General features: G+C 60.1%; 47 protein-coding genes, 9 tRNA genes and 3 pseudogenes (1 of these 59 running past the window's edge). 13 read left to right on the forward strand and 46 right to left on the reverse strand.

Annotated features, from left to right (window positions below; all coding sequences use genetic code 11):
- Window positions 1–351 (forward strand): annotated as a pseudogene (locus tag BM321_RS13960) (transposase); the annotation flags it as partial.
- Window positions 352–454: 103 nt separating this feature from the next.
- Here BM321_RS13960 and BM321_RS13965 read toward each other — a convergent pair.
- Window positions 455–904, reverse strand: coding sequence for a PACE efflux transporter (locus tag BM321_RS13965; RefSeq protein WP_092442877.1), 450 nt, complete (start codon window positions 902–904; stop codon window positions 455–457).
- Window positions 905–1,009: 105 nt separating this feature from the next.
- Between BM321_RS13965 and BM321_RS13970 the strand changes: the two genes are divergently transcribed.
- The gene (locus BM321_RS13970; protein WP_092442878.1) at window positions 1,010–1,894 is read left to right on the forward strand and encodes a LysR substrate-binding domain-containing protein; all 885 of its coding nucleotides are present in this window, start codon (window positions 1,010–1,012) and stop codon (window positions 1,892–1,894) included.
- 147 nt (window positions 1,895–2,041) lie between these two features.
- On the opposite strand, the gene BM321_RS13975 is transcribed toward BM321_RS13970, so the two are convergent.
- Entirely contained in the window at window positions 2,042–2,254 is a 213-nt protein-coding gene (locus BM321_RS13975; RefSeq protein WP_060741458.1) for a hypothetical protein, read from the reverse strand.
- 295 nt (window positions 2,255–2,549) lie between these two features.
- Between BM321_RS13975 and BM321_RS13980 the strand changes: the two genes are divergently transcribed.
- Window positions 2,550–2,888, forward strand: a complete 339-nt coding sequence (locus tag BM321_RS13980; RefSeq protein WP_092442879.1) for a YceK/YidQ family lipoprotein — start codon at window positions 2,550–2,552, stop codon at window positions 2,886–2,888.
- A 380-nt stretch (window positions 2,889–3,268) separates the two neighbouring features.
- On the opposite strand, the gene BM321_RS13990 is transcribed toward BM321_RS13980, so the two are convergent.
- The 5 genes and pseudogenes from BM321_RS13990 to BM321_RS31300 all read right to left on the reverse strand — a co-directional run.
- Window positions 3,269–4,081, reverse strand: coding sequence for a hypothetical protein (locus tag BM321_RS13990; RefSeq protein ID WP_175534925.1), 813 nt, complete (start codon window positions 4,079–4,081; stop codon window positions 3,269–3,271).
- Window positions 4,082–5,299: 1,218 nt separating this feature from the next.
- Window positions 5,300–7,867, reverse strand: a complete 2,568-nt coding sequence (valS, locus tag BM321_RS14000; protein ID WP_092442882.1) for a valine--tRNA ligase — start codon at window positions 7,865–7,867, stop codon at window positions 5,300–5,302.
- Window positions 7,833–8,306, reverse strand: a pseudogene (locus BM321_RS14005) (transposase); the annotation flags it as partial. The gene valS and the pseudogene BM321_RS14005, both read right to left, overlap by 35 nt.
- Window positions 8,307–9,178: 872 nt before the next feature.
- Complete coding sequence (locus BM321_RS14010) at window positions 9,179–10,243, reverse strand: methyl-accepting chemotaxis protein (protein WP_371856625.1); 1,065 nt, start codon at window positions 10,241–10,243, stop codon at window positions 9,179–9,181.
- A 225-nt stretch (window positions 10,244–10,468) separates the two neighbouring features.
- Window positions 10,469–10,744 (reverse strand): annotated as a pseudogene (locus tag BM321_RS31300) (PAS domain-containing protein); the annotation flags it as partial.
- Between the two features lie 1,079 nt (window positions 10,745–11,823).
- On the opposite strand from BM321_RS31300, the gene BM321_RS14025 reads away from it, so the two are divergent.
- Complete coding sequence (locus tag BM321_RS14025) at window positions 11,824–12,111, forward strand: type II toxin-antitoxin system Phd/YefM family antitoxin (RefSeq protein ID WP_092442885.1); 288 nt, start codon at window positions 11,824–11,826, stop codon at window positions 12,109–12,111.
- Window positions 12,101–12,418, forward strand: coding sequence for a type II toxin-antitoxin system RelE family toxin (locus BM321_RS14030; protein WP_092442886.1), 318 nt, complete (start codon window positions 12,101–12,103; stop codon window positions 12,416–12,418). Before BM321_RS14025 ends, BM321_RS14030 begins: the two co-directional genes overlap by 11 nt.
- A 577-nt stretch (window positions 12,419–12,995) precedes the next feature.
- Here the strand turns inward: BM321_RS14030 and BM321_RS14035 are convergent.
- The 4 genes from BM321_RS14035 to BM321_RS14050 all read right to left on the reverse strand — a co-directional run bounded on the left by BM321_RS14035 (window position 12,996) and on the right by BM321_RS14050 (window position 14,991).
- Window positions 12,996–13,274 (reverse strand): hypothetical protein, encoded by a 279-nt coding sequence (locus BM321_RS14035; protein ID WP_092442954.1) that lies wholly within the window; start codon window positions 13,272–13,274, stop codon window positions 12,996–12,998.
- A 266-nt stretch (window positions 13,275–13,540) separates the two neighbouring features.
- On the reverse strand, window positions 13,541–13,813 hold the full coding sequence (locus BM321_RS14040) for a hypothetical protein (RefSeq protein WP_092442887.1): 273 nt from the start codon (window positions 13,811–13,813) through the stop codon (window positions 13,541–13,543).
- A gap of 645 nt (window positions 13,814–14,458) precedes the next feature.
- Entirely contained in the window at window positions 14,459–14,764 is a 306-nt protein-coding gene (locus BM321_RS14045; RefSeq protein ID WP_371856624.1) for a DUF2388 domain-containing protein, read from the reverse strand.
- Between the two features lie 150 nt (window positions 14,765–14,914).
- Window positions 14,915–14,991: transfer RNA gene (locus BM321_RS14050), tRNA-Val, on the reverse strand.
- A gap of 183 nt (window positions 14,992–15,174) precedes the next feature.
- Here BM321_RS14050 and BM321_RS14055 point away from each other — a divergent pair.
- Window positions 15,175–16,458 (forward strand): NAD(P)/FAD-dependent oxidoreductase, encoded by a 1,284-nt coding sequence (locus BM321_RS14055; RefSeq protein WP_060741450.1) that lies wholly within the window; start codon window positions 15,175–15,177, stop codon window positions 16,456–16,458.
- A 208-nt stretch (window positions 16,459–16,666) separates the two neighbouring features.
- Here the strand turns inward: BM321_RS14055 and BM321_RS14060 are convergent.
- From BM321_RS14060 to leuC, 19 genes are all read right to left on the reverse strand, one after another.
- Window positions 16,667–16,743 (reverse strand) — tRNA-Asp (locus tag BM321_RS14060).
- A gap of 89 nt (window positions 16,744–16,832) precedes the next feature.
- Window positions 16,833–16,909: transfer RNA gene (locus BM321_RS14065), tRNA-Asp, on the reverse strand.
- Window positions 16,910–16,967: 58 nt separating this feature from the next.
- A tRNA-Val gene (locus BM321_RS14070) sits at window positions 16,968–17,043 on the reverse strand.
- A 103-nt stretch (window positions 17,044–17,146) separates the two neighbouring features.
- Window positions 17,147–17,920, reverse strand: a complete 774-nt coding sequence (locus BM321_RS14075; protein ID WP_063320321.1) for an SDR family oxidoreductase — start codon at window positions 17,918–17,920, stop codon at window positions 17,147–17,149.
- Window positions 17,917–19,128 (reverse strand): O-succinylhomoserine sulfhydrylase, encoded by a 1,212-nt coding sequence (locus BM321_RS14080; RefSeq protein WP_092442888.1) that lies wholly within the window; start codon window positions 19,126–19,128, stop codon window positions 17,917–17,919. Before BM321_RS14080 ends, BM321_RS14075 begins: the two co-directional genes overlap by 4 nt.
- Before the next feature lie 55 nt (window positions 19,129–19,183).
- A complete protein-coding gene (gene purF / locus BM321_RS14085) occupies window positions 19,184–20,689 on the reverse strand; it encodes an amidophosphoribosyltransferase (protein ID WP_053123453.1) in 1,506 nt (501 codons plus the stop codon).
- Window positions 20,690–20,730: 41 nt separating this feature from the next.
- Entirely contained in the window at window positions 20,731–21,291 is a 561-nt protein-coding gene (locus BM321_RS14090; protein ID WP_030142022.1) for a CvpA family protein, read from the reverse strand.
- An 89-nt stretch (window positions 21,292–21,380) separates the two neighbouring features.
- On the reverse strand, window positions 21,381–22,052 hold the full coding sequence (locus BM321_RS14095; protein WP_092331365.1) for an SPOR domain-containing protein: 672 nt from the start codon (window positions 22,050–22,052) through the stop codon (window positions 21,381–21,383).
- The gene (folC, locus tag BM321_RS14100) at window positions 22,036–23,343 is read right to left on the reverse strand and encodes a bifunctional tetrahydrofolate synthase/dihydrofolate synthase (protein ID WP_092442889.1); all 1,308 of its coding nucleotides are present in this window, start codon (window positions 23,341–23,343) and stop codon (window positions 22,036–22,038) included. Before folC ends, BM321_RS14095 begins: the two co-directional genes overlap by 17 nt.
- Window positions 23,340–24,260 carry an acetyl-CoA carboxylase, carboxyltransferase subunit beta gene (gene accD, locus BM321_RS14105; protein WP_072407026.1) on the reverse strand — a complete coding sequence of 307 codons (921 nt, stop codon included), beginning with the start codon at window positions 24,258–24,260 and terminating at the stop codon, window positions 23,340–23,342. The genes folC and accD overlap by 4 nt, the downstream gene beginning before the upstream one ends.
- 263 nt (window positions 24,261–24,523) lie before the next feature.
- A complete protein-coding gene (locus tag BM321_RS14110) occupies window positions 24,524–25,147 on the reverse strand; it encodes a phosphoribosylanthranilate isomerase (protein ID WP_092442890.1) in 624 nt (207 codons plus the stop codon).
- Window positions 25,148–25,210: 63 nt separating this feature from the next.
- Window positions 25,211–26,035, reverse strand: coding sequence for a tRNA pseudouridine(38-40) synthase TruA (gene truA, locus BM321_RS14115; protein WP_030142027.1), 825 nt, complete (start codon window positions 26,033–26,035; stop codon window positions 25,211–25,213).
- Between the two features lie 294 nt (window positions 26,036–26,329).
- A complete protein-coding gene (locus BM321_RS14120) occupies window positions 26,330–28,933 on the reverse strand; it encodes a FimV/HubP family polar landmark protein (RefSeq protein ID WP_092442891.1) in 2,604 nt (867 codons plus the stop codon).
- Window positions 28,934–29,142: 209 nt separating this feature from the next.
- Window positions 29,143–30,153, reverse strand: coding sequence for an aspartate-semialdehyde dehydrogenase (locus tag BM321_RS14125; protein ID WP_092442892.1), 1,011 nt, complete (start codon window positions 30,151–30,153; stop codon window positions 29,143–29,145).
- A gap of 253 nt (window positions 30,154–30,406) precedes the next feature.
- The gene (gene asd / locus BM321_RS14130) at window positions 30,407–31,519 is read right to left on the reverse strand and encodes an aspartate-semialdehyde dehydrogenase (protein WP_024779161.1); all 1,113 of its coding nucleotides are present in this window, start codon (window positions 31,517–31,519) and stop codon (window positions 30,407–30,409) included.
- Window positions 31,520–31,573: 54 nt separating this feature from the next.
- Window positions 31,574–32,656, reverse strand: a complete 1,083-nt coding sequence (leuB, locus tag BM321_RS14135; RefSeq protein WP_060741441.1) for a 3-isopropylmalate dehydrogenase — start codon at window positions 32,654–32,656, stop codon at window positions 31,574–31,576.
- Between the two features lie 66 nt (window positions 32,657–32,722).
- The gene (locus BM321_RS14140) at window positions 32,723–33,487 is read right to left on the reverse strand and encodes a class I SAM-dependent methyltransferase (protein WP_092331375.1); all 765 of its coding nucleotides are present in this window, start codon (window positions 33,485–33,487) and stop codon (window positions 32,723–32,725) included.
- 138 nt (window positions 33,488–33,625) lie between these two features.
- Entirely contained in the window at window positions 33,626–34,270 is a 645-nt protein-coding gene (gene leuD / locus BM321_RS14145) for a 3-isopropylmalate dehydratase small subunit (RefSeq protein ID WP_092331378.1), read from the reverse strand.
- A gap of 11 nt (window positions 34,271–34,281) precedes the next feature.
- A complete protein-coding gene (leuC, locus tag BM321_RS14150) occupies window positions 34,282–35,700 on the reverse strand; it encodes a 3-isopropylmalate dehydratase large subunit (RefSeq protein ID WP_003203866.1) in 1,419 nt (472 codons plus the stop codon).
- 157 nt (window positions 35,701–35,857) lie between these two features.
- Here leuC and BM321_RS14155 point away from each other — a divergent pair, with 157 nt between their 5' ends.
- Both BM321_RS14155 and BM321_RS14160 read left to right on the forward strand, forming a co-directional pair.
- On the forward strand, window positions 35,858–36,748 hold the full coding sequence (locus tag BM321_RS14155) for a LysR family transcriptional regulator (protein ID WP_060741438.1): 891 nt from the start codon (window positions 35,858–35,860) through the stop codon (window positions 36,746–36,748).
- Window positions 36,749–36,817: 69 nt separating this feature from the next.
- Window positions 36,818–40,096, forward strand: a complete 3,279-nt coding sequence (locus BM321_RS14160) for a PAS domain S-box protein (protein WP_092442893.1) — start codon at window positions 36,818–36,820, stop codon at window positions 40,094–40,096.
- A gap of 209 nt (window positions 40,097–40,305) precedes the next feature.
- Here the strand turns inward: BM321_RS14160 and BM321_RS14165 are convergent, their stop codons facing one another.
- The 11 genes from BM321_RS14165 to uvrB all read right to left on the reverse strand — a co-directional run bounded on the left by BM321_RS14165 (window position 40,306) and on the right by uvrB (window position 48,447).
- Complete coding sequence (locus tag BM321_RS14165) at window positions 40,306–40,758, reverse strand: Hsp20 family protein (RefSeq protein WP_092203819.1); 453 nt, start codon at window positions 40,756–40,758, stop codon at window positions 40,306–40,308.
- Window positions 40,759–40,877: 119 nt separating this feature from the next.
- Window positions 40,878–41,837 carry a tRNA dihydrouridine synthase gene (locus tag BM321_RS14170; RefSeq protein ID WP_072407044.1) on the reverse strand — a complete coding sequence of 320 codons (960 nt, stop codon included), beginning with the start codon at window positions 41,835–41,837 and terminating at the stop codon, window positions 40,878–40,880.
- A 112-nt stretch (window positions 41,838–41,949) separates the two neighbouring features.
- Entirely contained in the window at window positions 41,950–42,399 is a 450-nt protein-coding gene (locus BM321_RS14175) for an acyl-CoA thioesterase (RefSeq protein ID WP_092442894.1), read from the reverse strand.
- 85 nt (window positions 42,400–42,484) lie between these two features.
- On the reverse strand, window positions 42,485–43,318 hold the full coding sequence (locus BM321_RS14180) for an alpha/beta fold hydrolase (RefSeq protein WP_092442895.1): 834 nt from the start codon (window positions 43,316–43,318) through the stop codon (window positions 42,485–42,487).
- A 28-nt stretch (window positions 43,319–43,346) separates the two neighbouring features.
- A complete protein-coding gene (locus BM321_RS14185; RefSeq protein WP_092331392.1) occupies window positions 43,347–43,886 on the reverse strand; it encodes a TetR/AcrR family transcriptional regulator in 540 nt (179 codons plus the stop codon).
- A gap of 181 nt (window positions 43,887–44,067) precedes the next feature.
- A tRNA-Glu gene (locus BM321_RS14190) sits at window positions 44,068–44,143 on the reverse strand.
- 75 nt (window positions 44,144–44,218) lie between these two features.
- Window positions 44,219–44,294: transfer RNA gene (locus BM321_RS14195), tRNA-Ala, on the reverse strand.
- A gap of 53 nt (window positions 44,295–44,347) precedes the next feature.
- Window positions 44,348–44,423, reverse strand: a tRNA-Glu gene (locus tag BM321_RS14200).
- 79 nt (window positions 44,424–44,502) lie between these two features.
- A tRNA-Ala gene (locus BM321_RS14205) sits at window positions 44,503–44,578 on the reverse strand.
- A 146-nt stretch (window positions 44,579–44,724) separates the two neighbouring features.
- Window positions 44,725–46,206, reverse strand: coding sequence for a glutamate--tRNA ligase (gltX, locus tag BM321_RS14210; protein ID WP_092442896.1), 1,482 nt, complete (start codon window positions 46,204–46,206; stop codon window positions 44,725–44,727).
- 225 nt (window positions 46,207–46,431) lie between these two features.
- Complete coding sequence (uvrB, locus tag BM321_RS14215; RefSeq protein WP_060741432.1) at window positions 46,432–48,447, reverse strand: excinuclease ABC subunit UvrB; 2,016 nt, start codon at window positions 48,445–48,447, stop codon at window positions 46,432–46,434.
- Window positions 48,448–48,779: 332 nt separating this feature from the next.
- Here uvrB and BM321_RS14220 point away from each other — a divergent pair, with 332 nt between their 5' ends.
- Entirely contained in the window at window positions 48,780–49,976 is a 1,197-nt protein-coding gene (locus BM321_RS14220; RefSeq protein WP_092442897.1) for an amino acid aminotransferase, read from the forward strand.
- 107 nt (window positions 49,977–50,083) lie between these two features.
- On the opposite strand, the gene BM321_RS14225 is transcribed toward BM321_RS14220, so the two are convergent.
- Complete coding sequence (locus BM321_RS14225; RefSeq protein ID WP_092442898.1) at window positions 50,084–50,311, reverse strand: hypothetical protein; 228 nt, start codon at window positions 50,309–50,311, stop codon at window positions 50,084–50,086.
- Between the two features lie 235 nt (window positions 50,312–50,546).
- On the opposite strand from BM321_RS14225, the gene BM321_RS14230 reads away from it, so the two are divergent.
- The 3 genes from BM321_RS14230 to BM321_RS14240 all read left to right on the forward strand — a co-directional run bounded on the left by BM321_RS14230 (window position 50,547) and on the right by BM321_RS14240 (window position 51,337).
- Window positions 50,547–50,622, forward strand: a tRNA-Asn gene (locus BM321_RS14230).
- A 248-nt stretch (window positions 50,623–50,870) separates the two neighbouring features.
- Complete coding sequence (locus tag BM321_RS14235) at window positions 50,871–51,065, forward strand: hypothetical protein (RefSeq protein WP_003203896.1); 195 nt, start codon at window positions 50,871–50,873, stop codon at window positions 51,063–51,065.
- An 89-nt stretch (window positions 51,066–51,154) separates the two neighbouring features.
- A complete protein-coding gene (locus BM321_RS14240; protein WP_003203898.1) occupies window positions 51,155–51,337 on the forward strand; it encodes a hypothetical protein in 183 nt (60 codons plus the stop codon).
- Here BM321_RS14240 and BM321_RS14245 read toward each other — a convergent pair.
- Window positions 51,334–52,395 carry an AI-2E family transporter gene (locus tag BM321_RS14245; RefSeq protein ID WP_092331401.1) on the reverse strand — a complete coding sequence of 354 codons (1,062 nt, stop codon included), beginning with the start codon at window positions 52,393–52,395 and terminating at the stop codon, window positions 51,334–51,336. The two genes, BM321_RS14240 and BM321_RS14245, sit on opposite strands and share 4 nt — an antisense overlap.
- A 147-nt stretch (window positions 52,396–52,542) precedes the next feature.
- On the opposite strand from BM321_RS14245, the gene yegQ reads away from it, so the two are divergent.
- Window positions 52,543–53,877 carry a prephenate-dependent tRNA uridine(34) hydroxylase TrhP gene (gene yegQ, locus BM321_RS14250; protein ID WP_092442955.1) on the forward strand — a complete coding sequence of 445 codons (1,335 nt, stop codon included), beginning with the start codon at window positions 52,543–52,545 and terminating at the stop codon, window positions 53,875–53,877.
- Between the two features lie 263 nt (window positions 53,878–54,140).
- On the opposite strand, the gene BM321_RS14255 is transcribed toward yegQ, so the two are convergent.
- The 3 genes from BM321_RS14255 to BM321_RS14265 form a co-directional block, all read right to left on the reverse strand.
- Window positions 54,141–55,820: a methyl-accepting chemotaxis protein gene (locus BM321_RS14255; protein WP_092442899.1), complete on the reverse strand. Its 1,680-nt coding sequence runs from the start codon at window positions 55,818–55,820 to the stop codon at window positions 54,141–54,143.
- 229 nt (window positions 55,821–56,049) lie between these two features.
- A complete protein-coding gene (locus BM321_RS14260) occupies window positions 56,050–57,366 on the reverse strand; it encodes a Na+/H+ antiporter family protein (protein WP_175534926.1) in 1,317 nt (438 codons plus the stop codon).
- A 249-nt stretch (window positions 57,367–57,615) separates the two neighbouring features.
- Window positions 57,616–57,671, reverse strand: the 3' portion of a protein-coding gene (locus BM321_RS14265) for a sensor histidine kinase (protein WP_092331407.1). Its footprint extends 1,258 nt past the window's final position; the window shows 56 of its 1,314 coding nt (coding positions 1,259–1,314); the start codon falls outside the window, past its right edge; the stop codon is at window positions 57,616–57,618.

A 57,671-nucleotide genomic window follows, 5' to 3' on the forward strand; every position in this document is an offset into this window, starting at 1 on the left:
AGGCGGTAAAGCACCGTCGGACAGAGCAGCCGTTGGTGCATCACTCAGATAGAGGTATCCAATATTGCTCGGGGATGTACCAAGCGCTGCACGCGAAATACGGTATTCGATGTTCAATGACGGACGGCTATGACTGCTACCAAAACGCCTTGGCAGAGCGGGTCAACGGGATACTAAAGACAGAGCTTATGCTCCAGCGACCGCAGGGTTTGCTGCAAGCGAAGAAGATGGTGAGTGAGTCGATATCGATCTATAACGGCGAGCGACCTCACCTGTCTTTGAAATACAAAACGCCCGATGCGGTGCATCGGGCGTTAGGGTGAAACAGGTGTAAACCTATTTCAGGACTAGACACTGGCACTATTAGCCGCTCGAAAGACCAGAAGGGACAGCCAAGCAAGTGCCTGCCTGGATTCCCGTTAACGTTCCGCCCGTACAAATTCATACCACTGACTCAGCGGGCGCTAGAGACAGAACCCTGATCAGCCTGCGCCGAAAGCGGAACATCGAACACTCGATCGAACACCCATTGAAAAACCAGCGCGTAAAAAAAGAAAAACACGAACAACCCCAGGTTGGTCACCAGCGCCAGCCACAGGCTGATGCCCAACCATGCGCCAATCACCGGAGTGAGGATCAACGTCAAGCCGCCTTCAAATCCCAGGGAGTGAATCAGTCGTCGCTTCCAGTTGCGATGACGGCTGGGTTGGCGTCGCTCCCACCACTCGAACAGGCCGTTGAAAAGCATGTTCCAGGCCAGCGCAACGGCAGAAATCACCAGCGACAGCAGGGTTGAATACCCCATCCCTTGTTCGTAGGTCAGCGCGAGCGCCGGGGCCACGAACAGCACACCGCCGGCTTCGTAGAGGATGGCCTGGAGGATTTTACGGGGAGTGCCTTGCATCGGTGGGCTCCTGAGCCGGGTTGGAAGACCACAGCCTGGCAAGTTGAGCCTCCGCGCACAATTGAGCTAAATTGAGCCACGCTCAACCTGAGTAACCTGCCTGCCATGTTCGCCAAACTGCCCCTCACCGCCTTGCGCGGCTTCGAGTCCGCCGCACGGCTGGGCAGCTTCAAGGCGGCGGCTCAGGAACTGAACGTCAGCCCGGCGGCGATCTCCCACCAAGTCAAAAGCCTTGAAGCCTTCCTTGGCGTGCGCCTGTTCGATCGCTCCAGTCAAAACGTGCGCCTGAGCGCCGACGGCGAGCGCCTTCACCCATACATGCACCGCGCCCTGCTCGATATCCAGCAGGGCCTGCAGATACTGTCGCCGACGTGTGCCGCGCAGTCCCTGGTGGTGAGCACAACGCCGGCGTTCGCCAGCCTGTGGCTGATACCTCGGCTCGGGGACTTTCATCGGTTGCACCCGGAGATCGACGTCAGGCTGCACAGCAGCAACGACGTGGTGGACCTGCGACGAGACGCCTGCATCGACCTGGCGATCCGCGCCCTGTTCAAGCCGGACCCACAGCTGTTCGAACAGCCTTTATTGGATGAGTACTTTGGCGTTTATTGCCGCCCCGGTTGGCAACCACCCGCGGCGGGCTCGCCTGTTGAACTGATCGACGTGCCATGGCTGAGCAGCGCGAACGTCGCAGTCGACTGGCCTGCATGGTGTGCCAAGGCCGGTACCCTCGGCTGGCTGGAGCGCGCGCGTTTGCGGCGCTATGACGAAGAACAGCATGCCCTGCAAGCGGCGATCGCCGGGCACGGGCTGGTGCTCGCCAGCAATGTGCTGGTTGCTGAGGCTGTTGCGCGTGGGGAGCTGGTTGATTATCGCCCTGAGGTTCGCTTGGCGGGTGCGCGGTATACCGTGGTGTGCGTGCCGGGGCGGGAGCGGCAAGTGGAGGTGCGGGCTTTTAGTGAGTGGTTGCTGGGGCGGAGTATTGGTTGAATCAGGTGTTCTTGAACAACCTGAATCAACCAATATGTGCCCTGTCTGGTTCAGGTATCTGCCTCTCGGATGACAGGACGCTCGGCGCTGCATGACACCTGAGCGGTTCTCCGGAAAGTGGATGACGGACCACGATTTCGAGTTCATCTAAGAAAGAGGTGGATCCGCCGCGAAATCCGTAGGGATATTGAGAAAGGAATGCCAAGCATCCACAGCGTCATGATGCCGCTGGGCGGCATCCTCCCAAAAAGGACCAGATACCTCTTTCGCAGAAACCAGCATCATCATTTTTATCGTTGCGGCATCCAGCTCTTTGAGAAGCTCATGGGATGTGGCCCTGAATTCTTCGAACGACGTCATTCCCTTTACCTCGGGCGGTGCTCACCGCCATTGAGGAATAAACACTCCTCGATGAATGGAGTCCCCCGGGCGGCAGTAATTCAAAAGGGTCAGACCACCGGTAAATTCATTGCGAGGCGATGCTCACCGCTTGCAGGGTCTCCACTCATTGGGCAAGAATCGAATGAGGATCATCGAGACCACTTGCACTGGATGCAACCACTGTGTGAAGCCGGAGACATCCCAGTAAGCGCCGTCTTAAAGCGCAATGTCACGGTTTCGGCTAATCTTTGATTTTTGGCAAGGAGCCAATCTAATGAATTTCAGAACCGTTTGGGCGTTTCTCGTAGCCACGTCAGTTTCAGGCTGTGGAACCATCAATACCACCTTCCGCGACGACATCATCGCAAGCAACAAGCTGGCCCGTTGGAACTCGCACTGCGACTTGGTGCCAAGAATCTATAGCGGTGCTATTTTTGATTACTGCACGCTTGATGCTGAACCTCGTCAAAGCACCGGCTTCGACGGACAGCCCTCCGCATCGCTCATTGCGCTGGATATGGGGCTGTCTGGGCTCGCTGACACGCTTGTTTTGCCCTACACGATTTACTTACAAAACAAGCACGGGGATATCAAAAAGGCGATTGTTGAATAGCTGTCCTTTGACAGATATCGCACTTGTAAGCATTTAATCGTCCCGGGCTTAACTGGCTCCGCTTTTCATAAAAGGTCCAACGCAGAAAAAATCTGTCCCCCTTCCCCCTCACGAAATCAGCCCTCATACATGCACTTATGGACAAGTAATGGCCTTTCGAGACTGCTTCTTGGTCCACAGAAGACGACCGTTGATTCTTCCATCGGACCAAGACTCGGTAACCAGAGCGCAATTGCCGCTCAGGTTCTCAACAAACGTCCTTGGATAACCTTCAGGCCTATCTCCACCCAGACGCATCCAATTTGGATCTGGCGAGGTCACGGATTGATAAGGCATGCAGGCTACCAGTGGGACCAGCGAGAGTGCCAAAACTACCTTTTTCATATAAGTCTCAATACATTTAGCAACAGGCTAGATGCCATCTTCCGTGAAGGCGCCCAATGAGGGCCGGGCAAAAAACGCGGAGTGTAGATTGATCGGATGCTTTCCCAGCGTGAGCCAGGATGAGGACTTGCTGCAAGTGTCGCTATACAACCCACCTCAATCGGCGGAAACCAGAAAGCTGGGGATAGACCGCAATTTGAGTTCACGTGTAATCGGACCGCCTCATGATCGTGGTCGGCCCCTGTTTTCCTTGCATCCGCAGCCCGCAAGACCATTGTCGCGAGCGATGATGATGAAGTGGGGAAAGACTTAGATTTTAACTCATGCTCACTTTCCAACCCACTGTAATGCCCCGCTGGTGATGCTCGCTCCCTGCGGACTCGGCCAGTAAAGAAGGCACGGAAACGGCGCAAAGGGTTTAAATTGGACCAGGCCATATCCAAGCGTGCCTGCACCATCTCATTTTTTGCCTGGACGATCTGCCCCGCCAAACTTAGCGCCCTCCTTTTGAACTCCCTGTGAAGCGCCTGCTCCTCAGTCTCGTTTCCCAGTGGCTCAACCTTCATCTCGGAAAATGTGAAAAGCGTTTTGTCGCTAAGCACGTAAAACGTGCCGCGACATTTTTGTATATTGCCCTGAAAGATAAAATCGACCGAACAGAACGCATGGTCGTCCATGTCTATGTAGTACAGCGGCTCACCCAGGAGATTTCGAACTTTTCCGTCCTGATGAATCCGGCCCAAGGGCGCCCCATCGCTACCATTGCCTTTGAAAACCAGGTAGCGACCGTTCGTATAGTTGTACGGCATTAGCGCTCCCAGTTTGCCGATTCGCTGCATCCATGACCCTTCCCCGCCACGCTATCAGAGAAAAAGATAGATGCCTTGCGCTTTTGAGTCTGTCGCAAATCTTATGCGATCAATAGGCGCCTGCATTTATTCCGTTAGCATCAGCGCTGCTGCGAGTTCTAAAGATAATTATCTTCTGGTGCTTCGTGCTTAGCACTTGAAAAGTACATTGCACCGGGTACACCACCCTTCAACTGCGCTCCGGTTCATTGGAAAACGGAAGGGAGGATGACTTGTATCGGCAACCGTCAAAACCAGTGAGAATTTTATGAATCTACGCCGAAGCTCGTCGGCTGGAACGCTCATGCCTGCCCCATCGACTACTTGCCTAACCCCGCCCGACACCTTGCTGTCAACCCGTAGCCACTCACACTGCCAGCCTGTCACCCACGTGAGATCTCGAATCTGATAGTCGCCGGTGGCGCTTTGGCATTGAGCGAGTTTCTTGTTGGAAAGGTCAAAGACAAAAAACAGGGGGCTTGGATAGCCGAGCATCTGAGTATCGTCAAGGCTCAGACCTTCTTTCAGGTTGATGGATGCGACAAGTGCTTTTGCCCGTCTCTTGCGCCATATCAAGTAACCTATGGCGAGGCAAAAAATAGAGCAGGAAACCACGAAGAGCTGACGTCCTTCGACTGTAAGCTGATCGGGCCAAAACCGTACCACGCCCCACAAGAGTCCTATCGTCGCAAGCCCCGATACCCAAGCGGCGGGGATCACTATACTGTTAGCGAGATTAGCTCCGAGCGTCCTCGAACAGCTTTTCATCACTGTATCCTTATAGAAAAGCTCGCAGGTTATCACTCACAGAGCGCTAACTTATAAGACTTGACCCGCAATGCGTAGGTACGTGCCTTGGCAGGGCTTCGTTGGCTTGGTTGCGCTGGGAAGCTCACCGTTGGACGAGCGAAAAAACAGCCGCGTGCCGTCGGGCTTGAGCACTATTCGCAGCGGCGTACGTTTCGTTAGCCGATACCATCCGAGGAAAGCCACACCAGACGATCGCACAATCAGTGAAGCACGCTCGCTGATATCCCTGCCCAGTTGATATGCCCACCACATCATAACAAGGCTTGCGAGGATGATGCCCGGCCATTGCCTCCCAGGTAACGACTATAGACGTGCTCGCGAAGCGATCTCCTTGATCGCCCCGCGAATTGACTTACCCTTAAGTCTACGTCACTTCAGCCATACACCGACCTGCCGCTCAGTTCCCTCTATAAACACCAAAGCCTCAACCTGACCTGCTTCGATCAAGTCTTGGCGAACGCCTTTTATCATTTCAAGCTGCGCAGCAACGTCAACCAGTTCAACACGTGCTACCGAAGCCTTCATGGATTGGCGGGCATCGGATTTTGCTTTGCGAATCGCAGATAGCACGGCACTAACATTCATCAATAAGCTTTCAATAGACGCGTCAGGATAAGCCCCCCCTTGCGGCCAAGACGCATTGTGCACTGAGCCGCAATTCCAAGATTGCCAGACTTCCTCACACACAAATGGCAGAAATGGCGCAAACAGTCGCTGCTGCACGCTCAGTGCATGTGCAAAAGCATTACGGGCCGAATGGCCTTCTGGTCGATAGGCGCGACGCTTGACCAATTCGACGTAGTCATCGCAAAACCACCAGAAGAACCCTTCGATACGCGACAGCGCTGCACTATAGTCGTACGCCTCCAGCGCGAACGTAGCGTCCTGAACTACGCCGTCCAAGCGTTTAAGCATGGCCTGATCCAGCGGTTGGTCGATATCCCCGTTGTCATCCTTCGCAAAGCCTTGAACCAACCTTGATAGATTGAACAGCTTGACGGCCAAACGGCGGCCGATCTTCATCTGCTGTTCTTCAAAGGCTGTATCACTGCCGAGCCGCGCTGAGGCTGCCCAGTAGCGCACACCGTCACTTCCATACTGGTCGAGCAAGGCTTGAGGGGTTACCACGTTACCCTTGGATTTAGACATTTTCTTACGGTCGGGATCAAGGATCCACCCAGAGAGCGCGACATTACGCCATGGCACGCAACCATGTTCAAAATGGCTGCGTACCAATGTCGAAAATAGCCAAGTGCGTATTATGTCGTGACCTTGGGGCCTGAGATCCATGGGGTATATTTTGGCGAACAACCCGTCGTCCTCGCCCCAGCCTCCGACGATCTGAGGCGTCAGGGAACTGGTGGCCCAAGTATCCATGATGTCCTGTTCGCCAACAAAACCACTGGGTTGACCACGCTGCTCGGGTCGATACCCAGGCGGAGTATCCAGACTTGGATCAACGGGCAGGCTTTCCTCGCAGGCAATAATCGGCGCGCTGTAGTCCGCTTCGCCTTGTGCATCCAGCCTATACCAGAACGGAATCGGTACGCCGAATGTGCGCTGACGACTGATGAGCCAATCACCGTTCAAACCGCCTACCCAATGCTCGTAACGCCTGAGCATGTGCTGCGGATGCCAGTCCAGCGTCTGACCAGAGGCAAGCAACAAGTCCCGCAGGCTTGCGTCTCGTCCGCCATTACGCAAATACCATTGCCGAGTGGCGAGAATTTCCAAAGGCCGGTCGCCTTTCTCGAAAAACTTAACCGTGTGCTGAATCGGTCGGGGTTCATCTTGCATGGCGCCGCAGTCGAGCAACATCGACACAAGCTGTGTGCGAACCTGGGACAAATTACGGCCAGCCAAGCCTGCATAGGCCTGTTGGCTGCGGGGTGTCGTCAACCAGGAGGGCGTCTCAAGCAACAGGCGCCCATCTTTTCCTAGTATTGACCGCGTTGGCAACTGCAACTCCCGCCACCAAATCACATCGTTAAGATCGCCAAAGGTGCAGACCATCACCAAGCCGGTGCCCTTGTCAGGATCACCCAAAGGGTGTGCCAGCAGCGGTACGTCCAAGTCAAAAATCGGCGTGCGCACGGATTGTCCGAACCGCGCCTGATAACGAACGTCGTCCGGGTGAGCCACCAGCGCCACACATGCCATCAGTAGCTCAGGCCGAGTGGTAGCAACCCTCAATGCGGCGCCATCAGCCGTCTCAAAGCCGAGTTCGTGATACGCACCAGCGACCTCGCGCTCTTCAAGCTCTGCTTGAGCCACGGCTGTCTGGAACGTTACATCCCACAGGCATGGGGCTTCCTGGCTATAAAGTTCGCCACGCTGATAGTTACGAAGCAAAGCGCGCTGACTCGCCCGTTGGGAGCGCTCATCAATGGTGGCATATGAAAGGCTCCAATCAACGGACAAGCCCAGTTGCACGAAGAGTGCACGGAACGCTCGCTCATCAATGGTCGTCAGTTCGTGGCACAACTCGATGAAGTTGCGCCTACTGATGACAGTAAAGTCACCTCGCTTTAATGGAATGGGCTCAGGTGGCCTGAAATCAGGCTGATAAGCTGCCAGCGAGTCGCAACGTACGCCATAGAAATTCTCGACCCTGCGTTCGGTAGGCAAGCCGTTGTCGTCCCACCCCATGGGGTAGAACACAGCCTTACCTCGCATGCGCTGGAATCGAGCGATGATATCTGTGTGGGTATAGCTGAAGACATGACCGACATGCAACGAGCCTGAGGCCGTCGGCGGGGGTGTATCGATGGAGAACACAGCGTCGCGTTGGGCTGTGTGGTCAAAGGCGTATGTGCCTTCGAGCTGCCAACGTTGAGACCAGCGTGTTTCAAGGTTTTCGAGCGAGGGGGTGACAGTTTGATCGTTTAGAACTTCATCACGTTTAACGGTGACATAGCATCCTCCTGTTAATATCAAAGGGCACAACAGTGAGTGTGCGCCGGGTAAAATTTATATTGAATCGCCTTTGAAAAGTAAACCCCTTAATCGGCAGTAGCTCGGCGATGTCACTTGCACGCTGTGTTGGCAGTCGCGCCAGAACGTCTTTCAAGTAAGCATATGGGTCATGCCCGTTGAGCTTCGCCGGCTGGATCAGGCTCATCAGCACCGACGCGCGTTTGCCGCTGCGCAATGATCCTGCGAAGAGCCAATTCTTGCGTCCAAGAGCCCATGGCCGGATCTGTCGCTCGATGTGGTTGTTATCAATAGGCACCGCACCTGACAATGCTGGCCAGCGTTTCAGGCTGTAATCCAGAGCCTTGGCAATGGCCACGCCATCATGCATAAGCTCGCGCTGGGCGATCATCCAGGCGTGCAGCCTATCTATCACGGGAACGGCTTTTTCTTGCCGTATTCGTCACCGTAACTCTGGTTTCAGGTCGCGGTTCTCACCCAAGAGCTTCTGGCTCATGGCAACACGAACACGCGCCACTCCCTCTGACTGAGCAGGCTCTTCGTATGGAACCGAAGGTATTCCAGAGCAACCGGTAAGGGCTGCAGCAAAAAAGTTACGAAAGCGACAACCCGCATGACCATGTCCTTATGTACTCGATAAATCCAAAAAAAACCCGGCACTATGGCCGGGCTTTTTGTGCACGCCTACATACGCAGGAATGACAGGATGAACAGATGATGGCTTGTTGGCTCACCGGGAGTCAAACAGCTTTTATGTGGTCGCAGCAAACGTTAGGGACGCCCTGGCAACGCTCGATCAAAACGAGGCATTCATAAGGATGGCCCTGGCTGTTCTGATGACGATGGAGTGACATCCTGATCGTCTGACGCAGCTTTCGGAGGGATCCAATAGGCATCTCTCACCTCATCTAAAGCCTGCCATGGTTCAGCGCCGAACCTCTCATTTGGACAGCCCGACTCATGGCTAAACATGAGATTTCTGTCTAGCTCGGACTGCTCCATGCCGCAGCTTTTGCATTTCACGATCTGATTCTGAAGGGCCCATTTTTCGTGCCAGGAGATGAGCTTTTCGAGGGGTGTCATTTTCTAACATTCCGACAAAACCTGTACAAAATATAATTTATGTATAGGTTTTTGACTACCCCCCATCTCTTTATACATTGTGAAAATCGGCGATGAGCAGCTCGCAGTGGCCCACAACGGAGCCTGTTATCTGCAGAAGGAAGAGGCAGGTCTTGATGACCTGATAGGCGCCCTGCCAGGCACTTGAATTCAAGGCCCGCCATGGACGGGCTACTCACGAAAGTACGCCAGCTATCGATTAAAGCGCTCGACAAGCGAATATTGCGTTGACGCTGTCTTGGTCAACTCCTTGTTCAGATTTGCCGATTGGTTTGCTTGTTCAGAAGTTTGGTCGGCCAGGTGAGCGATCGTTGTGATGTTACGACTGATCTCTTCGGCGACGGCTGTTTGCTCCTCAGTGGCGGCTGCAATCTGTGTGGTCATGTCGGTGATGTGAGAGACGGCCTCGCTGATGCCCTGTAAAGCCTTGTCCGCCTCAAGCACCCAAGAAACGCCTTCCTGCGCTTGACGGTGACCGCTTTCCATTTTCTCCACTGCATTGTTGGATGACGTCTGGAGCTTGGTGATCAGGTCATGAATCTGGGTTGTTGATTGCGCAGTGCGCTGGGCTAATTGACGAACCTCATCAGCCACTACAGCGAACCCTCGGCCCATGTCGCCAGCACGCGCTGCTTCGATCGCGGCATTGAGTGCGAGCAGATTGGTCTGATCGGCAATGCCTTTGATCACATCGACAACCGTACTGATTTCGCTGCTGTCCTTGGCCAACTGGGCAACTGTCAAACTTGTTTCGCCTACAACGGTAGAGAGGCGCTCAATAGCCACACGGGTATCCCGAGCGACTTCACGGCCTCGACCGGTAAGGAGGTTCGCTTGTTGCGTGGCGTCAGCCGTCCTTTGAACATGGCTCGCAACTTCCTGGGTGGTCGCAGCCATTTGGTTGACCGCGGCAGAGACCTGCTCGGTTTCTAGGCGCTGACGGTCCAAACCTTTAGAGCTGTCAGTGGCGAGCACGTCAGATTGCTCAGCGAGCGCACTAAGTTGTTCGGCGGTGTCTTGCAGTCGAGTCAGGCAAGTCTTCAGGCGCGAAGTCTGACTGACGAAGGCTGCTTCTAAACGGGCTTGTGGTCCGCTCGCATCGCTATACATCTGGGCGATGAGTGAATCAGAGGTAGAGGGTTCAGCCATCTGCAACAGACGCAGAGTGCCTCGGCTCTGCCAGTGCGAAGAGAGCAATCCCACCGGCACTGCTATGGCTATGGTCAGGGCTATCGCCACAGATACGCTGAAGAACAATCCTAACGAGGAGCCAATCAAACCTATGGCGACATACGGCAAACAACCCATTAGAGCGGGCAGCCAGCGGTCTCGGCGAGGGGTTTCCGGCTTTCCCTGACCGATGCGCTTATAGAGGGATTCCGCGCGGCGGATCTGATCAGCTGTTGGTTTCACTCGAACCGATTCGAAGCCTACCACCTGGCTGCCTTCAAATATTGGTGTGACGTAGGCGTTGACCCAATAGTGATCGCCATTTCTGGAGCGGTTCTTAACAATACCCATCCATGGCCGGCCCTGCTTGAGAGCCGCCCACATGTGGGCGAAAACGGCAGGGGGAACGTCAGGATGACGGACAATATTTTGCGGAGCACCAATCAGATCGGCTCTCTCAAAGCCGCTGATCTCTACAAAGGCATCATTGCAGTACGTAATAACCCCCCGAACGTTTGTCGTCGAGATGAGCTTCTGCTGAGACGCGAGTGAAATCTCACGCTGTGTTACCGGCTGATTATTTCTCATTCCGATGGTTCCTTGATTCCTTGACTCCTTAAGAAGCCATCGGCCAATAAGTGAATAAACTGAATTTACTTATGAGAAAAATCATTGCGCCGCTGACTGACACCCCCCTAGCAATCGAGGTGTGCGCTGAATTAGCGTTCCGAGATGGGGGGTTGCAAATGACGGGAAGCAAAAAGGGGTTACCGTTCCCGGTGAAAACGCAGAAACGGGGACAATCCCTGAGGAACCCCCGAATTTTCTTACGAAAAATCAAGAAGTTGGAATATTGAAGAGACCTGCATGAGTCGGCAGCTTGTGCTGCACCACACAAAACAAGATCTTGCCCTATGCAGGCCATCCGATTCTTACACAGCGCGCTCGCTCAAGCACTTCCCGGTGTTCACTCTCGTCGCCTGAAAACGTTGATGTGTTGTGTCAGCGCATTGCTACGAGGACGTCGGCTCACTCTGACGTGGCTTGGTCGATTTTTACCGAGCAAAACCTATCCAAAACACACCATCAAACGAGTGGATCGGTTGCTGGTAATCGGCATCTGCAAACCGAGCGCCCGCTGTTTTACTCGGTCAGGCTGCGAGTCCTGTTGAGCTCGCTCAAGCACCCATACGGCATAGCTCTCGAGGGAAGACACGCATATTCCCTGGCGACCTCTGGGCGACCTGACACAATTATCTACTGCGATCACTCCAGATACTGGCCCCCACTAGGAATTGAGCTGTTCGAGACACACAAAGAGAGGCGCAGGACCTCGCGAATCAGCTCGCCGACAAGGACCTAGAAGATTAGGAGATCGCTAGGGCTGAGGGATACGACCTGCTCGCCCTCCTCGGCTTGGTCGACATCGTAGAGATCGGCGATGAGCAGATTGCGATGACTTACAAAGAAGCCAGCTATTTGGAGAAGGATAGAGCGAACTTCGAGGAGCTGGTCGCCGCCCTGCCGTCATCCTAAAACGAAACAGGCCGATACCAGGCTCACGCTTTCAGTGCATTGACCGGACTTGAGCGTGAAATCCAGATCCAGAGCGCTTGCCCCCCCAAAATAAAAAGACCAAAATAAAGGACTATATAGGAGTCTTATCTATGCAAAATATTCTGGCTGACGTGGCTGTCAGCGTATCTGAACTCAAGAAGAACCCGTCTTCCGTCTTGAGCAGCGCCAATGGGTTGCCCGTGGCCGTGCTGAACCACAACCGAGTCATGGGTTACATGGTCCCTGCCAACGTCTACGAGGCGATGGTTGAGCGCTTGGATGAACTGGAACTGGTGCATTTGGTCAAGTCACGACTCGACGCCAACGAAATACCTGTTCGAGTATCTCTCGACGATCTCATTGGCGAGGCCGAGGCAGATATCGCCAATGGCCGTTGAGTACGAAGTCGAGTGGGATCCGAAGGCGCTGAAAGAACTGCGAAAGCTCGACGGCACCATCCGCCTCCAGTTCTTGCGAAAGCTCCAGGAACGGCAAGCCGGGCCACGAGTGCCAGGCGATGCGCTTCACGGTATGAAGGATTGCTACAAGATCAAATTGCGCGGCGCCGGCTACCGACTTGTGTACCGCGTTGAGGATGAACGGATTGTCATCCTGGTGCTGGCCGTCGGCAAGCGGGAACGAAGCAGCGTCTACGATTCGGCCAAGAATCGGGGCTCCTCAGGGACAGACCACGATTGGAAATAACTTACTTGGCTCTCACAATCATGGCCGGTCCCGGTTTTCTCTATTTAGAAGGCTTGTGCACTGGCAGGGTTGGATGTTTCGGCTTATTTTCTGGGTTTACGTGGCGCCTTCTATCATCCTTACCATCGTCGCGCGCTGGTTTAGGTCCCGGTTTGATGTTGGTTAGCATGCATTTCCCCTTGTGTCCGCAAATTGATTTCGATGTGAAATAGAAAGACGGTTGCGGAGCATCTACCGCGCAACCTTTCTAAGCTTCGCAAAAAATACGTAGCGTCAATTTGCCGTGAGTCAATGCAACGAGCGAACAGGACACAGCTGCTTGAAGGACCGAACTCGGTGGAGCCTGCATAATCGTGGTGTGTCCCTAGACTTGCCCGGCGAGCAACGCATTTGATTCGCCGTAAGGCCAAGGCCTGGCTGATCCTGCTGGTCACCTGGATTCTGAGCGGTCGCAACGTCCACCGCGCGGCCGTGGTGTCCCGCCGTGACAACAATTGACATGTACGGCATAGACGAACAGCTCGAAGCCATCGCCAAGCGCATCAGCCAGAACTACCCATAATCACTCCCCCTTCAATTAGATAAAGGCCCATAGGAACCTAACGTTAAGGAAAATCAGAACCAGCGCTGTTAAAAGGCCGGGTGAGCGCATCACACCCAGAAAAATGTAAAGAAATGGGTTCAGCATGCCAATCATGAACAAGGCCAACGCTTCAGCGCCTGGTTTGGCCGGGTCAGACAGAGCCCAAATCAAAAAACCCGCCCATATTGCCCAGAAAAAGTACATCGTCACGCCATCGACGCGGAAAAAGGCCCGCTTAAAAGTGTGTCCTACCGTATCGATCTCGTTGAGCATCTGCGCCACCGCGTAATCGATTCACATAAATCATAGCTGGTTGCCTCCGCCCCCTTAACTCTCCCCCATTCAAGGTCTACCGCTATAGCGGCAAGGACAAGTGCGCCTCTGAGTATCATCGACGATGTAATAACGGACAAAATTGATGAAAACGGGGATGGGACAGACCACGATTTGAGCTCACTTGTAATCGGACCGTCTCGTAAACGTAGTCTGCCCCCACTTTCCTCTTATGAAACAGGCAGCTTATAAGTTGCCCGCCCTCATTATTCCGCCGCCTGCGCCCGTAATCGTCTTCCAATTACATCCATAACATCACAACCATCGCGTAACGATGTGGTAAGTAATTTACAAAATTCAGTCAACACCACCGTGTCTGAGCTGATGTCCGAGCGGAACGCGATATTTTCCAAGACTTGGGTCACTGTGCGGATACGGTAATCGGCGGTTTCGAAAAGGACGTCCAGAGGCGCTTCGGTGTCGATGAGCAGGGTTGCGGGGATGCAATCGATACCGGTGATGGGCATGTATCGGATCATGAGTAGTACCTTCATTCAATTGATAAGGACTACCACTCAAACGTCGCCAAACGAAAGGGTGGCAGCTGTGCTCGGGTTGGCGAACCGGGAATGAAAGCGAACCGGCAGACTCGAAAGTCTCCCGCACACAGCTGCCATAAAGCAGTCTGCAACTGCAAAAAAGCCCCGCAGTGTAGCAGGAGCTTCTGCGCTTCATTCAATCGAGTCGCCAAACCCGAATCGCCATCTGGGCGACAGAGAGACAATAAATGGCACATCCAGAGGCGGCAATGCACTGGTTTCCGAGGTTTGTGTAGGAATTTGCGTCAACGGCCCCTCGCGACGCTCGTTTGAGTCGTCATAAGCCGCAGCGAAGGGACGTTGGGGAGAGGAGACGGAAAAGAGGTCAGTTATTTCCCAACCAGCCAAAAAAAGACTTTCAGCGCGGCGAAATAAATCTGTCCCCTTTTTTCACTTCGGGAAGCCGGGGACAGACCACGATTTTGAGTCCACCTGTAATCGGCCCGCCTCGCAATCATGACCTGTCCTTAGGTTTGCTCAAGGTGCCGCTAGCACGTGGAAAGATTCCAGAGAGAATGAAGGTTTCACTAGGAACCGAGATAGCCATAGGCCTAATGACGGTGAAAGAGATGTGGAAATCCCGGCTCAATACGAAGTTACGATTGCTACGGCGAGCTGCTGGTCAGTCATCAGCGCCGGTCTGTAGGTCGTACGGTAATAGCGTACTGCTTGCTCAAACTGAGCGCCGCGAATCTGGCCGTCTGAGCCAATGAATGCAAGCGCATCGGCCTTGGCCGGCTTGAAGTTTTTCGCAGCCAGCATAGAAAGCCCCGTAGTCCCCGAAAGGAGGACAGTTGGAGCCAACGTTATCATCATCATCGAGTTTTGATACGAGCCCCGGTCTTCCGCATCAGCTTGAGCGCTGATCGATACCGTGATGGCGATTACCAAGGTCTTCCATGAGCCCATACTTTGATACTTCCATTGTGATCAAAGGGTTGATATCGGTGGTCGTTTTTCCAAAGTTTTTCCAAACACCAACAAAAAAGGGCCCACCTTTCGGTGAGCCCTTCTAGACCGCCCAGCAGAGCGGATTTTGTTTGGTAGGCGCGATTGGACTCGAACCAACGACCCCCACCATGTCAAGGTGGTGCTCTAACCAACTGAGCTACGTGCCTGCTGTGAGGCGGCATTCTACGGAATTCCAAAGGGGTGTCAACACCTTTTTTTCACCTAACCCTATGAATATGCAAAATATTTAATTTCGCCAATGCCACGCAGATTCGGAGGTGGCTGGCGGCCGATTTTTATCTCGGGTAGGATCGGCGTATTCGTAAAAAATATAAAACAGAGGTTCCAGAATGGCGAACACACCGTACCCAGAGTCCTACTACGCCGCATCGGCCAACCCGGTGCCTCCGCGCCCTGCCCTGCAGGATGACGTCGAGACGGATGTTTGCGTGATCGGCGCTGGCTACACCGGGCTGTCTTCTGCGCTGTTTTTGCTGGAGAACGGTTTCAAGGTCACCGTGCTTGAGGCGGCGAAGGTGGGCTTTGGGGCTTCGGGACGTAACGGCGGGCAGATCGTCAACAGTTATAGCCGCGACATCGATGTGATCGAGCGCAGTGTCGGTCCTCAGCAGGCGCAGTTGCTGGGCAACATGGCGTTTGAGGGTGGGCGGATCATTCGTGAGCGGGTGGCGAAGTATCAGATTCAATGTGATTTGAAGGACGGCGGTGTATTCGCCGCCCTCACCGCTAAACAGATGGGCCACCTCGAGTCGCAGAAGCGTTTATGGGAGCGTTTCGGTCATACCCAGCTGGAGCTGCTGGATCAGCGGCGCATTCGCGAGGTGGTGGCTTGCGAGGAGTATGTTGGCGGTATGCTGGACATGAGCGGTGGGCATATTCATCCGCTCAACCTTGCGTTGGGTGAAGCGGCGGCTGTGGAGTCGCTGGGCGGGGTGATTTATGAGCAGTCGCCGGCGGTGCGCATCGAGCGTGGCGCCAGCCCGGTTGTGCATACGCCACAAGGCAAGGTCAGGGCCAAGTTCATTATCGTGGCGGGCAATGCCTACCTGGGCAATCTGGTGCCGGAGCTAGCGGCCAAGTCCATGCCTTGCGGTACCCAGGTGATCGCCACCGAGCCATTGGGCGATGAGTTGGCTCATAGCCTGCTGCCTCAGGATTATTGCGTCGAAGACTGCAACTACTTGCTCGACTACTACCGGCTGACGGGCGACAAGCGTCTGATCTTCGGGGGTGGCGTGGTGTATGGCGCGAGGGATCCGGCGAACATCGAGGCGATCATTCGGCCGAAGATGCTCAAGGCGTTCCCGCAGCTCAAGGACGTGAAGATCGATTACGCCTGGACCGGAAATTTCCTGCTGACGCTGTCGCGTCTTCCGCAGGTCGGGCGACTGGGGGATAACATTTATTATTCCCAGGGCTGCAGCGGCCATGGCGTGACGTATACGCACCTGGCGGGCAAGGTCCTGGCCGAGGCGCTGCGTGGCCAGGCTGAGCGTTTTGATGCGTTTGCCGACCTGCCTCACTACCCTTTCCCTGGTGGGCAGCTATTGCGCACGCCGTTTGCGGCGATGGGTGCCTGGTATTACGGGTTGCGGGATAAATTGGGGTTCTGAAGCTGCCAACAACAAGGGCTGCTTCGCAGCCCTGCGGGGATAAATCCTCTCGCCACAGCAAGCTCCCTCCCCACGAACTTGTTCCAATATCGCTATTCCAAAAACAAAAAACCCCGGTCTTTCGACCAGGGTCTTTGCTATCGACTAGAAGATAGCTTTGCAGCTTTCTTCTTAGCTTCAAGGCGTTCAGTGGGCCTCGAAGCAGATATGGCGCAGCGGACGGGACTCGAACCCGCGACCCCCGGCGTGACAGGCCGGTATTCTAACCGACTGAACTACCGCTGCGTATCGCTATGGACTTGCGTCCAGTTAACTCGTCTGATCAAAACCCTTAGGTCTGGATCTCGAACCAGGCGAACCTGCTTCGGAAAATATGGCGCAGCGGACGGGACTCGAACCCGCGACCCCCGGCGTGACAGGCCGGTATTCTAACCGACTGAACTACCGCTGCGCGTCGGTGGAGGCTTTTGACAGCTTCCGTCTTGCTTTCGCAAAACTCTCGTAAAACATGGTGGGTGATGACGGGATCGAACCGCCGACATTCTGCTTGTAAGGCAGACGCTCTCCCAGCTGAGCTAATCACCCTTTGCTTCGTTGAGGCCGCGAAATTTACGCAGGTACCGAAGCTAAGTCAATAGCAGGGTTGAAGTTTTTTCAAAACAGTTTCAAACGGCACCTGCAACCGCCCTCACTCATAAATCATTTTCTTGGTCATGCCACCGTCCACCACGAACTCCTGCCCCGTGACAAAACCGGCATTGCGCGACAACAGCCACGCCACCATCGCCGCCACATCCTCTACCGTGCCGACCCGGCCTGCGGGATGCTGGGCATGATCGGCATCGGTCAGCGGCTGTGCGCGACGCTGGGAGGGATCCCGCGCGTCGATCCAGCCAGGGCTGACGGCGTTGACCCGGATCTCCGGTCCCAGGCTGATTGCCAGGGCGTGGGTCAGGGCCAGCAGGCCGCCCTTGCTCGCCGCATAGGCTTCGGTGTCGGGCTCCGATTGCGCGGCGCGGGTCGAGGCCAGGTTGACGATGGCGCCGTTGTGCGCGCGCAGATACGGCGCGCAGTGCTTGGCTAGCAGCATCGGCCCGCCCAGGTTCACCGCCAGGACCCGATTCCAGTAAGCCAGGTCGAGGCTTTCCAGGGTGATGTTGTGTGGGTCGGCGATAGCCGCGTTGCACACCAGCGCGTCGAGCCGCCCGAACTGTCCGAGCACCTCGGCGATACCGGTGGCGACCTGCGCCTCGTCCGCCACGTCCATGGCGATGAACCAGGCATTGTCGCCCAAGGTCTTCGCCACCTTGGAACCGCGCTCGCGATCCAGGTCGGTCAGTACTACCTGCCAGCCTTCACAGATCAGCCAGGCAGCAATGCCCAGACCGATGCCCCGCGCGGCGCCCGTAACCAGTGCAACCCGGCCATGAGTGCCGCTCGGCGGCGTAGCCAGCTCAATCACAAGGCCGCCAACCCGCGGGCCAGGTCGGCTTGCAGGTCCGCGACGTCTTCCAGGCCGACCGCGACGCGGATCAGGCTGTCACGAATACCCGCCGACTCGCGCTCCTGAGGCGACAGGCGCCCGTGGGACGTGGTGCTCGGGTGGGTAATGGTGGTTTTGCTGTCACCCAGGTTGGCCGTGATGGAAATCAATCGGGTCGCATCAATGAAGCGCCAGGCGCCCTCCTTGCCTCCCTTGACCTCAAAGCTCACCACCGCACCGAAACCGCGCTGCTGACGCAAGGCCAGGTCATGTTGCGGATGGCTCTTGAGGCCGGCGTAATGCACTTTCTCGATGCCGTCCTGCTGCTCCAGCCACTCGGCCAGGGCTTGGGCATTGGCGCAATGGGCCTTCATGCGCAGGCCGAGGGTTTCCAGGCCCTTGAGGAAGATCCAGGCGTTGAATGGGCTGAGGGTGGGACCCGCGGTGCGCAAGAAGCCCACCACCTCTTTCATCTGCTCGCCACGACCGGCCACCACGCCACCCATGCAACGGCCCTGGCCGTCGATGAACTTGGTCGCCGAATGCACCACCACGTCCGCGCCCAGCTTCAGCGGTTGCTGCAGTGCCGGGGTGCAGAAGCAGTTATCGACCACCAGCATGGCGCCCTTGGCGTGAGCGATTTCCGCCAACGCGGCGATGTCCACCAGCTCGGCCAGAGGGTTGGAAGGCGATTCGACGAAGAGCAGCTTGGTAGTGGCCTTGATGGCCGCATCCCAACCGGACAGGTCCGCCAGGGGCACGTAATCGACTTCCACGCCGAAACGCTTGAAGTACTTTTCGAACAGGCTGATGGTCGAACCGAAGACGCTGCGCGACACCAGCACGTGGTCGCCGGCGCTGCACAGGCTCATCACCACGGCCATGATCGCGGCCATGCCGGTGGCGGTCGCCACGGCTTGCTCGGCGCCTTCCAGGGCGGCGATACGCTCCTCGAACGCCCGCACGGTCGGATTGGTGTAGCGGGAGTAGACGTTGCCCGGCACCTCGCCAGCAAACCGCGCCGCAGCGTCGGCGGCCGTGCGAAACACGTAACTGGAGGTAAAGAACATCGGATCGCCATGTTCGGCTTCCGGTGTACGGTGCTGACCCGCGCGAACCGCCAGGGTATCGAACGCTACGCCTTCAAGGTCGCTGTCCAGCCGACCGGCATCCCAATCCTGACTCATGCTGCCACTCCTTAATCGGTTAAACGCAAACCGGCCCCTCGGGGCCGGTTCGTACTCAGTTGTTGTACAGATCGATGATCGCACTGACCGCCTGAGTCTTGGCCTTGGACGCATCGTTACGCGCGTTCTCGATCTTGTTCAAGTACGCATCGTCGATATCGCCGGTGACGTACTTGCCATCGAATACCGCGCAATCGAACTGTTCGATCTTGATCTTGCCGCCGCCCACCGCTTCGATCAGGTCCGGCAGGTCCTGGTAGATCAGCCAGTCGGCGCCGATCAGGTCGGCCACGTCCTGGGTGGTGCGGTTATGAGCGATCAACTCATGGGCACTCGGCATGTCGATGCCGTAGACGTTCGGGTAGCGCACGGCTGGGGCCGCGGAGCAGAAATACACGTTCTTGGCGCCGGCTTCACGGGCCATCTGGATGATCTGCTTGCAAGTGGTGCCACGGACGATGGAGTCGTCCACCAGCATCACGTTCTTGCCGCGGAATTCCAGCTCGATGGCGTTGAGCTTCTGGCGTACGGATTTTTTCCGTGCGGCCTGGCCCGGCATGATGAAGGTCCGGCCGATGTAGCGGTTCTTCACGAAGCCTTCGCGGAACTTGACGCCCAGGTGGTTCGCCAGCTCCAGGGCCGCGGTGCGGCTGGTGTCCGGGATCGGGATGACCACGTCGATGTCGTGTTCCGGACGCTCGCGCAGGATCTTGTCGGCGAGTTTCTCGCCCATGCGCAGGCGCGCCTTGTAGACCGAGATACCGTCGATGATCGAGTCCGGACGCGCCAGGTAGACGTGTTCGAAGATGCATGGGGTCAGGGACGGGTTGGTCGCGCACTGACGGGTGTGCAGCTTGCCGTCTTCCGTGATGTAGACCGCTTCGCCCGGGGCCAGGTCGCGAATCAGGGTGAAGCCCAGCACGTCCAGGGACACGCTTTCGGAAGCGATCATGTACTCGACGCCTTCGTCGGTGTGACGCTGGCCGAACACGATCGGGCGGATGCCATGGGGATCGCGGAAACCGACGATGCCGTAGCCAGTGATCATCGCCACCACCGCGTAGCCGCCCACGCAACGGTTGTGCACGTCGGTCACAGCGGCGAACACGTCTTCTTCAGTCGGCTGCAGCTTGCCACGCTGGGCCAGCTCATGGGCAAACACGTTGAGCATCACTTCCGAGTCGGAACTGGTGTTGACGTGGCGCAAGTCAGATTCGTAGATCTCCTTGGCCAGCTGCTCGACGTTGGTCAGGTTGCCGTTGTGCGCCAGGGTGATGCCGTAAGGCGAGTTGACGTAGAACGGCTGGGCTTCAGCCGACGTCGAGCTGCCCGCGGTCGGGTAGCGCACGTGGCCGATACCCATGTGACCGACCAGGCGCTGCATATGACGCTGGTGGAACACGTCACGCACCAGGCCGTTGTCCTTGCGCAGGAATAACCGGCCGTCATGGCTGGTCACGATACCGGCAGCGTCCTGGCCGCGGTGCTGGAGCACGGTTAGCGCGTCATACAGCGCCTGATTGACGTTCGACTTACCGACGATACCGACGATGCCACACATGCGACGCAACCCCTACTTAATGGATCTGAACTGAACAACACTCACTGCGGCGTTTTGGCCGTCGGCAAGAGGTGTTCCTTGAACGGTATTTCAGCGGGTACGCTGATACCGCTGGCAAGCCACTGACTGCTCCAACCCAGGATCAGGTTTTTGGACCAGTCTGCGACCAATAGAAATTGTGGCACGAGCCGGGACTCCTGCCACCACGTATCCTGCTGCACCGGCCCCAGGCTCAAGAGCCCGACGGCCACGACCACCAGCAACGCGCCGCGCGCCGCGCCAAAGGCCATGCCCAGGAACCGGTCCGTCCCGGAAAGCCCGGTGACGCGAATCAGTTCGCCGATCAGATAATTGATCATTGCGCCAACCAGCAAGGTGGCGATAAACAAGATGGCACAGCCCGCGATCACGCGGGCCGAGGGAGTTTCGATGTATCCGGCGAGGTACTGGGACAGCGAACCACCAAACATCCAGGCTACGACTCCCGCGATGATCCAGGTCAGCAGAGAGAGGGCTTCCTTGACGAAGCCGCGGCTCAGACTGATCAATGCGGAGATGGCGACGATCGCAACGATCGCCCAGTCAACCCAGGTAAATGGCACGGTGCAGCCTACATACGGATAAGGCGGCGCATTTTAGCAGAGCCCAGGGCTGTCGGTAAGCTGCGTGATTCAAATCAGCTAAATCGCCGTCAACCACGCTCTGGCTGGAAGCGCACGACGAACCCCTTGAGGTTTTGCTGGCGGCTGAGCAGGTCACGCAGGCGGTCGGCTTCGGCGCGCTCGATCAGCGGACCGACAAACACCCGATTCTTGCCGTCGGCGGAACGGATGTAGGCGTTATAGCCCTGGCTGCGCAAGGTTTTCTGCAAGTTCTCGGCACTTTCGCGACTGGTCAGGCTGGCTAGCTGCACCGACCAACTGACCGACAGGCCATTGGCATCCACACGACTCTGGGTCGTGTCCGGCTTGGCCGGAGCGGCGGTGATCGGCTGGCTCGGCGCCGGCTTGATCGCCGGTGCCGCTGGAACAGGCACGGGGGCGACAGCCGGTTTGCTCGGTGCGGCGGGGGCCGGCGTGGCAGGCGCCGACGCAATCGGCGTGGAAGGCGCGGCAGGTTGCCCAGCCAGTTCCTCGTCGCTTGGCACCGGTTCCTGAGGCAACGCCTGGGGCTCGGGCACGGCCACCGGATCGACCTGCACAGGCGGCACCGAAGGCGCCTGGGGCGCGGCTGGGGCGTCGACCGTGACCTGGCGCTGCTCGTCCTGGCGGGAAAACAGCATCGGCAGGAAAATCACCGCCAGGGCCACCAACACCAGGGCCCCGACCATGCGCTGCTTGTACGCCTTATCCAGCAATGCCATCTGCAGCTTCCTCCGTGGAGTGCCGGGCCAACCATTGAAGGGCCTCGGCAACACAAAAAAATGATCCGAACAGCAGGATTTCATCATCAGCCGTCGCCAGGGCGCACTGCCCTTCCAGGGCGGCGGCCACACTGGCATAGGCTTGCACCGGAGCACCGTGACGCTGCAAGGCCCCCTGCAGCTCAGCCGCTGTACGCGAGCGCGGCGAATCCAGTGGCGTTACCGCCCAGTGCTGGACACTATCATCCAACGCCTCGACAACGCCATCCAGATCCTTGTCGGCCAGCAGCCCGAACACCGCCAGGCGCCGCCCTGCCACGGGCCGCCGCGCCAGGCGCTCGGCCAGGTACTGCGCCGCATGGGGGTTATGGCCGACGTCCAGCAACAGGTTCAAGCGTTTGCCTTGCCAATCGAACTGACGGCGGTCGAGGCGACCGACCACATGGGTCGCCTGCAACGCCTGGACGATTTGCCCGGCTTCCCAGGGCAAGCCCAGCAACAAGTAGGCCTGGAGCGCCAGCGCGGCGTTTTCCATCGGCAGGTCCAGCAGCGGCAGGTCGCGCAACTCCACCGGATTGCCGCGCAGGTCGCTGCCGCGCCATTGCCAATGCTGCTCGGTCATCGCCAGGTCGAAATCCCGCCCCCGCAGAAAGAACGGGCAGCTCAGTTCGCGAACCTTGTCCAGCAATGGCTGGGGAGGATTGAGATCGCCACAGAGCGCAGGCGCGCCCTGGCGGAAGATGCCGGCCTTCTCGAAGGCCACGGATTCGCGGGTATCGCCCAGGTAATCGGCATGGTCCACGCCAATGCTGGTGACCAGTGCAATGTCGGCGTCCACCAGGTTGACCGTATCCAGCCGCCCGCCCAGGCCGACTTCCAGCACAACCGCATCGAGACCGGCATGGGCAAACAACCAGAACGCCGCCAGGGTGCCCATCTCGAAATACGTAAGGGTTGTATCGCCTCGCCCGGCTTCCACCGCGGCAAAGGCTTCGCACAGCCGGGCGTCAGTGGCTTCGACGCCGTTCACTTGCACCCGCTCGTTGTAGCGCAGCAGGTGCGGCGAGCTGTAGACACCGACGCTCAGCCCCTGGGCCCGCAGCAGCGAGGCCAGGAAGGCGCAGGTGGAACCCTTGCCATTGGTGCCGGTGACAGTGATGACCCGGGGCGCCGGCTTGGCCAGTCCCATGCGGGACGCTACCGTTTGCGAGCGCTCCAGCCCCATGTCGATGGCCGATGGATGCAACTGCTCGAGGTAGGCAAGCCAGTCGCCCAGGGTGCGTTGGGTCATAGCCCGGCAGGCACTGGCGGAACCACGATCGGCTCGACCGGTGCGGCGACGAATGTCGGCGTCGGCAGGCCCATCAGTTGCGCCAGCAGATTGCCCAGGCGCGGACGCAGCTCCTGGCGATGGATGATCATGTCGATGGCGCCGTGTTCCAGCAGGAACTCGCTGCGCTGGAAGCCTTCCGGCAGTTTTTCACGCACGGTCTGCTCGATCACACGCGGGCCGGCAAAGCCGATCAGCGCTTTCGGCTCGCCGACGATGACGTCGCCCAGCATGGCCAGGCTCGCGGAAACACCGCCGTAGACCGGGTCGGTCAGCACCGAGATGAACGGAATACCTTCTTCACGCAGACGCGCCAGCACCGCGGAGGTCTTGGCCATTTGCATCAGGGAGATCAGCGCTTCCTGCATCCGCGCACCGCCGGAAGCGGCGAAGCAGATCATCGGGCAACGGTTTTCCAGGGCATGGTTGGCGGCGCGAACGAAACGCTCGCCGACGATGGCGCCCATGGAACCGCCCATGAAGGAGAATTCGAAGGCCGAGACCACCACCGGCATGCCCAGCAAGGTGCCGCTCATGGACACCAGGGCGTCCTTTTCACCGGTCTGCTTCTGGGCAGCGGTCAGGCGATCCTTGTATTTCTTGCCGTCGCGGAATTTCAGGCGGTCCACCGGCTCCAAGTCGGCACCCAGCTCCACGCGGCCTTCTGCGTCCAGGAAAATATCGATACGGGCACGCGCGCCGATGCGCATGTGGTGGTTGCACTTGGGGCAAACGTCCAGGGTCTTTTCCAGCTCGGGACGGTACAGCACCGCCTCGCAGGATGGACATTTGTGCCACAGACCTTCAGGCACCGAGCTTTTCTTCACCTCGGAACGCATGATCGAAGGGATCAGTTTGTCTACCAACCAGTTGCTCATGCTTTCTTTCTCCAGTACCGGCGGCCCGAACGCTCTGGTTCGCGGCCCCGCGTATGCCCTTGAGCTAAATTCATTGTGCGGCGAGGGTCGAGGCCACCACGGTCAGCGCGAAACATGACCTGCGTGCAGCCCAATCTCCTCAGCCATCCCGGCAACCGCTGCACTGCGGTTGCCCCTACGCTATCGGCCCACCCAGGGGTGTTGCCTGCCTGCTTTGTACAGTGCAGGTATGGACGGCGGCAGTCTGCCAGCCGTCACATTGACTACTGGCTGTTGCGAACAGCAGCCATGAACGCACGAATCTTTGCCGGATCCTTGATGCCCTTGCCCTGCTCCACCCCGCCGCTCACATCCACCGCGTAGGGACGAACCTGGCGAATGGCCGCGGCGACGTTTTCCGCCGTCAGGCCACCGGCCAGGACGATCGGCTTGCCCAGGCCTTGTGGCACCAGCGACCAGTCGAACGCTTCGCCGGTACCGCCGTGCACGCCTTCCACATAGGTGTCCAGCAAGATACCGCTGGCACTGGCAAAGGCTGCGCAACCGGCGGCGATGTCGTCACCGGCCTTGACCCGCAACGCCTTGATATACGGACGATGCCAGCCCTCGCAGTCGGCAGGGGTTTCGTCGCCATGGAACTGCAACAAGCCCAGCGGTACGGCATCGAGGATCTCGCCCAGCTCGCAACGACTGGCATTGACGAACAGCCCTACGGGCGTCACGAACGGCGGCAAGGCCTGGACGATCGCCCGCGCCTGCTGCACCGTCACCGCCCGCGGGCTCTTGGCGTAGAACACCAGCCCGATGGCATCGGCCCCGGCCTCGACCGCCGCCAACGCGTCCTCGACGCGGGTGATCCCGCAAATCTTGCTGCGAACGACGGGCATGGTGGCTAAAACCTCAGGCAATTGCGTGAAAGTCCCGGATGGTAACAAATGCTGCGGAGGGCGTCAGCCGTCGAGTTCCGAGAAGCCGGTGAGGAAATGTGGCCCGATGTAACGCTCCGGCAGTTCGAATTCATCGCGATATTCGACCTGCACCAGGTACAGGCCAAACGGATGCGCCGTGACGCCGCCGGAACGGCGGATGCGACTGTCGAGCACTTCCTTGACCCACTCCACCGGCCGCTCGCCGGCGCCGATGGTCATCAGCACGCCGGCAATGTTGCGCACCATGTGATGCAGGAAGGCGCTGGCGCGGATGTCGAGCACGATCATCTTGCCGTGCCGGGTCACGCGCAGGTGATGCAGCTCCTTGATCGGCGACTTGGCCTGGCACTGGCCCGCACGGAAAGCACTGAAATCGTGGACACCGACCAGGTATTGCGCGGCCTCGGCCATGCGCTCGACGTCCAGCGGGCGGTGGTTCCAAGTGATTTCTTCGTTCAGGTGCGCCGGACGGATCTGATCGTTGTAGATCACGTAGCGATAACGCCGGGCGATGGCCTTGAAGCGTGCATGGAAATGCGCCGGCATCACCTTGGCCCAACTGACGCTGACATCATGGGGCAAGTTGATGTTGGCGCCCATGACCCAGGCTTTCATCGAGCGTTCGACCTGGGTGTCGAAATGCACCACCTGGCCGCAGGCATGCACGCCGGCATCGGTCCGGCCGGCGCAATGCAGCGACACGGGCGAGTCGGCGACTTTGGACAGCGCGTTTTCGAGGGTTTCCTGCACCGTCAATACACCGGACGCCTGGCGCTGCCAGCCACGGTAACGCGAGCCTTTGTATTCAACGCCCAAGGCGATCCGGAAAAAGCCGTCAGCCGCCATTTCGGCGGCCGGGTTGTCTATGTTTGCCAAGGAATCACAGCCTGCTGAGTACGCAAAGGCGGGCATTATAAGGCCGGCGGGGCGGGATGCCAGTGTAACCGGTGGTCCTGGGTTGGATCGACGGGCGTCATCACGAGCAAGCTCGGCTCCCACAGGGATCTGCCCACAGAGATCTGGGTGCTAGCCCTTGTGGGAGCCGAGCTTGCTCGCGATGAGGCCAGCCCAGACACCAAAAATCCCGCTGCAAACAAAAACGGCAGCCTCACCGGCTGCCGTATTTGCCTAACCGCTGACTTACACCAAACGCGACAACATCTCCTGCGCTTCACTCTTCTGGGTGGTATCGCCTTCGCTGAGGACTTCGCCGAGGATGTCGCGGGCGCCGTCGTGGTCGCCCATATCGATGTAGGCCTGGGCCAGATCGAGTTTGGTCGCCACCTCGTCGGTACCGCTGAGGAAGTCGAAGTCGGGCTCGTCTTCAGCACCAACCAGGGCATCTTCAGCGGTGAAGGTCGGCTGGGCCAAGCTGTCGGACAGGCGATCCAGTTCGGCGTTTACATCGTCCAGCTCGGATTCGAAAGCATCTTTTGGCCGGTCATGGGCATCCATCTCGTCGGCAAGGGACAGGTCAAAATCTGCCGGCAGCTCGAGATCGTCGGCCGGCGTATCGTCCAGGGCTGGCGTTTCGGTTGCTGGAAGGTCCAGGCCCTTGAGATCGTCACCCAGGTCGAGCAGGAAATCTTCATCATCGAGCGCCGCGACCGGGGTCGGCGCGTCGGCCCCCAGGTCCAGGTCGAATTCCGACAAGTCGTCCAAGCTCTCGTTGGCTTCAGTCTGCTGCTTGAGCACCGACTCGAAACTCAGGTCGTCGTCTTCCGGGAACGCGTCCAGCTCGGCGACAGGCTCCGGCGCTGGCGCGACCGGAGTTTCCAGGTCATCCAGGCTCAGGTCGAAGGCGCTGTCCAGCTCCTCGTCTGTGGGCGACTTGTCTTCCAGCAGGTCCTTGACGTACTGCGCGTCCAGCTCTGCCGCCACTGTCGCCGCGGCCAGGCCCGCGGCGGTAGCGACCACCATGGCCGGGAAACGGCTTTTCAGCTGTTCGACCTGGGCGAAGTTGTCGCCATTGGCCACCAGTTGGCGTTCCTGGGCGACAAAGGCGTCGCGATCGCCCTGCTGACCGTAGACTTCCATCAGTTTCAGGCGCAGGTCGCTGCGCTGGGGTTCGGCCTTGATGCCCTGTTCGAGCAGGTCGGCGGCCTGGTTCAAGCGACCACGATCCATATGGGACTGGGCCTGGGGCAGCACGTCGTCGGAGCGATCAGCGGCCGGAGCCACCAATGGCGCGGCGATAGGCGGCGTGACCACCACAGGCGCGACCACCGGGGCCGGCTTGGGTGCTGGCGCAGGGGCCGGCGCGGGTTTTGGCTCAAGCTTTACGCTAGGTGGTGGAACATCAATGCCCTCGAAGCTGCTCGGGGGCAGATCGAACTCCGGGGAGAAGTCGGCCTCCTCCTCGAGGGCTCGGGCCATGCGCAAGTGTTTTTCCGCTTCCTGCTGGGCCTTGCGTCGACGGGCGAGCAACAACAGCAGCAACAGTAAAAGCAGCGCGCCGCCGCCAATCAACCCCAGCAGGATCGGATTGGTCAGCAGGTCATTGTATTTTTGCTCGTTGGACGCGGCAGGCGTCGGCTCGAGCGGTGTGGCGGGTGGCGTCGCTTCCGGGGTCGCTTCTGGCGCAGGTGCGGCAGCAGGTGCAGTCGTCGGGGCCTGTGCCGCTGGCGCAGGGGTCAGCTCTGCGGACATCGACGCAGGCGCCTCACCAGCAGGCGGAACCGCGGCACCTTCGGCCTGCATCTTGGCCAGTTGATTGTTCTTCAGCTCGATCAGGCGTTGCAGTTTGTCCAGTTGGCTCTGCAGATCCGCCATGCGGCTTTTCAGTTCTTCGTTATCCCGGCGAGCCGAATCGAGGCTTTCCTGGGTAACCGCAAGCTTGTTGCTCAGCGCCTGGGCATCGCCGGCAGCGCCCTTGCCCTTGCCGCCCGCTTTCGCCGAATCGGCCGACACCAGGCTCAAGTTGTCGCGACCGGCCGCCTGTGCCGGCGCGCCTTCGCCACGGCCACGCTTGGTGGCATCCAACTGCTGTTTGCCAGCACCCGCCACGGCACGACGCCCCGAGCGCCAGGCGGCGTTCTGCGCAGCCACTTCGGCGATGGCCTGGGGCTGCGGCAACGCCGTGCTTTGCACCGGGTCCGGCAGGCGCAACACCTGGCCGGTCTTGAGCAGGTTGATGTTGCCGTTGATGAACGCGTTCGGGTTCAACGCCTGGATCGCCAGCATGGTTTGCTGGACCGACCCACCGTTGCGCACCTTGGCGGCGATTTCCCACAGGGTATCGCGCGGCGTGGTGGTGTATTGGGAAGGCTTGGTGGCCCCGGTGACCGGCGTGGCCACGACCTGGGGCGGTTTCGCCCGGGCCGCGTCGGCGGCCTGTGGCGAGAATTTGGAGGGATCGAGCAATACGCTGTAGTCGCGCAGCAGACGGCCGTTGGGCCACATCACCTGCACCAGGAACTTGACCATGGGCTCGGACAGCGGCCGGCTGGACGTGACCCGCAGGACACTCTTGCCGTTGGCGTTGATCACCGGGGTGAAGCTCAGGTCATTGAGAAAGGCCTGGCGATCGACCCCGGCCTTGGCGAAATCGTCGGGCGAGGCCAGGCTCGGCACGACTTCGGCGGCGGTCAGTTGCTGGACGTCGAGCAACTCGATCTCGGCGACCAGGGGCTGGTTCGGCGTCGACTTCAGGGTCAGTTCCCCGAGCCCGAGCGCTTGCGCCATACCGGAGGACAGCGCCGAGGCGGCCGCTATTGCTAACACCAGTTTGCGAACTTGAACCATAGCCTCTTCCTTTGTTTGAACATTCCTCGGCCAGCGAGAAGGTATTGATGCCGCTGCCGTAAGGCATTGCGCGCAGCCCCGAAGCGACGGTGCGCGCGATCATTTCACTCATGCCCCGGGAAGTCCCCCAGAGGGATGTTCGCCTTCAGCACTCCGGCCAAGCATAGCGCCCAGCTAGAATCATTCGACAAATTGATGCCAAGTATCTTTTACAGCAAGTCTTTTATCAACAACTCAGCCACCTGCACGGCATTGAGCGCCGCGCCCTTGCGCACGTTATCCGACGTCAGCCACATATTCAGTTCAGCCGGATCGTCGATCCCACCACGTACACGACCAACGTAGACCACATCCTGCCCCACCGCATCACCCACCGCAGTCGGGTAGTCGCCCGCCTCCACCAGTTCGATACCGGGCGCCGCTTCCAGGGCCGCGTTGACCTTGGCCAGGTCGACGGCGTTCGCAGACTGCACGGTCACGCTAAAGCTATCGCCAAAAAACACCGGGGCTTGAATGCAAGTGACGGAAATCTTTAACAAAGGTTGATTCAGCACCTGGCGCAACTCACGAACCAGACGCTTTTCCAGCGACGTATGGCCCTGCTCGTCCGGCGCGCCGACCTGGGCCAGCAGGTTGAACGCCATCTGCCGGTCAAAGAACTTCGGCTCCAGCGGACGGGCGTTGAGCAGCTCGGCGGTCTGGCGGGCCAGCTCGCTCACGGCCACGCGGCCCTGGGCCGACACCGCGAGGCTGGCGGTCAGGCTGATACGCTGCAGATCGAGGCACTCGCGCAGTGGCGCCAGCACGACCGCCAGGGCCGTGGCCGATGCGCTGGGGCTGCTGACCTGCAACGGCTTGCCCAAGCCGGCCAGGACCTGGGCGTTGGCTTCCGGCACGATCTGCGGCGCCTGCTCGGGCGGCAAGGCCCCGGACAAATCGATCAACGCACAGCCGGCCGCCGTGGCCCGCGGGGCGAAGCTCAGGGTCACCGCCGGGCCGGCGGCGAAGAACACCAGTTGGACTTTGCTGAAGTCAAACTCATCGACCTCACGCACCCGCACGTTTTTGCCGCGAAACATCACCGAGCTGCCTGCCGATTCGCTGCTGGCCAGCAGGTGCAGGTTGCCGACCGGGAAGTCCCGCTCTTCGAGAATCTGGACGAGGGTTTCGCCGACAGTACCGGTGGCGCCGATCACGGCAATATCAAAGGACTGGCTCATGGGTCTACCTCAGGTAAAACGTGGGGAGCGGCACTTTACCGGGTGGTGGGTACGCAGGCAATTGGCTAGGGTAGTTGCAGTGCCTGGACTGGCCCTATCGCGAGCAAGCTCGCTCCCACAGGTTTTACGGTCACTGGAAATCCCGTGTGGGAGCGAGCTTGCTCGCGATGAGGCCAGCCCTGACACACAACCGTCTCCCCAAAAAAAACCCGCGCCTCTCACAAGGCACGGGTTCTTTCACAACAGCAGTCGATCAACGCTCGAGCAGGATCCGCAGCATGCGGCGCAGCGGTTCGGCCGCGCCCCACAGCAGTTGGTCGCCGACGGTGAAGGCACCGACGAATTGCGAACCCATATTCAATTTGCGCAGACGGCCCACCGGTACATTCAGGGTGCCGGTGACCTTGGTCGGGCTCAGCTCCTGCATGCTGGTTTCGCGATTGTTCGGCACCAGCTTGACCCAAGGGTTGTGCTGGCTGATCAACCCTTCGATGTCGGCGATCGGCACGTCTTTGTTCAGCTTGATGGTCAGCGCCTGGCTGTGGCAGCGCATGGCGCCGATGCGCACGCAGATGCCGTCCACCGGGATCGGGCTCTTGAAGCGACCGAGGATCTTGTTGGTTTCGGCCTGGGCCTTCCACTCTTCCCGGCTCTGGCCGTTGGGCAGTTCCTTATCGATCCAGGGGATCAGGCTACCGGCCAGCGGTACGCCAAAGTTCTCGGTCGGATAGGCATCGCTGCGCATCGCCTCGGCGACCTTGCGGTCGATGTCGAGGATGGCACTGGCCGGGTTGGCCAGGTCATCGGCGACGGCGGCGTGGGTGGCGCCCATCTGCTTGATCAGCTCACGCATGTTCTGCGCGCCGGCACCGGACGCGGCCTGGTAGGTCATGGCGCTCATCCACTCCACCAGACCGGCTTCGAACAGGCCGCCCAGGCCCATCAGCATCAGGCTGACGGTGCAGTTGCCGCCGATGTAGTTCTTGGTGCCCGCGTCCAACTGCTGGTCGATGACCTTGCGGTTGACCGGGTCGAGGATGATCACCGCGTCGTCCTGCATGCGCAGGCTGGAGGCGGCGTCGATCCAGTAACCCTGCCAACCGGCTTCACGCAGCTTGGGGAACACTTCGCTGGTGTAGTCGCCACCCTGACAAGTCAGGATCACGTCGAGGGTCTTGAGCTCTTCGATGCTGTAGGCATCCTTGAGCGCACCGGTGTCCTTGCCCACGGACGGGCCCTGGCCACCGACATTGGAAGTGGTGAAAAACACCGGCTCAATGAGATCGAAATCCTGCTCTTCCAGCATTCGCTGCATGAGCACGGAACCGACCATGCCGCGCCAACCGATCAGACCTACACGTTTCATCGCAACTACACCTATACAAAAGTGGGCCACCGTCGAAGCGGTGGGCCCGAGAGATTACAGATTCCGCAGCGCGGCGACTACTGCATCGCCCATTTGCTGCGTACCGACTTTGGTACAACCTTGCGACCAGATATCACCGGTGCGCAAGCCTTGGTCCAAGACCACGCTGACGGCTTTTTCGATCGCGTCGGCGGCATCGTTCAAGTTGAAGCTGTAGCGCAGCATCATCGACACCGACAGGATGGTCGCCAATGGGTTGGCAATGCCCTGCCCGGCGATGTCCGGCGCCGAACCGTGGCATGGCTCGTACATGCCCTTGTTGTTGGCGTCCAGGGAGGCCGACGGCAGCATGCCGATGGAGCCGGTGAGCATCGACGCTTCGTCGGACAGGATGTCGCCGAACATGTTGTCGGTGACGATCACGTCGAACTGCTTGGGCGCACGCACCAGTTGCATCGCGGCGTTGTCGACGTACATGTGGCTCAGCTCGATGTCCGGGTAATCCTTGGCCACCTGCTCGACCACTTCACGCCACAGTTGGCTGGAAGCCAGCACGTTGGCCTTGTCCACCGAGCACAGCTTCTTGCCCCGCACGCGAGCCATGTCGAAGCCGACCCGGGCGATACGGCGGATTTCGCTTTCGCTGTACGGCAAGGTGTCGTAGGCCTGGCGCTCGCCATTATCCAGCTCACGGGTGCCACGCGGGGCGCCGAAGTAGATACCGCCGGTCAGCTCACGCACGATGAGGATGTCCAGGCCCGAGACGATTTCCGGCTTCAGGCTCGACGCATCGGCCAGTTGCGGATAAAGAATCGCCGGACGCAGGTTGCCGAACAGGCCCAGTTGCGCGCGAATCTTCAGCAGGCCGCGCTCAGGGCGGATGTCACGTTCGATCTTGTCCCATTTCGGGCCGCCCACGGCGCCCAGCAGCACGGCATCGGCGGCACGGGCACGGTCCAGGGTTTCGTCGGCCAGGGGCACGCCGTGCTTGTCGATGGCGGCACCGCCGATCACGTCGTGGCTCAGTTCGAAGCCCAGGCCGTACTTGTCGTTCGCCAGCTCCAGGACCTTGACCGCCTCGGCCATGATTTCCGGGCCAATGCCGTCACCTGGGAGAATCAGAATCTGCTTGCTCATGCTTTCCTCGTTTGCTCTGTCGACACCGGCCTGGGTTCCGCACCCAAGGCCAGGCCGGGAAAAATGCTATCGCTCGGCCCACAGCACCAGTACATCTGTACTGAACGAACCATCGGCCTCAATCTCAAAATATTCTCGCACTTCATCGCCCATCGAACGCTGCAGCTGGAGAATCGCCCCGCGCATCACCTCAGGCGTACGCATGCGTTCGACCCAGGAGTGGTACTCCAGGCGCAGGCGCTGGCGCGAGGTGCTGCGGGTGTGCAACCCCGCTTCGCTGACCTGGCGCAACCACTCGTCGGCCGAATAATCGCGCACATGACTGGTGTCACGCAGCACTTCGATGCTTTGCAAGTAGGTGTCCAGCAACGGCGTACCCGGCGACAGGATGTCGATGAACGCCATCGCCCCGCCCGGCTTGAGCACCCGTCGCACTTCCCGCAACGCCAGGCCCAGGTCGCTCCAATGATGCGCCGAATAACGGCTGAACACGAAGTCGAACTCAGCGTCGGCGAACGGCAGGCGCTCGGCGGCGCCCCGTACCGTGCTGATGTTGTCCAGGCCACGCTCGGCCGCTGCTGCGGTCACAACGTCCAGCATCTGCTGGGACAGATCGTAGGCCACCACTTCACCGGCCAGCGGCGCCACATGGAAACTCACATGACCGGCGCCACAGCCCAGGTCCAGCACACGGGCATCGCCATGACCGGCCAACGCAGCCTGTAGCAGCGCGAACTCAGCGCCCTGGGCGTGCACGGCACTGCTCAGATAGGCCGAAGCCTGTTCACCGAATTGCTTTTGTACAACCTGACTGTGGGCGGTGCTGGTCATGGGATTTCCTTATGGTTTTTTTGCCTGGGCGGCCCCCATCGCGAGCAAGCTCGCTCCCACAGGGGATTTGGGTGTTCACAAAACACCTGTGGGAGCGAGCTTGCTCGCGATGAAGCCGGTACTGCCTACATCAATCCATCATGCGTCGCGAAACAACCAAGGCTGGCTCGCCCGGTGCTTGGCCTCGAACGCGGCAATCGCCTCGCCGTCCTGCAGCGTCAAGCCGATGTCATCCAGGCCGTTGAGCAGGCAGTGCTTGCGGAACGCATCGATCTCGAAACCCAGCACCTTGCCGTCGGGACGGGTCACCGTCTGGGCGGCCAGGTCGATCTGCAATTGATAGCCAGGGCTGGCCTCGACCTGCTGGAACAGCTCATCCACGTCAGCATCGCTGAGGATGATCGGCAGCAAACCATTCTTGAAGCTGTTGTTGAAGAAGATGTCGGCATAGCTCGGCGCGATGATGCTGCGGAAACCGTACTCTTCCAGGGCCCATGGCGCGTGCTCGCGGCTCGAACCGCAGCCGAAGTTCTCCCGGGCCAGCAACACGCTGGCGCCTTGGTAACGCTCGGCATTGAGCACGAAATCCTTGTTCAACGGCCGCTTGGAGTTGTCCTGGTACGGCTGGCCGACATCCAGGTAGCGCCATTCGTCGAACAGGTTCGGGCCGAAACCGGTGCGCTTGATGGACTTCAGGAATTGCTTGGGAATGATCTGGTCGGTGTCGACATTGGCGCGATCCAAAGGCGCGACAAGACCGGTGTGCTGGGTAAAAGCTTTCATGCTGCGCTCCTTCAGATCAATTCGCGGACGTCGACGAAACGGCCGTTGACGGCCGCCGCGGCGGCCATGGCCGGGCTCACCAGGTGCGTACGGCCACCGGCGCCTTGACGGCCTTCGAAGTTACGGTTGGAGGTGGAGGCGCAATGCTCGCCCGATTCCAGGCGGTCAGGGTTCATCGCCAGGCACATCGAGCAGCCCGGCTCACGCCATTCGAAACCGGCCTCGAGGAAAATCTTGTCCAGCCCTTCCGCTTCGGCCTGGGCCTTCACCAGGCCCGAGCCCGGCACCACGATGGCCTGCTTGATGGTCGAGGCCACCTTGCGGCCCTTGGCGATCACCGCAGCGGCGCGCAGGTCTTCGATCCGCGAGTTGGTGCAGGAGCCGATGAACACGCGATCGAGCTGGATGTCGGTGATCGCCTGGTTGGCGCTCAAGCCCATGTACTTCAAGGCGCGGACGATGGAGTCGCGCTTGACCAGGTCCATTTCCTTGGCCGGATCCGGTACGTTCTGGTCCACGGCCAAGACCATTTCCGGGGACGTACCCCAGCTGACTTGCGGCTTGATCTGCGTCGCGTCGAGCTCGACCACCGTGTCGAACTTGGCATCGGCATCGGAGACCAGGTCTTTCCAGGCCTCGACCGCCATGTCCCATTCCGCGCCTTTGGGCGAGAACGGACGGCCCTTGACGTATTCCACGGTCTTTTCATCGGCGGCCACCAGGCCGACGCGGGCACCGGCCTCAATGGACATGTTGCAAATGGTCATGCGGCCTTCGACGGACAAGTCGCGGATCGCGCTGCCGGCGAACTCGATGGCGTGGCCGTTACCGCCAGCGGTGCCGATCTTGCCGATCACGGCCAGGACGATGTCCTTGGCGGTCACGCCGAACGGCAACTTGCCTTCGACGCGCACCAGCATGTTTTTCATTTTCTTGGCAACCAGGCACTGGGTGGCGAGCACGTGCTCGACCTCGGACGTACCGATGCCATGGGCCAGGGCGCCGAAGGCACCGTGGGTCGAGGTGTGCGAGTCGCCGCAGACCACGGTCATGCCCGGCAAGGTCGCGCCCTGCTCCGGGCCGATGACGTGGACGATGCCTTGGCGCACATCGTTCATCTTGAATTCGACGATGCCGTATTCGTCACAGTTATCGTCGAGGGTCTGGACCTGCAGGCGCGAGACCTGGTCGGCAATGGCTTCGATGCCGCCCTTGCGCTCCGGCGTGGTCGGTACGTTGTGGTCCGGGGTCGCGATGTTGGCATCGATGCGCCACGGCTTGCGCCCGGCCAGGCGCAGGCCTTCGAAGGCTTGCGGCGACGTCACTTCGTGAATGATGTGACGGTCGATATAGATCAGCGCCGAGCCATCGTCGCGCTGTTTGACCAAATGCGAATCCCAGAGCTTGTCGTAGAGCGTTTTGCCGGCCATCAGACGGTTTCCTCATCAGCTTGTTTCTATGCCCCGGGCCTTGAACGAATCAATAACCCCTTGGCTTGTGAGGCTGATCCTATGGGGTTACATTAAATAACTCAAATTCATATTTTTCATGCTTTGCATAACCAACTGGAATCTGAACGGAATCGCCATGGACCTCGCCAACCTCAATGCCTTTATTGCCATCGCCGAGACGGGCAGTTTCTCCGGCGCCGGCGAACGCCTGCACCTGACCCAGCCGGCCATCAGCAAGCGCATTGCCGGCCTCGAACAACAACTCAAGGTACGCCTGTTCGACCGCCTGGGCCGTGAGGTGGGCCTGACCGAGGCCGGCCGGGCCCTGTTACCGAGGGCCTACCAGATCCTCAACGTGCTGGACGACACCCGCCGCGCCCTGACCAACCTGACCGGCGAGGTGACCGGGCGCCTGACGCTCGCCACCAGCCACCACATCGGCCTGCACCGCTTGCCACCTTTATTGCGGGAGTTCACCCGGCGTTATCCCCAGGTGGCGCTGGATATCCAGTTCCTGGATTCGGAAGTGGCCTACGAAGAAATCCTCCATGGCCGGGCGGAACTGGCCGTCATCACTCTCGCCCCCGAGCCCCACACGCTGGTAAGGGCCACGCCGGTGTGGGACGACCCCCTGGATTTCGTGGTCGCCCCGGAGCATGCGTTGCTGGAAAACAGCGCGGTAAGCCTGGCGGACATTGCCTTGCATCCGGCGGTGTTCCCGGGGGGCAACACCTTTACCCACCACATTGTGCAACGGTTGTTCGAGGCCCAGGGCCTGACGCCAAACATCGCCATGAGCACGAATTATCTGGAAACCATAAAGATGATGGTTTCCATCGGCCTGGCCTGGAGCGTTCTGCCGCGCACCATGCTCGATGAACAGGTTGCGCGCATTCCTTTGCCGGGCATACAGCTCAGTCGCCAGCTAGGCTATATCTTGCACACCGAACGGACGCTATCGAATGCCGCACGGGCTTTCATGGCCTTACTGGACGCACAAATCGATTTGCCAGGGACAAAGGCATAGGTTGTGCCGCGCCTGTAGGGCCTTGAAGGCTTGTGCTTAATGCCCAAAACCGCTCAAGGTTCGCTAGAAATGCCCAAACCTGCTGACCATCTCCCGCCCCTGCCGCGCATTCAGGCGCTCGACCCGAAGCGGTCCGAGCAAAGCTGGGACAGTGCGCCACAGTTGCTGGCCGCCCTGAACGGTGCGCGGCTGGGCGCCTGGTCGTGGGACATCGACAGCGGCCAGATCAGTTGGTCCCGCGGCACCCAGGCGTTGTTCGGCTTCGATCCGCGCCAACCCTTGCCAGCGGACGTGGACTACCTCGACCTGCTATTGCCCGAAGACCGGGCCAGGGCCGTGCGCGCCTTTCACGCGGCAGTGGCCGGCGCGCCGCTGGAACAGGCGATGCATCACCGCATCGTCTGGCCCGACGGCAGCCTGCACTGGCTGGAAATCAGTGGCAGCGTGCTCCCCGACAAGCACGGCCGGCCGCGCATGATCGGGGTGATTCGTGAGATCACCCATCAGCGCGAGCGGGAACAGGCGCTGCGCAGCTCGGAAAAACGCTTCGCCACGCTCTTTCATCTGTGCCCGAACATGGTCTTGCTGACCCGCCAGGAAGACGGGCTGATCAGCGAGGCCAACCAGTATTTCGAAAGCCTGTTCGGTTGGCCGGTGCATGACGTGATCGGCCGTACCACCCTGGAACTGGGCTTGTGGGTTGACCCCAAGCAGCGGGCGAAACTGGTGGAGGCAACCAAGGCCAAGGGCGAACTGGTCAGCATGGAGGTGGCGTTCCGCGCCAGCAACGGCCAGATTCATAACGGCATTCTGAGTGCGCAGAAAGTCGAACTCGAAGGCCAGCCGTACCTGCTGAGTACGTTCCTCGACACCACCGAGCGCAAGCTCGCCGAACAGGCCCTCAAGGACAGCCAGGAACGCCTGGACCTGGCCCTCGACTCGGCGCAACTGGGCACCTGGGACTGGCATATTCCCAGCGGCATGCTCTACGGCTCGGCCCGGGCCGCGCAGCTCCACGGCCTGGAACCCAAGCCGTTCCACGAATCATTCGATGCGTTTTTCGAGGGGGTTCCCACGGAAGAACGCAACAACATGCGCAACGCCTATCGCAGCCTGCGGGAAGGCCCGGCGGGCAACTATCAATTGACCTACCGCGTACAACTGCCCGACGGCAGCTCGCGCTACCTGGAAAGCCGCGCCCGCCTCTACCGCAACGACGACGGCAGCCCCTCGCGCATGGCCGGGACCTTGCTGGACATCACCGACCAGGTGGAGCGCGAACAAAGCCTGGCCGCCTCGGAAGAGAAATTCGCCACGCTGTTCCAGGTCAGTCCCGACCCGATCTGCGTCACTCACCAGGACAACGGGCGCTTCCTCGAGATCAACTCCAGTTTCACCCAGACCTTCGGCTGGACCACCAACGACGTGATTGGCCTCAGCGCCGACGAAATCGGCCTCTGGGGCGGCTCGGGCAGCAGTCTGCAACGCATCGAACGGGTGATCCGCGAACAATCGCTGAACAATGTCGCCATCGTCGTTCACCACAAGAACGGCCAGCCACTGACCTGTGTGATTTCCAGCCGGCAAATCAATGTCGGCAACCAGCCGTGCATCGTCACGACCTTGCGCGACATCACGCAGCAGCAACGCTCCGAAGCCGCCCTCAAGGCCAGTGAAGAGAAATTCGCCAAGGCGTTTCATTCCAGCCCCGACGCCATCACCATCACCGAACACCAAAGCGGTCGCTATCTTGAGGTCAACGACGGCTTCTGCCGGTTGACCGGCTACCGCGCCGACGAAGTGATCGGGCATACGGTCTACGAGATAGGGATCTGGGCCGAAGAAAAGCAACGCGCCGCCCTGCTGGCCGAATTGCAACTCAAGGGCCGCGTGCATCACCAAGAGATGCTCGGGCGTAATAAACGTGGGGAACTCCTCACGGTGGAGGTCTCGGTGGAGCCCATCACCCTCAATGAAACCGAGTGCCTGCTACTGACCGCCCGAGACGTGAGCCTGCTGCGCAATGCCGAAGCCCAGATCCGCCACCTGGCCTACCACGACTCGCTGACCAACCTGCCCAACCGGGCCTTGCTGATGGACCGCCTGAGCCAGCAGATCGCCCTGCTCAAGCGTCACAACTTGCGCGGCGCCCTGCTATTTCTCGACCTGGACCACTTCAAGCACATCAACGATTCCCTCGGTCACCCGGTGGGCGATACCGTGCTGAAAATCATCACCGCGCGCCTGGAAGCCAGCGTACGCCTGGAGGACACCGTGGCGCGGCTGGGTGGCGATGAGTTCGTGGTGCTGCTCAGCGGCCTGGAGGGCTCGCGAAACGAGGTCAGCAAGCAAGTGCAGGCCCTGGCCGACACCCTGCGTGAACTGCTCTCGGAACCGATGTTTCTCGATGGCCAGCGACTTCAGGTCACGCCGAGCATCGGTATCGCGTTGATCCCCGACCACGGCTCCACCCCTACCGACTTGCTCAAGCGCGCCGACATTGCGCTGTATCGCGCCAAGGACTCGGGACGCAACACCTCGCAGATGTTCCACACCACCATGCAAAAAGCCGCCAGCGAACGGTTGCGCATGGAAACCGACCTGCGCCTGGCCCTGGCCCGTGGCGAGTTCAGCGTGCATTTCCAGCCTCAGGTCGATGCCCGGGACAACCGCATCATCGGCGCCGAGGCCTTGGTGCGCTGGCATCACCCGGAGCTCGGCGCCCAATCGCCCAACGAATTCATCAAAGTGCTGGAGGACAGTGGCCTGATCCTCGAAGTCGGCACCTGGATCCTCGATGAAGCTTGCGACGGCTTCAAGCAACTGATCGCCAAGGGCAAGATCGATCCGCAGCGATTCAGCCTGTGCGTGAACATCAGCCCACGACAATTCCGCCAGAGCGACTTCGTCGAACGCATCGAAAGCAGCCTGGCCACCCACGGCCTGCCCTGCTCGCTGCTGAAACTGGAGATTACCGAAGGCATCGTGATCCAGAACCTGGACGACACCATCGCCAAGATGCGCCGGCTCAAGAAACTGGGGGTGAGCTTCGCCATGGACGATTTCGGCACCGGTTATTCGTCGCTGACCTACCTCAAGCGCCTGCCGGTGGACACGCTGAAAATCGACCAGTCATTCGTGCGCGACGCCACCAGCGACCCCAACGACGCCGAAATCATCCGCGCCATCGTCGCCATGGCCCGCAGCCTCAATCTGGTGATGATCGCCGAAGGCGTGGAGACCCTGGAGCAATTGCATTTTTTGCAGGGGCTCGATTGCCATTTGTACCAGGGTTACCTGCATAGTCGGCCGTTGCCGCTGGAGGCGTTTGAGCGGTTGTTGCCGTAACTGTGTGGCGAGGGGATTTATCCCCGCTGGGCTGCGAAGCAGCCCTAAAAGCAGTCGCCTCGGTGTGTCAGGCCTAAACAGCGTCGGCTGTTCTTTTTGGGGCCGCTTCGCAGCCCAACGGGGATAAATCCCCTCGCCACAATGCGTCTTCCACTGATCTCCAGAATGAAGAAGGGCGCCATCGGGCGCCCTTCTTCAGTTGCGATGCATCAGTTTTGCAGCGCGGGTTGCTGCTGCGCACCGTTGATCGGGATGCGCTTGGCTTTCGCCTCTTCCGGAACCACTCGCAACAGATCGATGCTCAACAGACCGTTACGCAGGCCGGCGGACTTGATCTCGATATGATCGGCCAACCGGAAGGACAGCTTGAACGCACGCTGGGCAATGCCCTGGTGCAGGAAGGTGACGCTGTCGTTGCTGGCTTCACGCTTGCCGCCACTGATGGTCAGCACACCTTTTTCCACTTGCAGGTCCAGGTCTTCTTCCTGGAACCCGGCGGCGGCGACCACGATGCGGTACTCGTCATCACCATGTTTTTCCACGTTGTAGGGTGGATAGCTGCTGCCTGGTTCGTTGCGCAGGGCGCTTTCGAACAGATCGTTGAAGCGATCGAAGCCTACCGAGGAACGGAACAGAGGGGCCAGCGAAAATGCAGTACTCATGATTCAAATCTCCTGAAAAATTCAGCAAGTTTTTTTGTCTCCGCGACCCGAATTCGGCATCGCGTAACCCCTATCTAGGGTCCGCCAAAAACTTTTCAAGAGGTTTTTTCGAATTTTTTTCAGGCCGCTTCGGTGCGCCGCACACCCAATAAATGCCCCACCGCGTCCAGGTCGGTTTCCCGGCGCAGCGCGGTAAACAGCTCCACCGCTTCGGGGTAATTGCGGGTCAGCATCGCCAGCCACTGCTTCAACCGGCCCGGGGCCTGGCGCGGCGTCAGCTGTTCGACCACTTGCTGCCAAAAGTCATGGAGCATCGGCTGCAACTCGGCCCAGGACATCTCGACCACGTCCTCGCCAGCCCGGGCGGCGGCGATCTGCCGGGCCAGGTCAGGGCGGGAAACGAGGCCGCGACCGAGCATGATGTCTTCGACACCGCTGATTTCGCGGCAACGGCGCCAATCCTCCACGCTCCAGATATCGCCATTGGCGAACACCGGCACCTTGACCACTTCCTGCACGCGGGGGATCCACTCCCAATGGGCCGGAGGCTTGTAGCCATCGACCTTGGTCCGCGCATGCACCACGATGTGCGCCGCGCCGCCTTCGGCCAACGCCGTGGCACAGACCAGGGCGCCATCCGGGCTATCGAAACCCAGGCGCATCTTGGCGGTGACGGGAATGTGTTTCGGCACCGCACGGCGCACGTGTTCGACGATTTCGTTGAGCAGTTCCGGCTCCTTGAGCAACACTGCCCCGCCCCGGGATTTGTTCACGGTCTTGGCCGGGCAACCGAAATTGAGGTCGATCACCTCCGAGCCCAACTCGCACGCCAATGCCGCGTTTTCCGCCAGGCACACCGGATCGGAGCCGAGCAATTGCACCCGCAACGGCACGCCGGCAGCGGTCTGGGCACCAGTCAGCAACTCAGGGGCGAGCTTATGGAAATAGGCCGGCGTGAGCAGACGATCGTTGACGCGGATGAACTCGGTGACACACCAGTCGATACCGCCAACACGGGTCAGGACGTCCCGCAGGATGTTGTCGACCAACCCCTCCATGGGCGCCAGGGCAATTTGCATGGAAACACACACTCAACGAAAAAACGTGCGGCAGTTTACCGGATTTTGCCCATGACATCGGAATTCACCATCAATCCCTGTGGGAGCTGAGCTTGCTCGCGATGGCGGTGGGTCAGTCGACGAGGATGCCGGACGGTTCCAGGGCGGGGCCATACCCCTCGATGAATTCCTGCGGCATGCGCTTGGGCCGGCCAGTGGACAGTTCGATGCAGACGAAGGTGGTCTGGGCCCGCAGCAACGTGGCGTTGTCGCGGGGACGGACCAGCTGGAAATGCCGGGTCATTTTCAGGCGCTGGTCCCAGTCGACGATCCAGGTCGCCAATTGCAATTCGTCGCCTTCATAGGCGGCCGCCAGGTAATCGATTTCATGCCGCACCACCGCCATGGCCCGGTCCAGGCGTCGATACTCCACCAGATCCAGGCCCAGGCGCTGGGAATGGCGCCAGGCACAGCGCTCGAGCCAGGTGACGTATACCGCGTTGTTGGCGTGGCCCAGCCCGTCGATGTCTTCGGCATTGACCTGAAGATCAATGATGAATGGCGTTGCCCGATCCCAGCCCATGCCCCTCTCCCGGTCGAATTTGGATCGGGGCAGTGTACCGGATCCGAGCTCGACCGCCATCGCGGGCAAGCCTCGCTCCCGCCGCTCAAGCCGATTGCCGCGCTTGCAGGCTGCGACCGGCCAACAGTGATAACACCCCATCAATGACACGAGGATCGGCCAGCACCCGCTGATGCCCACCCTGTGGCAGTCGCAACAGCCGACTGTCGAACCAGGCCTCATGAATCAATTGCGACTCCTTGACCGAGACCGATGTGTCGTCCTCGGCATGGACGATCAACCCCGGCACGTCCAGCTGGTAATGCGCCACATCCATCTTCGAGGCGGGCATGCCCACGTCGCTTTCCACCTGGCGAATGAAGGCCGAACGCGCCTTGGGCGGCAGGCCCATCATTCGGGAGAAACCGCGCAGCACCCCAAGAATGCGAGCGGGCGCGGCGATGCTGACCAGCGTCTCGGTACGCAACCCCAACTGAACCGCCAGCATGGCGCTGGCACCGCCCATGGAATGCCCGATCACCGCCTGCAACGGCGGCAGCTCGGCGGCGGCTTCGAGCATCGCCCTGGCGAACGACAAGACATTCGCCTCGCGACCCGGCGAACGCCCGTGGGCCGGACCGTCCAGCGCCACGACCGTATAACCAGCGCCCACCAGGGCCGTGATCAGCGCCGCGAACTGGGTCGGCCGCCCTTCCCAACCGTGCATCAACAAGACCGCCGGGCCTTTGCCCCAACGCAAGGCCGAGAGACCGAAACGCAAGGTGATACGCTCGGACGTCGCCAGCATCGGCAGCTCCCAATCCCGCGGCGGCAAGTTTCGAGGGCGCATGAACAGCGAACGCATCTGCTTCGCCACCAGGCGCGGAGCCACCCAGCCAAGCGTGCCATTGACACTACGTATCCAGCTAAACCTGTCCATCGCGCATCTCCAGGGCTCGCGCCTCAGCTCAACGCACCGCCGACTTGGCAGCGCGCAGCAAACGATCCGATAACTCTCCCGGGCCCAAGGCCCGCGCCAGGGCCAGGCCACCGACCATCAAGGCGATGTCGGCCAGCGCCTTGTCGGCGTCCTCCGGGCTGGCCGCCAATTGCGCGACCATCAACTCGATATGCTCATTGAGCACCTCACGAAACGCATCCGGCAGTCGTCCGAGTTCACCGATCGACGCAGGAATCGGGCAGGCTTGCTCGGTGGAGTCGCGGTGCTTTCGGGACAGATAGAACGCGGCGACCAACGCACGCCGCTCTTCGCCTGTCAGCTCACCGTCCATATCGGCGATCAAGCCGCGACGCCGATTGAGCAGTTGCTTGAAGGCCTCCAGCATCAAGGCATCCTTGCTTTCGAAATGGGCGTAAAAACCGCCCACCGTCAGCCCGGCCGCGCCCATCACCTCGCCCACGCTTGGCTCCGCCGGCCCACGCTGGATCAGCGCATCGCTGGCGGCCTTGAGAATGCGTTCACGGGTTTGTGCCTTTTTATCGCTCATCGTCGCCTCCGAATATTACGACTGAAATATTATCCATGTAATAATTTTCCGCAAGCGTAAATGTTCACCGCTGGTCAGAAGACTTTTTCAAAGGATAAGGGGATTGGCCAAACGCCAGACAAACAAAAGGGCCATTCAAGAATTGAATGACCCTTATAAAATCCCGCAGAGCGGGTAATCGTGGCGTCCCCTAGGGGACTCGAACCCCTGTTACCGCCGTGAAAGGGCGGTGTCCTAGGCCACTAGACGAAGGGGACACAAACCTTCTAACTTGATCAGCGCTGAGAACTGATCGATTCAAGGCCGGTGTGGCCAGACCTTGAACCTGTAATTGGTGGAGCTAGACGGGATCGAACCGTCGACCTCTTGCATGCCATGCAAGCGCTCTCCCAGCTGAGCTATAGCCCCGGATTTTTCGCCTCGCGGCGGAGCGACATCTTGCAACATCGCTTCTGTAAAACTGGCGTCCCCTAGGGGACTCGAACCCCTGTTACCGCCGTGAAAGGGCGGTGTCCTAGGCCACTAGACGAAGGGGACGCAAACCCTTCTATACAACTGATCAACGCTGAGTGTTGATCGCTTCAAGTCCGGTGTGGCCAGGCCTTGAAGTGTAAATTGGTGGAGCTAGACGGGATCGAACCGTCGACCTCTTGCATGCCATGCAAGCGCTCTCCCAGCTGAGCTATAGCCCCTCATCGCTGAGGACGGGGCGAATCTTAAGGGCGTATCAGAGGCCTGTCAAATTTATTTTCAACAAATTTGAAAATTTTTTGCCGGGATAACAATCACTTACCGACAAACCCCGGAAAACCGGGGTATGTCCTGCCTCATCGAGCGCTTACGCGATCGCGCCCAGCAGTTTTTCCCACTCCTTGTTCTCCTTCTTCGACACGCCACCGAGCAGATCGATGGCCTGACGCAGGCGGAAACGGGTCAGGTCCGGCCCGAGAATCTCCATCGCATCGAGCACCGACACCGAACTGGCCTGGCCGGTAATGGCGGCGAACATCAGCGGCATGGCATCGCGCAATTTCAACTGGAGCGACTCGACCACCGCCTGGATGGTCGCGGTGATGCTGTCCTTCTCCCACTGACGCAGGCTTTCGAGCTTCCACAGGATCAGTTGCATCAACTGGCGTACCTGGTCGCCGGAGAGCTTCTTGGACTCGAACAGCTTCACGTCCGGCGTCACGCCACCGGCAAAGAAGAAGCCGGCCAGCGGGGCGATCTGGCTGAAGGTCTCTACCCTGCCCTGCACATGGGGCGCGATCTTCATCATGTACTCAGGGTTCAACGCCCACGTCTGCACGCGCGCGGCGAACTCTTCCACCGGCAAGTCCCGCAGCCACTGGCCGTTGAGCCACGACAGCTTCTCGATATCGAAGATCGGCCCCCCCAGGGAGACCCGCGACAGGTCGAAATGCTCGACCATTTCCTGCAGCGAGAACTTCTCGCGCTCGTCCGGCATCGACCAACCCATCCGCCCCAGGTAGTTGAGCATCGCCTCGGGCATAAAGCCCATGCGCTCGTAGAAGGTCACCGAGGTCGGGTTCTTGCGCTTGGACAGCTTGCTCTTGTCCGGGTTACGCAGCAGCGGCATGTAGCACAGCTGCGGTTGTTCCCAGCCGAAGTATTCGTAGAGCAGGATCAGTTTCGGCGCCGACGGCAGCCATTCTTCACCGCGCAATACGTGGGTGATGCCCATCAGGTGATCGTCGACCACGTTGGCCAGGAAGTACGTCGGCAGGCCGTCGGTCTTCATCAGCACTTGCATGTCCATGCGATCCCACGGGATCTCGACATCGCCACGCAGCATGTCCGGCACCACGCAGACGCCTTCGCTCGGCACTTTCATGCGGATCACATGAGGCTCGCCAGCCGCCAGGCGACGGGCGACTTCTTCCTTGGACAGCAGCAGCGCCCGGCCGTCATAGCGCGGAGTCTCGCCGCGGGCCATTTGCTCGGCGCGCATCTGGTCCAGCTCTTCGGCGGTGCAGAAACACGGGAACGCATGCCCCATGTCCACCAACTGCTGGCAATACTGCTTGTAGATGTCGCCACGCTCGCTCTGGCGGTACGGACCGTGCGGGCCACCGACGTCCGGACCTTCGCTCCAGTCGATCCCCAACCAGCGCAAGGCATCGAAGATCTGCTGCTCGGACTCGCGGGTCGAACGCAACTGGTCGGTGTCCTCGATCCGCAGGATGAACTCGCCGCCATGCTGCTTGGCAAAGCAATAGTTGAACAAAGCGATGTAGGCGGTGCCGACATGGGGATCGCCAGTGGGCGAAGGCGCGATGCGGGTGCGGACGGTGGTCATGGCATGTCTCGGAAAGAATATAAAAGCGAAGATAAAACAGGGGGCGAATGGTAACAGGCGATGGCGGGCGGGCTCCAGTGAGAGCGGGATTTGTGTGGCCAGCTGTCAAACCGAGTCGCGCCCATCGCGAGCAAGCTCGCTCCCACAGTTTGATCGAATCATCCAATGATCCCCTGTGGGAGCGAGCTTGCTCGCGATGAGGCCCCTAAAGGCCGCCACACAACCTCAGACAGCCAGCAACCGCTCCCGCAACTTGCCAATCTCATCACGCAATTGCGCCGCCGCTTCGAACTCCAGGTCCCGGGCCAACTGGTACATTTTCTCTTCCAGTTGCCGGATGCGCTTGGTGATTTCGCTCGGGGAGCGCAGTTCGGCCTCGTAGCGGGCGCTCTCTTCGGCCGCCTTGGCCATGCCTTTGCGTTTTTTGCTGCGCGAGCCTGGCACGGTGGCGCCTTCCATGATGTCGGCGACGTCCTTGAACACGCCCTTGGGAGTGATGCCATTGGCCAGGTTGAAGGCGATCTGTTTGTCGCGACGGCGCTCGGTCTCGCCGATGGCCCGCTCCATGGAGCCGGTGATGCGGTCAGCGTACAGAATCGCCCGGCCGTTCAGGTTACGCGCCGCGCGACCGATGGTCTGGATCAACGAGCGTTCGGAGCGCAGGAAACCTTCCTTGTCGGCGTCGAGAATCGCCACCAGCGACACTTCCGGCATATCCAGGCCTTCGCGCAGCAGGTTGATGCCCACCAGCACATCGAAGGTGCCCAGGCGCAGGTCGCGGATGATCTCGACCCGCTCCACCGTGTCGATGTCCGAGTGCAGGTAACGCACCCGCACGCCATGGTCGGCCAGGTAATCGGTGAGGTCTTCGGCCATGCGCTTGGTCAGCGTGGTGACCAGCACCCGCTCCTCCACGGCCACGCGCTTGCTGATTTCCGAGAGCAGGTCGTCCACCTGGGTCAGCGCCGGACGCACCTCGACTTGCGGGTCCACCAGCCCGGTCGGTCGCACCACTTGCTCGACCACCCGCCCGGCATGCTCGGCCTCGTAGTTGCCAGGGGTGGCCGAGACAAAAATCGTCTGCGGGCTCACGCTTTCCCATTCGTCGAAGCGCATCGGCCGGTTATCCAGCGCCGAGGGCAGGCGGAAGCCGTATTCCACCAGGGTTTCCTTGCGCGAACGGTCGCCTTTGTACATGGCGCCGACCTGGGGCACGCTGACGTGGGATTCGTCGATCACCAGCAAGGCATCGGCCGGCAGATAGTCATACAAGGTCGGCGGCGGCGCACCCGCTGGACGGCCCGACAGGTAGCGCGAGTAGTTTTCGATGCCGTTGCAGTAGCCCAGCTCCAGGATCATCTCCAGGTCGAAGCGGGTCCGTTGCTCCAGACGCTGGGCTTCCACCAGTTTGTTGTTCGAACGCAGGTACTCCAGGCGTTCCTGCAACTCGGCCTTGATCCCTTCGATGGCGTCCAGCAAAGTTTCCCGGGGCGTCACGTAGTGGCTCTTGGGGTAGAAGGTGAAGCGTGGCAACTTGCGGATTACTTCGCCGGTCAGCGGATCGAACGCCGAGAGACTCTCCACTTCATCGTCGAACAGCTCGATGCGGATGGCTTCCAGGTCCGATTCCGCCGGGTAGATGTCGATCACATCGCCCCGCACCCGGAAGGTCGCCCGGGCAAAATCCATGTCGTTGCGGGTGTACTGCAAGTCCGCCAGGCGCCGCAGCAAGGCGCGCTGGTCGAGTTTGTCGCCGCGATCCACGTGCAGCACCATCTTCAGGTAGGTTTCCGGGCTGCCCAAGCCGTAGATGCACGAAACCGTGGTGACGATGATCGCGTCCTTGCGCTCGAGCAGCGCCTTGGTCGCCGACAGGCGCATCTGTTCGATGTGGTCGTTGATCGAGGCGTCCTTCTCGATGAAGGTGTCCGACGACGGCACGTAGGCCTCGGGCTGGTAGTAGTCGTAGTAGGAAACGAAGTACTCCACGGCGTTGTTCGGGAAAAACGCCTTGAACTCACCGTACAACTGCGCCGCCAGGGTCTTGTTCGGCGCCAGGACCAGGGTCGGGCGCTGCACCTGGGCGATCACGTTGGCGATGCTGAAGGTCTTGCCCGAGCCGGTCACACCGAGCAACGTCTGGTGCGCCAGCCCGGCCTCGATGCCTTCGACCATCAGGCGGATGGCTTCCGGCTGATCGCCGGCGGGCTGGAAGCGGGTGACTAGCTGGAATTCAGACATGACATAACCTCTGGATTCACCCCTGTCGGCCAGCCGACAGGAACGAGAAAGACCGAAACGACGGGTGTCGCCCGAGGAAAAAGCTGGGATGCACACAATGTGGAGGTGAATGCCTTCGCTTTCAAGACGAACGTCCTACACGCCTTGAAGACTTTGACGCGGCCAGAAGACTAACGGTCGAAAAAAATCGAAAAAACTTCGCCTAAAAGCCGAATCGCCTGTCGCCGTGCCGGATGATGGCCTCTATACTAGCTCCCCGTTTGTGCACCGCTCTAGTGCATTCGGCTGGAGCGTCACACGTCCCCTCATTCTCCATTCAGAGCCGCGCACTAATGAGCCTGTTTTCCGCTGTCGAATTGGCACCCCGCGACCCCATCCTGGGCCTCAACGAAGCTTTCAACGCCGACACCCGTACCAATAAGGTCAACCTGGGTGTGGGTGTTTACTGCAACGAGGAGGGGCGCATTCCACTCCTGCGCGCCGTGGTCGAGGCCGAAACGATTCGCGTGGCTCAGCACCTTTCCCGTGGCTACCTGCCAATCGACGGCATTGCCGCCTACGACCAGGCTGTGCAGACCCTGCTGTTCGGCAAGGATTCGCCGCTGATCGCCTCCGGTCGCGTCATCACCGCCCAGGCCGTGGGCGGCACTGGCGCACTGAAGATCGGTGCCGACTTTCTCAAGCAACTGCTGCCTGACGCGGTCGTGGCCATCAGCGACCCGAGTTGGGAGAACCACCGCGCCCTGTTCGAAACCGCCGGCTTCCCGGTGCAGAACTACCGCTACTACGATGCCGCCACCCACGACGTGAACCGCAGCGGCCTGTTGGAAGACCTCAACGCCCTGCCCGATCGCTCGATCGTTGTGCTGCACGCCTGCTGCCACAACCCGACCGGCGTTGACCTGAACCCGGAAGACTGGAAAAACGTGCTGGCCGTGGTCAAGGCCAAGAACCACGTGCCGTTCCTGGACATGGCCTACCAAGGCTTTGGCGCCGGTATCGACGAAGACGCGGCGGCCGTGCGCCTGTTCGCAGAGTCGGGCCTGACGTTCTTCGCCTCCAGCTCGTTCTCCAAGTCGTTCTCCCTGTACGGCGAGCGTGTCGGCGCCCTGTCGATCGTCAGCGAGTCGAAAGAAGAGAGTGCCCGCGTGCTGTCCCAGGTCAAGCGCCTGATCCGCACCAACTACTCCAACCCGCCCACCCACGGCGCCAGCATCGTCGCCGCCGTGCTCAACAGCCCGGAGCTGCGGGCCCAATGGGAAGCGGAACTGGCCGGAATGCGCCTGCGTATCCGCGACATGCGCAACCAGATGGTTGACATGCTGGCCAAGGCCGCCCCGCAGCACGACTTCAGCTTCGTCGCCCGTCAGAGCGGGATGTTCTCCTACTCCGGCCTGACCGTTGAACAAGTGACGCGCCTGCGCAACGAGTTCGGCGTCTACGCCCTGGACACCGGCCGCATCTGCGTGGCCGCGCTGAACCAGAACAACATCGATGCGGTGACCAAGGCCATTGTCCAGGTGATCTGAAGGTCATTGGGATGAAGAACGGGAAGCCATGGCTTCCCGTTCTTTTTTGAGCGCCCGCCCCGTGGCGAGGGAGCTTGCTCCCTAGCCACAAAAGCACCAGATCGAGACTACAACTCCGTCGCCCGCTGGCTCGCCGCATCGTCATAGATGACATACAACGACTCGGCCACCTGGCTCTTGATGGCCTTGGTGCTTTCCAGCCCCAGGACAAACCCTTCGGCCTTGCCTCCGGCACGGTTCAATTCTTCGACCGTGCTCGCCTGGGTGATGGCGTCGTACAGTTTCTCGGCGTGAGGCCCCACCCCCTTGGGCAAACTGATCTGAGCGGTGCTCACAAGCACACCTCGGCGCAACGGACTGTGTGAAGTGGTAACAGGTGGTTCATGGCGCGTACCTCAATGTCGGCGAATGGCCGGCAGCGCGTCCTGCCACTTCCGGGCGACCATGGTAGCCCTCTCCCGCCCTTGCGGTAACTGCCAATCGCGGATTGACCATCAATGGGCACCGGGAATGCGCCGTTCGCCAATAGACGCTTGACTTCTCTTTTCCAATCAGTAACATACGCGCCATTCCGCGATAGCTCAGTTGGTAGAGCAAGTGACTGTTAATCACTGGGTCCCTGGTTCGAGTCCAGGTCGTGGAGCCAGACAGCAACACCAAAAAGCCCCTGAATCGAAAGATCCAGGGGCTTTTTTTGTGGGCGAAAAACAGGTGGATGGCCATATAAGTCTGGCCGAGGTCGCTGTCGGAACAATAATCCGGCGTCAAAAAGGCAATATGGTCCGGATCCTGCTTTATTTTTACGACAACCCAAGCTGTCACGTGAGCGTCATGACAGGGCCGCAAACTGGCACTGTCCGCCAACAACAGCTTCAAAACAACAAGGACGAAGGTATGCCCACACAAAATCCCCATCGCATTGTCGGCCTGTGCACCTCCAGCAAGGTGTACAACGTACTGACCGAACTCAAGCAACTGGAAGGCCACCGCAGCGCCAAGTTTCTTTCCCTGCTCGCGGAAAACCTGGTTCGCAAGGGCCTGCTCAACGAGCAGGAAGTGGTGCACATGCTCGATCTGGTCGTCGATTGAGCGGCATCGATTCCTACTATTGAGTCAGTTGATTTTCCGTCCTTCCCCCTGAGCCGTAAGGTAACCCCATCGATTGATGGAGGTTTCCCATGCCCAAGGTTCAAATCATGTCTGTCATTGGCAGCGCCGTTCCCGCCCCACTCAGGGAACTAGGGCTGCTGGCCTGCTGGTACCTGGTGCAGGACGGCGTGACCATCAGCGGCCCGCTGACTTCACTGCCCGCCGCCCAGGCACTGTCGCAACGCATCGGGCCCTACCTGCTGAGCGCCTAGGGCAACTGCACACGCGGCGTGCTTTCGACGAACAAGGCCCAACAGGACATGAACAGCGCGGCGATCAGCGGCCCGATCACGAAGCCGTTCAGCCCGAACACCGCCAGCCCGCCCAGGGTCGAGACCAGCACCATGTAGTCGGGCATCTTGGTGTCCTTGCCCACCAGGATCGGCCGCAGGAAATTGTCCACCAGGCCAATCACGAACACCCCGAACAGCATCAGCACCACACCCTGCCAGATCGCCCCCGAGAGCAGGAAGTACACCGCCACCGGTGCCCAGACGAGGCCCGCCCCCACCGCCGGCAACAACGACAGGAATGCCATCAGCACCGCCCAGGGCAATACCGTCGGAATCCCCAGGATCCAGAAGATCAGCCCACCCAGCGCACCTTGGCTGATGGCGACCAGCAGGTTGCCTTTCACCGTGGCCCGCACCACCCGGTTGAATTTCAACTGCAGGCGACGCTTTTGATGTTCCCCCAAGGGAACGGCCATGCGCACCTTGCGCACCAGCTCCGCGCCATCGCGCAGAAAGAAGAACAACAGATAAATCATCACGAAAAAGCTGACCAGGAACTGAAAGGTGCCCTGGCCGAAACTGAAGGCCTGGGTGGCGAAGAACTCGCTGCCCTGCATCGCGCTCTTGACGATCTTGTCGCGCAAGCCGTTCAGGTTGCCCAGGCCGAAGCGGTCCAGCAGGTGCTGGAAGTACGGTGGCAAGGCATCCTTGAAGCGGGCCAGGTAATCGGCAATGTCCAGCTCGCCGCTTTCCAGGCTCTTGTACAGCGCCGCGCCTTCCTGGACCAACAACGTACTGATGATGATCACCGGCAAGATCGCGCAGACCACACAGATGCTCAACGTGACCAGCGAGGTGACATTGCGGTGCCAGCCGAACTTCACCTGCAGGCGGCGCTGCATCGGCGCAAAGACGATACCCAGGATCACCGCCCAGAACACCGCGCCGTAAAATGGCAGCAAAATCCAGATGAAGGCGACCGTGACCAGCACCAGGAGCAACATCTGGGCTTTGTTTTGCAGCATCTTTCGATTCATCAGCTTTCCATGTCCAAAGGCGGGATACACATTAGTCCGCCAGGACTCGCCGGAGTGCCTTCACGTTTGCACTGCGCATTGATCCAGATCAAAAAGACCCGGCTGGCCCTGGCGTACCCTTCCCACTTTTTGCGACCTGACCCCACCATGACCTTCGCCGCCCCCGAACTGCTGGCGCCCGCCGGTACCCTGAAAAACATGCGCTATGCCTTCGCCTACGGTGCCGATGCGGTGTACGCCGGCCAGCCGCGCTACAGCCTGCGGGTGCGCAACAACGAATTCGACCATGCGAACCTGGCCTTGGGCATTGCCGAGGCCCAGGCCATGGGCAAGCGCTTCTACGTGGTGGTGAACATCGCCCCGCACAACGCCAAGCTGCGGACCTTCCTCAAGGACCTCGCACCGGTGGTCGCCATGGCGCCGGACGCGCTGATCATGTCCGACCCGGGGCTGATCATGCTGGTTCGCCGGCATTTTCCACAGATGCCCATTCACCTGTCGGTACAGGCCAATACGGTGAACTGGGCCAGCGTCGAGTTCTGGCAGCAGCAGGGTTTGAGCCGGATCATCTTGTCCCGGGAATTGTCCCTGGAGGAAATCGCCGAGATCCGCGAGCACGTCCCGGCCATGGAGCTGGAAGTGTTCGTCCACGGGGCGCTGTGCATGGCCTACTCCGGGCGCTGCTTGCTCTCGGGCTATATGAACAAGCGTGATGCCAACCAGGGCAGTTGCACCAATGCCTGTCGCTGGAAGTATTCGGCGCAACCGGCGGTGGAAAACGCCGTGGGCGACATTGTGCAAATCTGCCAGCCCGAACCGACCCTGGGCCTCGGCGCGCCCACCGACCAGGTGTTCCTGCTCCAGGAGGCGAACCGCCCCGAGGATTTGATGCCAGCCTTCGAGGACGAGCATGGCACCTACATCATGAATGCCAAGGATCTGCGGGCCGTGCAACACGTCGAACGCCTGGCGCGCATGGGCGTGCATTCGTTGAAGATCGAAGGCCGGACCAAGTCGCACTTCTATTGTGCGCGCACCACCCAGGTGTATCGCCGGGCCATCGATGACGCGGTGGCCGGTCGGGAATTCGATCGCAGCCTGATGACCGACCTGGAGTCCCTGGCCCAGCGCGGCTACACCGAAGGTTTTCTACGGCGCCACGTGCACGACGAATACCAGAACTACCAGAACGGCAGCTCAGTCTCGGCGCGCCAGCAGTTCGTCGGCGAACTGACCGGCGAGCGGCGCGAACGCCTGGCCGAAGTGCGGGTCAAGAACCGCTTCGGCCTGGGGGATCACATGGAACTGATGACCCCCAAGGGCAACTTCCACTTCGACCTGCATCAATTGCAGGACAGCAACGGCAAAAGCATCGAGGTGGCACCGGGGGATGGGCATGTGGTCTACGTGCCGATCCCGGATGCGGTGGATCTGCGGTTTGGGTTGTTGATGCGGGATGTGCGGGATGTGCGGGAGGCGTAGCACTGCCGCTGATCCAGGTGCCGCAGAACAACTGTGGGAGCGAGCTTGCTCGCGATAGCGTCAGATCAACCAGTATTCATTTGACTGGCACACCGCTATCGCGAGCAAGCTCGCTCCCACAGGGTTTTGTTGTGTTTGCGCCTGTTGATACCGGCAGGAACTGCCGAAGGCTGCGATCCTTCTTTCCCGATAAGACCCGGTTGCCCAGGTGAAAACATCTGGATCGAGAGCAAAAGATCGCAGCCTTCGGCAGCTCCTGAGGGTCAGATCCGGAACTGCCCCACCAATTTGCCCAGGCGCTGGCCCAGATCGGCCAGGCTGCGGGAGGTCTGGGCACCGAGTTGGGTTTCGTCGGCGACGCTGTCCACCGCCACGGCGATCTGATGCACACTGCGGTTGATTTCCTCGGCCACCGCGGTCTGTTCTTCGGCGGCACTGGCGATCTGGGCGTTCATCGAGTTGATGGTGCCGATCAACTGCGCCATGGTGTCCAGGGACGCCCCGGCCTCGTTGGCTTGCGCCGACGTGCCATCGCCCGCCTCGCTGGAGCGACGCATCGCTTCCACCGCCGCGTGGGTGCCTGATTGCAGACGGTCGATCATGCCCTGGATTTCCTGGGTACTCTGCTGGGTCCGGCTGGCCAGGGCCCGCACTTCATCGGCCACCACCGCGAACCCACGCCCCGCCTCGCCGGCACGCGCGGCCTCGATGGCGGCGTTGAGGGCCAGCAGGTTGGTCTGCTCGGCGATCGAGCGAATCACCCCGAGCACACTGACGATCGAGGCCACGTCCTGCTGCAGGCTGTCCAGGGACACGCCGCTGCTGCGGATATCGTTCACCAACGCATGAATCTGTTGGATGCTGCTGGCCACCACGCGCTTGGCGGATTGGCCTTCTTCGTCGGTCTGCTGGGCCGCGACGGCGGCGCCCTGGGCACTGCGGGCGACTTCCTGGGCAGCCGAGGACATCTCGTTGATCGCCGTGGCGACCTGATCGGTTTCGTGGCGCTGGCGTTCCATGGCCTGCTCGGAGCGCTGGGCCTGCTCGGAAACTTGCGTCACCAGGCCGGTCAGTTGCGAAGTCATGTCGGTGATCTGCCGTACCAGGCTATGGATCTTGTCGACGAAGCGGTTGAACGAACCGGCCAGTTGGCCCAGCTCGTCCTGGCTGGTGATGGTCAGCCGACGGGTCAAGTCCCCCTCGCCCGCGGCGATGTCGTCGAGGTTGTCCTTCATCAGGTGCAGGGGACGCAGGATCGTGTTGGCGAGCACCAGGCCCACCACGGCAATCACCAGCAACACCACCGCGGCGATCCCGACGATGCTCAAGATCACGCCTTGCAGGCGATCGTGGACCTTGGCCTCCACCAGTGCCACCTGGGCTTCGATGCCGTCCAGGTTGACCGAACTACCGACCGCGAGGTCCCACTTGGGCAGGTATTCGGTGTAGCCGAGCTTGGGAACCAGGTCCTTGCTGCCGGGCAGTGGCGAGCTGTATTCCAGATAATGCGTTCCGTCCTTGGCGACTTTCACCAAGTCACGGTTGACGTAGACACCGTTCGGGTCGCGGTTGTCCTTGAAACTCTTGCCCACGCCATCGGGGCTGTTGGCCTTGAACAGACGAATGGTCTCGGAGTCGTAGCCGAAGAAGTAGCCGTCCTTGCCGTAGCTGATATTCGACAGCAGCTTGATCGCCTGGGCACGCGCCTCGTTATCGCCAGGCGTGGCGGCATCGTAGAGCGGCTTGATCGCGGTAAGGCCCACCGCCACGTAGTTCTGCAGCGTGGCCTTGGCCTCGCTGAGCAGGCGCTCACGGGTCTGCTGGACTTCTTTACCCGCTTGTTCCTTCAAGATGAAAGCCGTGGTCAGGCTGATGATCACGGCGGACAGCAATACCGGCAGTATCGCAAGGGACAGGACTTTAGCCTTCAGGCTCAGGCGCATGCTGTTCACTCTTGTTGGTTTTATTGGCGTGGTTAGCTGTATTAACGGCACCTCGCGGCAAAACTGTAGGACAAGGTGAGCGGTCCGTTGGCAGGGTCGCTGGGTTTCAAGGGCCTCATCGCGAGCAAGCTCGCTCCCACAGGGTTCGGCGGTGTGCACAGCGCTTGTGTTCACACCGATCCACTGTGGGAGCGAGCTTGCTCGCGATTGAAGCGATTCGGTCTTGAGGCTACAACACCATCGCCGCCACCCAACCAAACGCCAGCAGCGGCAGGTTGTAGTGGATGAAGGTCGGGACCACGGTGTCCCAGATGTGATGGTGCTGGCCGTCGATGTTCAGGCCGGAGGTCGGGCCCAGGGTCGAGTCCGAGGCGGGCGAACCCGCATCGCCCAGGGCGCCGGCGGTGCCGACGATGCAGACGATCGCCAGCGGGCTGAAGCCCAGTTGCAGGCACAGCGGCACGAAAATCGTCGCCAGGATCGGCACCGTGGAAAACGACGAGCCGATGCCCATGGTCACCAGCAGCCCCACCAACAACATCATCAGCGCGCCGATGCCCTTGTTGTGGCCGATCCAGGCCGCCGAGGTTTCCACCAGGCCCTGGACTTCACCGGTGGCCTTCATCACTTCGGCAAACCCTGAGGCGGCGATCATGATGAAGCCGATCATCGCCATCATCTTCATGCCTTCGGTGAACAGGTCGTCAGTCTCGCGCCAGCGCACCACACCCGATACCGAGAAAATCAGGAAGCCGACCAGGGCGCCAATGATCATCGAGTCGACCAGGAGCTGGATGGCGAACGCCGCGACAATCGCCAGCCCCGCCACCAGCAGGGTCATGGGGTTGTAGCGCACCGCCACCTGCTCGACCCGGGCAATCCTCTTCAGGTCGTAGACACGTTTCTTGCGGTAGCTGAACAACGACAGTAGCAGGCCGAACACCATGCCCAGGGCCGGGATGCCCATGGCGTGGGTGACGTTGATGCCGCTGATGTCGACGCCGCTGCGGGCGATGTTGGCCAGCAGGATTTCGTTGAGGAAGATATTGCCGAAGCCCACCGGCAGGAACATGTAGGGGGTGATCAGGCCGAAGGTCATGACGCAGGCGATCAAGCGGCGGTCCAATTGCAACTTGGTCAGCACGTAGAGCAGCGGCGGCACCAGCAACGGAATGAAGGCGATATGGATCGGCAGAATGTTCTGGGAGGCGACCGCGACCGTCCCCAGCAGGCCGATCAGCACCCACTTGACGCCCGTGCCGCCAGCGGCGTCCTGGCGATCCACCAGGGCCAGGGCTTTGTCCGCCAGGGCGTGGGCCATACCGGACTTGGCAATCGCCACGGCGAAAGCGCCGAGCAAGGCATAGGACAGCGCCACCGTCGCACCGCCACCCAGGCCGGCATTGAACGCCTTGAGCGTCGCTTCAATCCCCAGGCCACCCGTCAGGCCACCCACCAACGCGCCGATAATCAGCGCGATCACCACATGCACGCGGGACAGGCTGAGCACCAGCATGACGCCAACCGCGGCAATTACTGCATTTATCATCGTTACCTCAAAGCACAGCGATGGAAAGCCACCGGACAAAAAGGTCGCGACTTTGCAGCAAGCGGCGGCAAGCTGCAAGGGCCGTGGGGCGGGTTTTCAAATCTCGCAATATTGACCACCACCGCCCCCCCTGTGGGAGCGAGCTTGCTCGCGATAGCAATCTTTCGGTGGCTATCCATGTGGCTGAACTGACGCCATCGCGAGCAAGCTCGCTCCCACAGGATGGGCGGCGCCATGCGGTAGAGATCAGCGCTTGGGCAGCTCGATCACGACCTTCAATCCACCCCACTCGCTGTCGTCCA

This window comes from Pseudomonas sp. NFIX10 (genome assembly GCF_900111955.1).
Classification (GTDB): Bacteria; Pseudomonadota; Gammaproteobacteria; order Pseudomonadales; family Pseudomonadaceae; genus Aquipseudomonas; species Aquipseudomonas fluorescens_AA.

What these genes read in the sequence shown, in the direction of transcription:
- BM321_RS14055 (WP_060741450.1), top strand. Translation starts at nt 15,175, where the DNA reads ATGGCGAACACACCGTACCCAGAGTCCTACTACGCCGCATCGGCCAAC.
- gltX (WP_092442896.1), bottom strand. Translation starts at nt 46,206, where the DNA reads ATGACCACCGTCCGCACCCGCATCGCGCCTTCGCCCACTGGCGATCCC.
- leuB (WP_060741441.1), bottom strand. Translation starts at nt 32,656, where the DNA reads ATGAGCAAGCAGATTCTGATTCTCCCAGGTGACGGCATTGGCCCGGAA.
- BM321_RS14110 (WP_092442890.1), bottom strand. Translation starts at nt 25,147, where the DNA reads ATGCCCGTCGTTCGCAGCAAGATTTGCGGGATCACCCGCGTCGAGGAC.
- BM321_RS14235 (WP_003203896.1), top strand. Translation starts at nt 50,871, where the DNA reads ATGCCCACACAAAATCCCCATCGCATTGTCGGCCTGTGCACCTCCAGC.
- BM321_RS14165 (WP_092203819.1), bottom strand. Translation starts at nt 40,758, where the DNA reads ATGAGTACTGCATTTTCGCTGGCCCCTCTGTTCCGTTCCTCGGTAGGC.
- yegQ (WP_092442955.1), top strand. Translation starts at nt 52,543, where the DNA reads ATGACCTTCGCCGCCCCCGAACTGCTGGCGCCCGCCGGTACCCTGAAA.
- BM321_RS14030 (WP_092442886.1), top strand. Translation starts at nt 12,101, where the DNA reads ATGGCCGTTGAGTACGAAGTCGAGTGGGATCCGAAGGCGCTGAAAGAA.
- accD (WP_072407026.1), bottom strand. Translation starts at nt 24,260, where the DNA reads ATGAGCAACTGGTTGGTAGACAAACTGATCCCTTCGATCATGCGTTCC.
- uvrB (WP_060741432.1), bottom strand. Translation starts at nt 48,447, where the DNA reads ATGTCTGAATTCCAGCTAGTCACCCGCTTCCAGCCCGCCGGCGATCAG.
- BM321_RS14255 (WP_092442899.1), bottom strand. Translation starts at nt 55,820, where the DNA reads ATGCGCCTGAGCCTGAAGGCTAAAGTCCTGTCCCTTGCGATACTGCCG.
- BM321_RS14080 (WP_092442888.1), bottom strand. Translation starts at nt 19,128, where the DNA reads ATGAGTCAGGATTGGGATGCCGGTCGGCTGGACAGCGACCTTGAAGGC.
- BM321_RS13980 (WP_092442879.1), top strand. Translation starts at nt 2,550, where the DNA reads ATGAATTTCAGAACCGTTTGGGCGTTTCTCGTAGCCACGTCAGTTTCA.
- BM321_RS14175 (WP_092442894.1), bottom strand. Translation starts at nt 42,399, where the DNA reads ATGGGCTGGGATCGGGCAACGCCATTCATCATTGATCTTCAGGTCAAT.
- BM321_RS14040 (WP_092442887.1), bottom strand. Translation starts at nt 13,813, where the DNA reads ATGATCCGATACATGCCCATCACCGGTATCGATTGCATCCCCGCAACC.
- leuC (WP_003203866.1), bottom strand. Translation starts at nt 35,700, where the DNA reads ATGGCCGGCAAAACGCTCTACGACAAGCTCTGGGATTCGCATTTGGTC.
- BM321_RS14035 (WP_092442954.1), bottom strand. Translation starts at nt 13,274, where the DNA reads ATGCTCAACGAGATCGATACGGTAGGACACACTTTTAAGCGGGCCTTT.
- BM321_RS14160 (WP_092442893.1), top strand. Translation starts at nt 36,818, where the DNA reads ATGCCCAAACCTGCTGACCATCTCCCGCCCCTGCCGCGCATTCAGGCG.
- BM321_RS14245 (WP_092331401.1), bottom strand. Translation starts at nt 52,395, where the DNA reads ATGAATCGAAAGATGCTGCAAAACAAAGCCCAGATGTTGCTCCTGGTG.
- BM321_RS13970 (WP_092442878.1), top strand. Translation starts at nt 1,010, where the DNA reads ATGTTCGCCAAACTGCCCCTCACCGCCTTGCGCGGCTTCGAGTCCGCC.
- folC (WP_092442889.1), bottom strand. Translation starts at nt 23,343, where the DNA reads ATGACCCAACGCACCCTGGGCGACTGGCTTGCCTACCTCGAGCAGTTG.
- BM321_RS14240 (WP_003203898.1), top strand. Translation starts at nt 51,155, where the DNA reads ATGCCCAAGGTTCAAATCATGTCTGTCATTGGCAGCGCCGTTCCCGCC.
- BM321_RS14180 (WP_092442895.1), bottom strand. Translation starts at nt 43,318, where the DNA reads ATGGACAGGTTTAGCTGGATACGTAGTGTCAATGGCACGCTTGGCTGG.
- purF (WP_053123453.1), bottom strand. Translation starts at nt 20,689, where the DNA reads ATGTGTGGCATCGTCGGTATCGTCGGTAAGTCGAACGTCAATCAGGCG.
- BM321_RS14125 (WP_092442892.1), bottom strand. Translation starts at nt 30,153, where the DNA reads ATGAGCCAGTCCTTTGATATTGCCGTGATCGGCGCCACCGGTACTGTC.
- BM321_RS14120 (WP_092442891.1), bottom strand. Translation starts at nt 28,933, where the DNA reads ATGGTTCAAGTTCGCAAACTGGTGTTAGCAATAGCGGCCGCCTCGGCG.
- leuD (WP_092331378.1), bottom strand. Translation starts at nt 34,270, where the DNA reads ATGAAAGCTTTTACCCAGCACACCGGTCTTGTCGCGCCTTTGGATCGC.
- BM321_RS14025 (WP_092442885.1), top strand. Translation starts at nt 11,824, where the DNA reads ATGCAAAATATTCTGGCTGACGTGGCTGTCAGCGTATCTGAACTCAAG.
- BM321_RS14155 (WP_060741438.1), top strand. Translation starts at nt 35,858, where the DNA reads ATGGACCTCGCCAACCTCAATGCCTTTATTGCCATCGCCGAGACGGGC.
- BM321_RS14220 (WP_092442897.1), top strand. Translation starts at nt 48,780, where the DNA reads ATGAGCCTGTTTTCCGCTGTCGAATTGGCACCCCGCGACCCCATCCTG.
- BM321_RS14095 (WP_092331365.1), bottom strand. Translation starts at nt 22,052, where the DNA reads ATGGCATTGCTGGATAAGGCGTACAAGCAGCGCATGGTCGGGGCCCTG.
- asd (WP_024779161.1), bottom strand. Translation starts at nt 31,519, where the DNA reads ATGAAACGTGTAGGTCTGATCGGTTGGCGCGGCATGGTCGGTTCCGTG.
- BM321_RS14170 (WP_072407044.1), bottom strand. Translation starts at nt 41,837, where the DNA reads ATGCAAATTGCCCTGGCGCCCATGGAGGGGTTGGTCGACAACATCCTG.
- BM321_RS13965 (WP_092442877.1), bottom strand. Translation starts at nt 904, where the DNA reads ATGCAAGGCACTCCCCGTAAAATCCTCCAGGCCATCCTCTACGAAGCC.
- BM321_RS14185 (WP_092331392.1), bottom strand. Translation starts at nt 43,886, where the DNA reads ATGAGCGATAAAAAGGCACAAACCCGTGAACGCATTCTCAAGGCCGCC.
- BM321_RS13990 (WP_175534925.1), bottom strand. Translation starts at nt 4,081, where the DNA reads ATGCCGTACAACTATACGAACGGTCGCTACCTGGTTTTCAAAGGCAAT.
- truA (WP_030142027.1), bottom strand. Translation starts at nt 26,035, where the DNA reads ATGGCGGCTGACGGCTTTTTCCGGATCGCCTTGGGCGTTGAATACAAA.
- BM321_RS14140 (WP_092331375.1), bottom strand. Translation starts at nt 33,487, where the DNA reads ATGACCAGCACCGCCCACAGTCAGGTTGTACAAAAGCAATTCGGTGAA.
- BM321_RS13975 (WP_060741458.1), bottom strand. Translation starts at nt 2,254, where the DNA reads ATGACGTCGTTCGAAGAATTCAGGGCCACATCCCATGAGCTTCTCAAA.